Source organism: Nocardioides pymetrozini (genome assembly GCF_046058985.1).
Classification (GTDB): domain Bacteria; phylum Actinomycetota; class Actinomycetes; order Propionibacteriales; family Nocardioidaceae; genus Nocardioides.
Genome location: NZ_CP175556.1, coordinates 1,223,600 through 1,278,080, shown reverse-complemented (window position 1 = coordinate 1,278,080; position 54,481 = coordinate 1,223,600). Strand labels below are relative to the sequence as shown.

At 72.9% G+C, this 54,481-nt stretch carries 57 protein-coding genes and 3 tRNA genes (1 of these 60 only partly in view); 28 read left to right on the top strand and 32 right to left on the bottom strand.

Going from position 1 to position 54,481, the window contains the following annotated elements:
• On the bottom strand, positions 1–170 hold the 5' end (the start) of the coding sequence (locus ACJ5H2_RS06270) for a DUF4233 domain-containing protein (RefSeq protein ID WP_408898709.1). Its footprint begins 229 nt before the window's first position; 170 of the gene's 399 nt are visible here — the first part of the coding sequence; it begins with the start codon at positions 168–170; its stop codon lies off the left edge, out of view.
• Positions 167–1,519: a bifunctional tetrahydrofolate synthase/dihydrofolate synthase gene (gene folC, locus ACJ5H2_RS06265; protein WP_408898708.1), complete on the bottom strand. Its 1,353-nt coding sequence runs from the start codon at positions 1,517–1,519 to the stop codon at positions 167–169. The genes ACJ5H2_RS06270 and folC overlap by 4 nt, the downstream gene beginning before the upstream one ends.
• 70 nt (positions 1,520–1,589) lie before the next feature.
• Between folC and ACJ5H2_RS06260 the strand changes: the two genes are divergently transcribed.
• Positions 1,590–2,765: a glycoside hydrolase family 43 protein gene (locus ACJ5H2_RS06260; RefSeq protein WP_408898707.1), complete on the top strand. Its 1,176-nt coding sequence runs from the start codon at positions 1,590–1,592 to the stop codon at positions 2,763–2,765.
• A 23-nt stretch (positions 2,766–2,788) separates the two neighbouring features.
• Here the strand turns inward: ACJ5H2_RS06260 and ACJ5H2_RS06255 are convergent, their stop codons facing one another.
• The 5 genes from ACJ5H2_RS06255 to ACJ5H2_RS06235 form a co-directional block, all read right to left on the bottom strand.
• A complete protein-coding gene (locus ACJ5H2_RS06255) occupies positions 2,789–3,508 on the bottom strand; it encodes a class I SAM-dependent methyltransferase (protein WP_408898706.1) in 720 nt (239 codons plus the stop codon).
• A complete protein-coding gene (locus ACJ5H2_RS06250; protein WP_408898705.1) occupies positions 3,505–4,287 on the bottom strand; it encodes an ABC transporter ATP-binding protein in 783 nt (260 codons plus the stop codon). Before ACJ5H2_RS06250 ends, ACJ5H2_RS06255 begins: the two co-directional genes overlap by 4 nt.
• Positions 4,284–5,267: an ABC transporter substrate-binding protein gene (locus tag ACJ5H2_RS06245; protein WP_408898704.1), complete on the bottom strand. Its 984-nt coding sequence runs from the start codon at positions 5,265–5,267 to the stop codon at positions 4,284–4,286. The genes ACJ5H2_RS06250 and ACJ5H2_RS06245 overlap by 4 nt, the downstream gene beginning before the upstream one ends.
• A 16-nt stretch (positions 5,268–5,283) precedes the next feature.
• Complete coding sequence (locus ACJ5H2_RS06240) at positions 5,284–6,309, bottom strand: FecCD family ABC transporter permease (RefSeq protein ID WP_408898703.1); 1,026 nt, start codon at positions 6,307–6,309, stop codon at positions 5,284–5,286.
• 72 nt (positions 6,310–6,381) lie between these two features.
• Complete coding sequence (locus ACJ5H2_RS06235) at positions 6,382–7,179, bottom strand: AraC family transcriptional regulator (RefSeq protein ID WP_408898702.1); 798 nt, start codon at positions 7,177–7,179, stop codon at positions 6,382–6,384.
• A 50-nt stretch (positions 7,180–7,229) separates the two neighbouring features.
• Here ACJ5H2_RS06235 and ACJ5H2_RS06230 point away from each other — a divergent pair, with 50 nt between their 5' ends.
• Positions 7,230–7,667 (top strand): DUF2000 family protein, encoded by a 438-nt coding sequence (locus tag ACJ5H2_RS06230; protein WP_408898701.1) that lies wholly within the window; start codon positions 7,230–7,232, stop codon positions 7,665–7,667.
• On the opposite strand, the gene ACJ5H2_RS06225 is transcribed toward ACJ5H2_RS06230, so the two are convergent.
• The 7 genes from ACJ5H2_RS06225 to ACJ5H2_RS06195 form a co-directional block, all read right to left on the bottom strand.
• Positions 7,642–8,544 carry an alpha/beta hydrolase gene (locus tag ACJ5H2_RS06225; RefSeq protein ID WP_408898700.1) on the bottom strand — a complete coding sequence of 301 codons (903 nt, stop codon included), beginning with the start codon at positions 8,542–8,544 and terminating at the stop codon, positions 7,642–7,644. The genes ACJ5H2_RS06230 and ACJ5H2_RS06225 overlap by 26 nt on opposite strands.
• A gap of 34 nt (positions 8,545–8,578) precedes the next feature.
• On the bottom strand, positions 8,579–9,472 hold the full coding sequence (locus ACJ5H2_RS06220; RefSeq protein WP_408898699.1) for a GNAT family N-acetyltransferase: 894 nt from the start codon (positions 9,470–9,472) through the stop codon (positions 8,579–8,581).
• Between the two features lie 31 nt (positions 9,473–9,503).
• Entirely contained in the window at positions 9,504–10,355 is an 852-nt protein-coding gene (locus ACJ5H2_RS06215; protein WP_408898698.1) for a hypothetical protein, read from the bottom strand.
• Positions 10,356–10,364: 9 nt separating this feature from the next.
• A complete protein-coding gene (gene metG / locus ACJ5H2_RS06210) occupies positions 10,365–12,155 on the bottom strand; it encodes a methionine--tRNA ligase (protein WP_408898697.1) in 1,791 nt (596 codons plus the stop codon).
• A 48-nt stretch (positions 12,156–12,203) separates the two neighbouring features.
• The gene (locus ACJ5H2_RS06205; RefSeq protein WP_408898696.1) at positions 12,204–13,442 is read right to left on the bottom strand and encodes an N-acetylmuramoyl-L-alanine amidase; all 1,239 of its coding nucleotides are present in this window, start codon (positions 13,440–13,442) and stop codon (positions 12,204–12,206) included.
• 73 nt (positions 13,443–13,515) lie between these two features.
• Positions 13,516–14,163: a DsbA family protein gene (locus ACJ5H2_RS06200; protein ID WP_408898695.1), complete on the bottom strand. Its 648-nt coding sequence runs from the start codon at positions 14,161–14,163 to the stop codon at positions 13,516–13,518.
• 45 nt (positions 14,164–14,208) lie between these two features.
• Positions 14,209–15,618 carry a CHAP domain-containing protein gene (locus ACJ5H2_RS06195; protein ID WP_408898694.1) on the bottom strand — a complete coding sequence of 470 codons (1,410 nt, stop codon included), beginning with the start codon at positions 15,616–15,618 and terminating at the stop codon, positions 14,209–14,211.
• A 162-nt stretch (positions 15,619–15,780) separates the two neighbouring features.
• Here ACJ5H2_RS06195 and pepN point away from each other — a divergent pair, with 162 nt between their 5' ends.
• On the top strand, positions 15,781–18,414 hold the full coding sequence (gene pepN, locus ACJ5H2_RS06190; protein WP_408898693.1) for an aminopeptidase N: 2,634 nt from the start codon (positions 15,781–15,783) through the stop codon (positions 18,412–18,414).
• A gap of 54 nt (positions 18,415–18,468) precedes the next feature.
• On the opposite strand, the gene ACJ5H2_RS06185 is transcribed toward pepN, so the two are convergent.
• Together ACJ5H2_RS06185 and ACJ5H2_RS06180 are read right to left on the bottom strand one after the other, a co-directional pair.
• Positions 18,469–18,828 (bottom strand): DUF5130 family protein, encoded by a 360-nt coding sequence (locus tag ACJ5H2_RS06185; protein ID WP_408898692.1) that lies wholly within the window; start codon positions 18,826–18,828, stop codon positions 18,469–18,471.
• Positions 18,829–18,837: 9 nt separating this feature from the next.
• Positions 18,838–19,218, bottom strand: coding sequence for a hypothetical protein (locus ACJ5H2_RS06180; RefSeq protein WP_408898691.1), 381 nt, complete (start codon positions 19,216–19,218; stop codon positions 18,838–18,840).
• An 83-nt stretch (positions 19,219–19,301) separates the two neighbouring features.
• Between ACJ5H2_RS06180 and ACJ5H2_RS06175 the strand changes: the two genes are divergently transcribed.
• The 5 genes from ACJ5H2_RS06175 (at position 19,302) to ACJ5H2_RS06155 (ending at position 23,055) form a co-directional block, all read left to right on the top strand.
• Positions 19,302–20,351 carry a mechanosensitive ion channel family protein gene (locus ACJ5H2_RS06175; RefSeq protein ID WP_408898690.1) on the top strand — a complete coding sequence of 350 codons (1,050 nt, stop codon included), beginning with the start codon at positions 19,302–19,304 and terminating at the stop codon, positions 20,349–20,351.
• A gap of 7 nt (positions 20,352–20,358) precedes the next feature.
• Positions 20,359–20,742, top strand: a complete 384-nt coding sequence (locus tag ACJ5H2_RS06170; protein ID WP_408898689.1) for a globin — start codon at positions 20,359–20,361, stop codon at positions 20,740–20,742.
• Between the two features lie 147 nt (positions 20,743–20,889).
• Positions 20,890–21,609 carry a hypothetical protein gene (locus ACJ5H2_RS06165; RefSeq protein WP_408898688.1) on the top strand — a complete coding sequence of 240 codons (720 nt, stop codon included), beginning with the start codon at positions 20,890–20,892 and terminating at the stop codon, positions 21,607–21,609.
• 102 nt (positions 21,610–21,711) lie between these two features.
• Complete coding sequence (locus ACJ5H2_RS06160; RefSeq protein ID WP_408898687.1) at positions 21,712–22,257, top strand: RNA polymerase sigma factor; 546 nt, start codon at positions 21,712–21,714, stop codon at positions 22,255–22,257.
• 21 nt (positions 22,258–22,278) lie between these two features.
• Positions 22,279–23,055, top strand: a complete 777-nt coding sequence (locus ACJ5H2_RS06155; RefSeq protein WP_408898686.1) for an enoyl-CoA hydratase/isomerase family protein — start codon at positions 22,279–22,281, stop codon at positions 23,053–23,055.
• Here ACJ5H2_RS06155 and ACJ5H2_RS06150 read toward each other — a convergent pair.
• Positions 23,039–23,950: an acyl-CoA thioesterase gene (locus ACJ5H2_RS06150; protein WP_408898685.1), complete on the bottom strand. Its 912-nt coding sequence runs from the start codon at positions 23,948–23,950 to the stop codon at positions 23,039–23,041. The genes ACJ5H2_RS06155 and ACJ5H2_RS06150 overlap by 17 nt on opposite strands.
• Before the next feature lie 141 nt (positions 23,951–24,091).
• Between ACJ5H2_RS06150 and ACJ5H2_RS06145 the strand changes: the two genes are divergently transcribed.
• From ACJ5H2_RS06145 to ACJ5H2_RS06130, 4 genes are all read left to right on the top strand, one after another.
• Positions 24,092–25,306, top strand: coding sequence for an acetyl-CoA C-acetyltransferase (locus ACJ5H2_RS06145; protein WP_408898684.1), 1,215 nt, complete (start codon positions 24,092–24,094; stop codon positions 25,304–25,306).
• A gap of 176 nt (positions 25,307–25,482) precedes the next feature.
• Complete coding sequence (locus ACJ5H2_RS06140; protein WP_408898683.1) at positions 25,483–26,271, top strand: hypothetical protein; 789 nt, start codon at positions 25,483–25,485, stop codon at positions 26,269–26,271.
• Positions 26,272–26,557: 286 nt separating this feature from the next.
• Complete coding sequence (locus ACJ5H2_RS06135; protein WP_408898682.1) at positions 26,558–27,040, top strand: N-acetyltransferase family protein; 483 nt, start codon at positions 26,558–26,560, stop codon at positions 27,038–27,040.
• Between the two features lie 4 nt (positions 27,041–27,044).
• A complete protein-coding gene (locus ACJ5H2_RS06130) occupies positions 27,045–27,560 on the top strand; it encodes a MarR family winged helix-turn-helix transcriptional regulator (protein WP_408898681.1) in 516 nt (171 codons plus the stop codon).
• A 217-nt stretch (positions 27,561–27,777) separates the two neighbouring features.
• Here ACJ5H2_RS06130 and ettA read toward each other — a convergent pair whose 3' ends face one another.
• The 5 genes from ettA to ACJ5H2_RS06105 all read right to left on the bottom strand — a co-directional run bounded on the left by ettA (position 27,778) and on the right by ACJ5H2_RS06105 (position 34,550).
• Positions 27,778–29,460, bottom strand: a complete 1,683-nt coding sequence (ettA, locus tag ACJ5H2_RS06125) for an energy-dependent translational throttle protein EttA (protein WP_408898680.1) — start codon at positions 29,458–29,460, stop codon at positions 27,778–27,780.
• 9 nt (positions 29,461–29,469) lie between these two features.
• On the bottom strand, positions 29,470–29,883 hold the full coding sequence (locus ACJ5H2_RS06120; protein WP_408898679.1) for a single-stranded DNA-binding protein: 414 nt from the start codon (positions 29,881–29,883) through the stop codon (positions 29,470–29,472).
• 220 nt (positions 29,884–30,103) lie between these two features.
• Entirely contained in the window at positions 30,104–31,684 is a 1,581-nt protein-coding gene (locus ACJ5H2_RS06115) for a GTPase (RefSeq protein WP_408898678.1), read from the bottom strand.
• 8 nt (positions 31,685–31,692) lie between these two features.
• Positions 31,693–33,432, bottom strand: coding sequence for a GTPase (locus ACJ5H2_RS06110; protein ID WP_408898677.1), 1,740 nt, complete (start codon positions 33,430–33,432; stop codon positions 31,693–31,695).
• Positions 33,429–34,550 (bottom strand): PrsW family intramembrane metalloprotease, encoded by a 1,122-nt coding sequence (locus ACJ5H2_RS06105; protein WP_408898676.1) that lies wholly within the window; start codon positions 34,548–34,550, stop codon positions 33,429–33,431. The genes ACJ5H2_RS06110 and ACJ5H2_RS06105 overlap by 4 nt, the downstream gene beginning before the upstream one ends.
• Positions 34,551–34,634: 84 nt before the next feature.
• Here ACJ5H2_RS06105 and ACJ5H2_RS06100 point away from each other — a divergent pair, with 84 nt between their 5' ends.
• The 3 genes from ACJ5H2_RS06100 (at position 34,635) to ACJ5H2_RS06090 (ending at position 37,598) form a co-directional block, all read left to right on the top strand.
• Complete coding sequence (locus ACJ5H2_RS06100) at positions 34,635–36,053, top strand: aminopeptidase P family protein (protein ID WP_408898675.1); 1,419 nt, start codon at positions 34,635–34,637, stop codon at positions 36,051–36,053.
• A gap of 63 nt (positions 36,054–36,116) precedes the next feature.
• On the top strand, positions 36,117–36,560 hold the full coding sequence (locus tag ACJ5H2_RS06095) for a universal stress protein (protein WP_408898674.1): 444 nt from the start codon (positions 36,117–36,119) through the stop codon (positions 36,558–36,560).
• A gap of 42 nt (positions 36,561–36,602) precedes the next feature.
• Positions 36,603–37,598: a TAXI family TRAP transporter solute-binding subunit gene (locus ACJ5H2_RS06090; protein WP_408898673.1), complete on the top strand. Its 996-nt coding sequence runs from the start codon at positions 36,603–36,605 to the stop codon at positions 37,596–37,598.
• Here ACJ5H2_RS06090 and ACJ5H2_RS06085 read toward each other — a convergent pair.
• From ACJ5H2_RS06085 to ACJ5H2_RS06075, 3 genes are read right to left on the bottom strand one after another with little or no spacing between them, the layout of a single operon-like run.
• Positions 37,528–38,919, bottom strand: a complete 1,392-nt coding sequence (locus tag ACJ5H2_RS06085) for a sensor histidine kinase (protein WP_408898672.1) — start codon at positions 38,917–38,919, stop codon at positions 37,528–37,530. The two genes, ACJ5H2_RS06090 and ACJ5H2_RS06085, sit on opposite strands and share 71 nt — an antisense overlap.
• Positions 38,916–39,590, bottom strand: coding sequence for a response regulator transcription factor (locus ACJ5H2_RS06080; protein WP_408898671.1), 675 nt, complete (start codon positions 39,588–39,590; stop codon positions 38,916–38,918). Before ACJ5H2_RS06080 ends, ACJ5H2_RS06085 begins: the two co-directional genes overlap by 4 nt.
• Before the next feature lie 25 nt (positions 39,591–39,615).
• The gene (locus tag ACJ5H2_RS06075) at positions 39,616–40,944 is read right to left on the bottom strand and encodes an MFS transporter (protein WP_408898670.1); all 1,329 of its coding nucleotides are present in this window, start codon (positions 40,942–40,944) and stop codon (positions 39,616–39,618) included.
• A gap of 160 nt (positions 40,945–41,104) precedes the next feature.
• On the opposite strand from ACJ5H2_RS06075, the gene ACJ5H2_RS06070 reads away from it, so the two are divergent.
• A complete protein-coding gene (locus ACJ5H2_RS06070) occupies positions 41,105–42,445 on the top strand; it encodes an NAD-dependent malic enzyme (RefSeq protein WP_408899594.1) in 1,341 nt (446 codons plus the stop codon).
• A 34-nt stretch (positions 42,446–42,479) separates the two neighbouring features.
• Here the strand turns inward: ACJ5H2_RS06070 and ACJ5H2_RS06065 are convergent, their stop codons facing one another.
• Together ACJ5H2_RS06065 and ACJ5H2_RS06060 are read right to left on the bottom strand one after the other, a co-directional pair.
• A complete protein-coding gene (locus ACJ5H2_RS06065; RefSeq protein WP_408898669.1) occupies positions 42,480–42,617 on the bottom strand; it encodes a hypothetical protein in 138 nt (45 codons plus the stop codon).
• Positions 42,614–43,120, bottom strand: coding sequence for a DUF4396 domain-containing protein (locus tag ACJ5H2_RS06060; RefSeq protein WP_408898668.1), 507 nt, complete (start codon positions 43,118–43,120; stop codon positions 42,614–42,616). Before ACJ5H2_RS06060 ends, ACJ5H2_RS06065 begins: the two co-directional genes overlap by 4 nt.
• A 107-nt stretch (positions 43,121–43,227) precedes the next feature.
• Here ACJ5H2_RS06060 and ACJ5H2_RS06055 point away from each other — a divergent pair.
• The 3 genes from ACJ5H2_RS06055 (at position 43,228) to ACJ5H2_RS06045 (ending at position 44,899) form a co-directional block, all read left to right on the top strand.
• Positions 43,228–43,301 (top strand) — tRNA-Arg (locus ACJ5H2_RS06055).
• Between the two features lie 80 nt (positions 43,302–43,381).
• Entirely contained in the window at positions 43,382–44,188 is an 807-nt protein-coding gene (locus ACJ5H2_RS06050) for an ABC transporter ATP-binding protein (protein ID WP_408898667.1), read from the top strand.
• A 48-nt stretch (positions 44,189–44,236) separates the two neighbouring features.
• The gene (locus tag ACJ5H2_RS06045) at positions 44,237–44,899 is read left to right on the top strand and encodes a hypothetical protein (RefSeq protein ID WP_408898666.1); all 663 of its coding nucleotides are present in this window, start codon (positions 44,237–44,239) and stop codon (positions 44,897–44,899) included.
• 94 nt (positions 44,900–44,993) lie between these two features.
• Here ACJ5H2_RS06045 and ACJ5H2_RS06040 read toward each other — a convergent pair whose 3' ends face one another.
• Genes ACJ5H2_RS06040 through ACJ5H2_RS06030 form a run of 3 tightly spaced genes read right to left on the bottom strand, consistent with a single transcriptional unit; the run spans position 44,994 to position 47,330 of the window.
• On the bottom strand, positions 44,994–46,037 hold the full coding sequence (locus ACJ5H2_RS06040) for an adenosine deaminase (protein ID WP_408898665.1): 1,044 nt from the start codon (positions 46,035–46,037) through the stop codon (positions 44,994–44,996).
• Between the two features lie 31 nt (positions 46,038–46,068).
• Positions 46,069–46,803, bottom strand: a complete 735-nt coding sequence (locus ACJ5H2_RS06035) for a DsbA family protein (RefSeq protein WP_408898664.1) — start codon at positions 46,801–46,803, stop codon at positions 46,069–46,071.
• Positions 46,803–47,330 (bottom strand): MauE/DoxX family redox-associated membrane protein, encoded by a 528-nt coding sequence (locus ACJ5H2_RS06030; protein WP_408898663.1) that lies wholly within the window; start codon positions 47,328–47,330, stop codon positions 46,803–46,805. Before ACJ5H2_RS06030 ends, ACJ5H2_RS06035 begins: the two co-directional genes overlap by 1 nt.
• Before the next feature lie 79 nt (positions 47,331–47,409).
• Between ACJ5H2_RS06030 and orn the strand changes: the two genes are divergently transcribed.
• The 3 genes from orn to ACJ5H2_RS06015 all read left to right on the top strand — a co-directional run bounded on the left by orn (position 47,410) and on the right by ACJ5H2_RS06015 (position 49,136).
• On the top strand, positions 47,410–48,045 hold the full coding sequence (orn, locus tag ACJ5H2_RS06025; RefSeq protein ID WP_408898662.1) for an oligoribonuclease: 636 nt from the start codon (positions 47,410–47,412) through the stop codon (positions 48,043–48,045).
• Positions 48,046–48,093: 48 nt separating this feature from the next.
• Positions 48,094–48,169 (top strand) — tRNA-His (locus ACJ5H2_RS06020).
• Between the two features lie 91 nt (positions 48,170–48,260).
• Positions 48,261–49,136 (top strand): GNAT family N-acetyltransferase, encoded by an 876-nt coding sequence (locus ACJ5H2_RS06015; RefSeq protein ID WP_408898661.1) that lies wholly within the window; start codon positions 48,261–48,263, stop codon positions 49,134–49,136.
• 18 nt (positions 49,137–49,154) lie between these two features.
• Here ACJ5H2_RS06015 and ACJ5H2_RS06010 read toward each other — a convergent pair whose 3' ends face one another.
• Complete coding sequence (locus ACJ5H2_RS06010; protein ID WP_408898660.1) at positions 49,155–50,108, bottom strand: pirin family protein; 954 nt, start codon at positions 50,106–50,108, stop codon at positions 49,155–49,157.
• A 99-nt stretch (positions 50,109–50,207) separates the two neighbouring features.
• On the opposite strand from ACJ5H2_RS06010, the gene ACJ5H2_RS06005 reads away from it, so the two are divergent.
• From ACJ5H2_RS06005 to ACJ5H2_RS05995, 3 genes are all read left to right on the top strand, one after another.
• The gene (locus ACJ5H2_RS06005) at positions 50,208–51,779 is read left to right on the top strand and encodes a phytoene desaturase family protein (protein ID WP_408898659.1); all 1,572 of its coding nucleotides are present in this window, start codon (positions 50,208–50,210) and stop codon (positions 51,777–51,779) included.
• Between the two features lie 343 nt (positions 51,780–52,122).
• Positions 52,123–53,244, top strand: coding sequence for a hypothetical protein (locus tag ACJ5H2_RS06000; RefSeq protein WP_408898658.1), 1,122 nt, complete (start codon positions 52,123–52,125; stop codon positions 53,242–53,244).
• An 84-nt stretch (positions 53,245–53,328) separates the two neighbouring features.
• Positions 53,329–53,401 (top strand) — tRNA-Lys (locus tag ACJ5H2_RS05995).
• On the opposite strand, the gene ACJ5H2_RS05990 is transcribed toward ACJ5H2_RS05995, so the two are convergent.
• Entirely contained in the window at positions 53,367–53,696 is a 330-nt protein-coding gene (locus tag ACJ5H2_RS05990; protein WP_408898657.1) for a helix-turn-helix domain-containing protein, read from the bottom strand. The genes ACJ5H2_RS05995 and ACJ5H2_RS05990 overlap by 35 nt on opposite strands.
• A 92-nt stretch (positions 53,697–53,788) precedes the next feature.
• Here ACJ5H2_RS05990 and ACJ5H2_RS05985 point away from each other — a divergent pair, with 92 nt between their 5' ends.
• Genes ACJ5H2_RS05985 through ACJ5H2_RS05975 form a run of 3 tightly spaced genes read left to right on the top strand, consistent with a single transcriptional unit; the run spans position 53,789 to position 54,413 of the window.
• Positions 53,789–54,004 carry a hypothetical protein gene (locus ACJ5H2_RS05985; protein ID WP_408898656.1) on the top strand — a complete coding sequence of 72 codons (216 nt, stop codon included), beginning with the start codon at positions 53,789–53,791 and terminating at the stop codon, positions 54,002–54,004.
• Positions 54,001–54,153 carry a hypothetical protein gene (locus ACJ5H2_RS05980; RefSeq protein WP_408898655.1) on the top strand — a complete coding sequence of 51 codons (153 nt, stop codon included), beginning with the start codon at positions 54,001–54,003 and terminating at the stop codon, positions 54,151–54,153. Before ACJ5H2_RS05985 ends, ACJ5H2_RS05980 begins: the two co-directional genes overlap by 4 nt.
• Positions 54,153–54,413, top strand: a complete 261-nt coding sequence (locus tag ACJ5H2_RS05975) for a hypothetical protein (RefSeq protein ID WP_408898654.1) — start codon at positions 54,153–54,155, stop codon at positions 54,411–54,413. The genes ACJ5H2_RS05980 and ACJ5H2_RS05975 overlap by 1 nt, the downstream gene beginning before the upstream one ends.
• Positions 54,414–54,481: the final 68 nt, after the last annotated feature.

Below are 54,481 nucleotides of genomic sequence, written 5' to 3'. Positions count from 1 at the left end.
AGGCCGAGCCCGACCGGCAGCGCGACCCCGGCCCGGATCCCGGAGACCCCGATCATCACCGGCGTCGACAGCCCGACCGCGATCGCCTCGAGGGAGAGCACGGCGGCGCACATCGCGCGGCGCGGCGACCGCTCGCGCTCGGGGTCGACCGGCGTCGGCGCGGCGCTCACTTCCGCCCTCCGAGCAGCACCCGGGCCTCGCCGACGGTCACCACGGAACCGGTGACCAGGACGGCGCCGGAGCTGAGCGCGTCGCTGCCCTCGGCCTCCGCCAGCGCGGCCGCGGCGTCGATGGCGTCGGCCAGCAGCGGTACGACGGTGACCCGGTCCTCGCCGAACACCTCGCGGGCGACCTCGGCGAGCCGGTCGGCCGGCAGCGCCCGGTCGGTGGAGTTCTGGGTGACCACGACGTGGGCGAGGCTCGGCTCGAACGCCGCCAGCAGGCCCTCGGCGTCCTTGTCGCCCATCACGCCGATCACGCCGACGAGCGGGTCGAACTGGAAGGAGTCCTCCAGCGCCGCCGCGGTCGCCTCCGCGCCGTGCGGGTTGTGGGCGGCGTCCAGGACGATCGTGGGGCTGCGCCGGACGACCTCGAGCCGACCGGGTGAGGTGATCTCCGCGAACGCGCCGCGCACGACGTCGTCGCCGAGCGGCTCCTCGCCGCCCACGAAGGCCTCCACCGCGGCGAGCGCGGCCGCGGCGTTCTGCGCCTGGTGCGCGCCGTAGAGCGGGAGGAAGACGTCGTCGTACCGTCCGCGCAGGCCCTGGAGGGTGACGACCTGCCCGCCGACGGCGGCCGCCCGGGCGACCACGCCGAACTCGAGGCCCTCGCGGGCCACGGTGGCGCCGACCTCGGCGGCGCGCTCGAGGAGGACGACCGCGACGTCGGCGCTCTGCTGGGCGAGCACCGCCACGGCGCCCGGCTTGATGATGCCAGCCTTCTCGCGCGCGATCTCGACCGCGGTGCCGCCGAGGTAATGGGCGTGGTCGACGGCGATCGGGGTGACGACGGCGACGTCGGCGTCGATCACGTTGGTGGCGTCCCACGAGCCGCCCATCCCGACCTCGACGACGGCCACGTCGACCGGGGCGTCGGCGAAGGCGGCGTACGCCATCCCGACGACGGTCTCGAAGAAGCTGAGGGGGTGCGCCTCGGCCTGGTCGACGAGGTGGGTGTACGGCGCGACGTCGTTGAACGCCCGGACGAAGGCGTCGTCGTCCAGGGGCTCGCCGTCGATGCTGATCCGCTCGGCCATGCGCTCGACGTGCGGGCTGGTGAACCGCCCCGTGCGCAGGTCGAGGGCGCGCAGCAGCGCGTCGACCATCCGCGAGGTGGAGGTCTTGCCGTTGGTCCCGGTGAGGTGGATCGACCGGTAGGCGCGCTGCGGGTCGCCCAGCAGCTCGGTGAACGCACGGATCCGGTCGAGCGAGGGCTCCAGCCGGGTCTCCGGCCACCGGGACAGCAGGGCGTCCTCGGCCTCGGCGACGGTCTGGGCGGGACGCGCAACGGGCTCAGTCATGGCTCGCGAGAGTCTAGTCGTGCACCGTCGACCCACCCCCTAGGGTGTGCGGGCGGAGGGAGGCACGCTCATGCGAGCTCTGGCGGCGGCCATGGTCGCGGTCCTCGGGCTGTCCGGCTGCGCCGGCGGCGAGCACGACGCTCCCGCGGCCGCGCCCGCGACCTCGGAGGCACCGTTGATCCCGGAGCCGAGCGCGCTGCCCACGACGCTGCCCAGCGACGTCCTCGCCGGCGAGATGCAGGACCTTGCGAAGCTGGCCGAGCGGCTGGCCCAGCAGCTGCCCGCGCAGCGCCGGCCCGAGGCGGTGCGGGTCGCCGGATCCAGCACCCGCTGGCAGCCGGGCGTGGCGTACCGCGGGGTGTTCGCGGACCCGGACGTCGTGCGGCACCGCGGCCGCTGGTACGCCTACGCCACGAACACCTCCCACCTGCGCCTGCCCGTCCTCACCTCGCGTGACCTCGTGACCTGGACGCCGCTCACCGACGCCGCCGGGCGCCGGGTCGACCCGATCGAGGTGGCGGGCTGGGTGCGCAGCCGCGACGGCGGGCGCGACCTGTGGGCGCCCGGGGTCGACAAGGTGGGCGACGGCTGGACCGCGGCGTACGCCGCGCCGGCCGGCACCCACGGCGGCCAGCGGCACAACTGCATCGGCCTGACCCGCGGCCCGTCCCCGGCCGGGCCCTTCCGGCCGGTCGGCGAGCCGCTCTGCTACGGCGAGGCGCAGCTGGGCGTGATCGACCCCGATGTGTTCGTCGACGACCAGGGCGTGCCGTGGCTGCTGTGGAAGTTCTCCGGCGTCGTCAACCGGCGCCCGGCCGGGCTCTTCATCCGGCAGCTGAACGCCGACGGCACCGCCTTCGCCGAGGGCTCGCAGACCCGGGAGCTGCTCACGCTCGACCGGCCGTGGGAGGGCGACACGATCGAGAACCCGAGCATGGTCCAGTTCCGGGGGGTGACCTACCTGTTCTACTCCGGCAACTCCTGGGAGCGGGCGGACTACGCCACCGGCTACGCCATCTGCGCGGGCCCGCAAGGGCCGTGCGTCCGGCAGAACCGCGGCGAGCCGCTCCTCGCGACGGAGTCGACCGGACGGCTCGGCCCCGGTGGCGCGAGCGCGTTCGTCGACCGGAAGTCGCTCCGCCTCGTCTACCACGCGTGGGACCAGGTCGGCCGGACGCGGCGGCTGCACGTGGCGAGCCTGTGGCAGCGCGACGACGGCACGCTCGAGGTCGTCGACCCAGGCTGATCCGCCCCCTCCGACCCGCCGCGTCAGGCGCGCCGGGCCGTGAGGAGGAACTGCAGGCGGACCTCGTGGTCGGGGGCCACGCCGAAGCGGCGGTCGAGCTCGAGGATCGTGGTGAGCGGCGTGAGGGTCACGTCCGCGAAGCCGGCTCCCGCGACCAGATCGCGGGTCGCGTCGATCGACGACGCGGCGGCGAGCGGGAGCTGAGCGCGCACCTCGGCGTCGTAGAGGGCGACGAAGTCGGGCGCGGTGTCGCGGTCGAGGCCGGTCGGGAACCAGGTGGAGTCGACCAGGGCGAGCACTCCCCCGGGCCGCAGCAGGCGTCGCCAGGCGGCCAGCGCGCGCTCCGGCTCCCGCAGCGTCCACATCAGGTAGCGACTGGTGATCGCGTCGAAGGAGTCGTCGGGGTACGCCGGCTCGACGGCGTCGCCCTGCAGGAAGCGCGGAGCGCGGTCCCCCCGGGCGGCGTGTGCCCGAGCGCGGGCGAGCATCCCCTCCGAGAGGTCCGTGGCGGTGACGTCGTGGCCGAGCTCCGCGAGCAGCAGCGCGACGTAGCCACTGCCCGTGCCGAGGTCGAGGACCTGGGCGGGTGGGGGCGGCAGGGCCCCGCCGAAGACCTCCGCCCAGGCGGCCCGGTCGTGCGCGCGCCGCTCGGGCCGCTGCTGGTAGTCGTCGTACTCGGGTGCCCGGCCGGTCCAGTACGCGTTGATCCGGTCCTGGGGGCGGGCGGTGGCGGGGGTCGTCATGCCGGGAGCCTTTCCTGGTCGGTGGAGAGCGGGTGGAAGAGCAGCTGGGGGTGACCGCCGACGTCGGTCCGGGTGACTCCGATGCCGTACACGCGCTCGAGCAGCGCCGGCTCGAGCACCGCGCCCGGCGCGCCCGCGGCGGCGACCCGGCCCCGGTCCAGCAGCACCAGGTCGTCGCAGTAGCGCGCGGCCAGGTTGAGGTCGTGGAGGACGACGACCGCGCTCGTGGCGACCTCGCGGACCAGGCCGAGCACCTCGTGCTGGTAGCGGATGTCGAGATGGTTGGTGGGCTCGTCGAGCAGCAGGAAGTCCGCCTCCTGCGCCAGGGCTCGTGCCACGAGCACGCGCTGTCGCTCGCCGCCGGACAGGTCGGCGTAGAGGCGGCCCGCGAGCGGGAGGGCGCCCACGCGGAGCAGGGCGGCGTCGACTGCCCGGCGGTCGACGGCGCCGGTGCGCTGGAAGGTGCCCAGACGCGGAAGCCGCCCGAGGGCGACCATCTCACGCACGGTCAGCATCGCGTCGGCGTCGGACTCCTGGACCACGACGGCGATGCGGCGCGCCACCTCGCGGGGCCGCATGGTCACGAGCGGCCGGCCGTCGAGGGTGACCCGGCCGCGGGCAGGCCGCAGCGAGCCGTAGAGGGTCCGCAGCGCCGTGGTCTTGCCGCTGCCGTTCGGGCCGAGCAGGCCGAGCACCCGGCCCGGACGCGCCTCCAGGCCGACGCCGTGCAGCACCGGGCGGTCGTCGTACCCGACGTGCAGGTCCTCCGCGACGATCACGAGCCGAACCTCCCGCGCACCTGCTCGAGACCGTCGACCGCGAGCGGGGTGGGCGGCTCGACGTAGTTGAACAGCAGCGGCATCAGCTCTCCGTCGCGGACCGCGGCGATGCTGGCCGCTCCGGGCAGGGTCGTGACCGCCTCCACGACGGCCTCGGGGTCGCCGGCGCTGTGGAGCAGGATGAGGACGTCGGGGTCGCGACCGACCAGCTCCTCCGGCGTCACCTCGAAGACGCGCTCGTCGGTGTCGGCGAAGACGTTGTCGAGGCCGGCGGCTTCGAGGATCGGGTGGGCCATGCTCCGGGTCCCGTACGCGTAGGTGACGCCGCCGCCGACCGTCGGGTAGAGGACCGCCGCGGTGCGGCGGTCGGCGGCGGGCGCCGCCGTCAGCGCCGCGACCCGCTGCTCCAGCTCCGCGCTCGCCGCCGCGGCCGCCTCGGTGCGGTCGAAGATCCGCCCGTAGGTCTCCAGCTGTGCGACGACGTCGTCGAAGCCCGGCTCGGCCAGGCCCTCCGCGCACATGGCCGGCTCCTCGACGAGTGGGATGCCCGCGGCCGCGAGCGTCTCGCGGGAGAGGTTGTCGACCTCGCCGAGCACCAGGTCGGGCTCCTGCTCGATCACGACCTCCTTCGAGACCAGGAGATGGCCCGACGTGTCGGTCTTCCCGGTGAGGGCGGGCACCTCCTCCAGCGCCGCCCAGGTGGCGTCGTCGTAGTAGGCGCGCGGGTACTCACCGGCCCGGGCGGTCACCCGGTCGAGAACGCCGAGTGCGGCCAGCGAGGGCACTGCGGCGCTCTTGAGCAGCACGACCCGCTCGGGCGCGGCAGCGAAGGTGACGTCGGCTCCGCAGTTCTCGACCGTGAGCGGGTAGGGGCCCGAGCCGCCCTCGGCACTGTGCTCGGACACCGAGGTCAGCCCGCACGCGGACAGGACGAGCGCGGTCCCGGTGGCGGCGAGGGCGGTCAGGGGGCGGCGGCGCATGGGCTCTCCTCAGTGGTCAGGCGGCGGTCGCCTGGAGGCGGCGGACCAGGATCAGCAGGAAGGGGGCCCCGAGCACCGCGGTGATGATCCCGATCGGGACCTCCTGCGGGGCGAGGAGCACGCGGGCGACGATGTCGGCCCAGATCAGCAGGATCGCCCCCATCAGCGCCGCGACGGGGACGGCGCGGGCGTGGGCGGCGCCGACCGCACGCCGGGCGAGGTGCGGCACGACGAGCCCGACGAAGCCGACGGCGCCCGCCGCCGAGACGACGACGGCGACACACAGCGAGACCACGACGAGGAGCGCGGTGCGCAGCCGCTCGGGAGGTACGCCGAGGGCGAGCGCCGTCTCGTCGCCGACGGCGAGCGCGTCCAGCTGACGGCCGAGCACGGTGAGCACCACGACCGCGAGGAGCACGACCCCGGCGGCGAGCGCGAGCGGCTGGCCCCAGGCGGCGAGAGCGAGCGAGCCCAGGAGCCAGAACATGACCGACCGGGCGCCCTCGGCGGAGTCGGACGCGAAGATGAGGAAGCTGGTGACGGCCTGGAGGGCATAGCCGACGGCGACCCCGGCCAGGAGGAGGCGGGTCGAGGTGACCCGCCCGGCGGAGCGCGCGACGGCGTACACGAGGGCGGACGCGGCGACGGCGCCGACGAAGGCGCTCGCGGAGAGCACGTGCTCCCCCAGGCCCAGGGTGACCCCGAACAGGATGGCCGCCGCGGCGCCGGTCGAGGCTCCCGAGCTGACCCCGAGCAGGTAGGGATCGGCGAGCAGGTTGCGCACCATCGCCTGCAGCGCCATGCCCGAGACGGCGAGTCCGGCACCGACGACGACGGCCAGGAGGACGCGCGGCAGCCGGACGTCCCACACGATCGAGTCGCGCGGAGCGCTCCAGTCCTGCTCGGCGGGAGCAAGGAAGAGGTGGTGGCCCACGACCTGCACCACGCTGCCGAAGGGGACGGCGACCGCCCCGAGCGCGGTCCCGGCGACGAGCGAGGCGAGGAGCACGGCGGTCAGGCCGGCGATCCAGCGAGCCGCCATGGCACACCTCCTTGTTGCAAGTTGATTGCAACAAGGAACCTATCGCAACAGCCGGCCGAGCGGCCGGAGGGGTCAGCCGCGGGAGCGGGCGTACTCCCCCGGCGTCACCCCGAGCAGCCGCCGGAAGTGCCGGTGCAGGTGGGACTGGTCGTGGAAGCCGACCCGGACGGCGACCTCCGCCGGCGGGTCGCCGGCCAGGAGCGCCCGCCGGGCGGAGTCGAGGCGCAGGCCGACGAGGTAGCGGTGCGGCGGCACACCGACCTCGCGCCGGAAAGCCCGCACCAGGTGGCTCGGGTCCGCGCCCAGCTCGGCGGCGGCCTCGGCCAGGGAGATGCCCTCGACGACCCGCCCGTCGATCAGCTCGCGCAGCCGGCGGGCCAGGGTCGGCGCCGCGGCCGGGAGGACCTCCGGGTCGAGCCGTGCCGCGTGTCGCTGGAGCCGCTCGACCACGAGGGCCAGGCCCACCTCGGCCGCCAGCTCGTCGCCCGGGCGGGCCATGGCCCGGTGCAGCCGGTCGACGGCCGCGCGCAGCGGTCCGTCCGCCGGGTCCGGGCGGTCGACCCAGCTGCCGACGCGCTCGGGGTCGAGCCGGTCGGCGTCGAGGTAGAGGACCCGCTTGCGGAAGCCGCCCGCCTCCACGCTGCGGCCGTCATGGGCGACATGCGGCGGCAGGACGGTGACCCGGGCGGGTGCCGTGGCGCGCTCGTGGCGGCCGAGGTCGTAGCGCACGGTGCCGTGGTCGACGAGCAGCACCGTCCAGGTGTCGTGGGCGTGCGGCGGGTAGGCGTGGCTCGGGAAGTGCGCGTGCAGCACCTCCGCCACGCCGGGAACCTCCGGTCGCCAGGTGCGGATCCGCGGTCCGCTCGCCATGTCAGGAACGTACAAGACCGAGCCCGGGCGCTCTCGCCAGGCTGAGCGCCATGCACGACACCGACGACCCCCTGCTGCCCCCGTTCGACACCCGGATCGCGGTCGCGGTCCGCGACGACCTCGAGGCCTGGCAACGGCTCAACGTCACGGCGTTCCTGGCCAGCGGGATCGCGGCGGCCCACCCGCACCTGGTCGGCCGGCCCTACGCCGACGCCGACGGAACGGCGTACCTGCCGCTGCTGGGCATGCCGGTCCTGGTGTTCGAGGCCAGCGCGCCGACCCTGGTCGCCGCCCGCGAGCGCGCCGTACGCCGCGGCCTCCCGATCGCGGTCTACACCGCCGACATGTTCCGCACCGGGCACGACGCGGCGAACCGAGCGGCCGTCGCCGCGGTCGCCGGGCCGGAGCTCGACCTCGTCGGATGTGCCGTGCACGGTCCGCGCAACGCCGTGGACAAGGTGCTCAAGGGCGCGAGCCTGCACCCCTGACCAGCAGCATCCGCATCCACCCGGCCACCTGCCACATCAGCGGCTCGGCCGCGTCGAAGACGCCGGCGTGGCGCCAGAAGCCGTGGATCTGGCCCAGATAGCGCGTGCCGACGACCTCGACCCCTGCCTCGGCGAGACGACGGACCAGCTCCTCCCCCTCGTCGCGCAGCGGGTCGTGCTCGGCCGTCGCGACGAAGGTCGGCGGCAGGGTGTCGAGCGACGGCGAGCGCAGGGGCGCGAGGTCCGGATGCTCCAGGTCGGCCGGACCGGCGGCGTACTGCTGCCAGTACCAGGCGGCCTCCTCCGGGTCGAAGCCGTCGGCCGCAGTCCGGTAGGAGTCGAACGACGCCGTCGGGTCGAGGAAGGGATAGACGAGCGCGACCCCCGTGAACCGACCGGGGAGGCGCAATGCCGTGACGAGCGCGAGGTTGCCCCCGGCGCTGTCGCCGTGCGCGAACGCCGGCAGGCCGGCCAGCCCCGGCTGCCCGTCGAGCCACCGGACGGCGGCGGCCAGGTCGTCGGGCGCCGCCGGGAAGCGGTGCTCGGGCGGGCGCCGGTAGTCGACGCTGAGCACCGCGCTGCCGCTGATGGAGGCGAAGCGCCGGGCGGCCGCGTCGTGGACCTCGACGTCGTTGAACACGAACCCGCCGCCGTGTGCGTGGACGACCACGGCGTCGTACCCGTCGGGCAGGTACAGACGCGCGGGTACGCCGCCCGCGTCGACGTCGCGGACCTCGGCGATGTCCGGGCGGTCCTGCTCGAGCGCCGCCAGCCGGTCGCGCTCGCGCGCCGCGGCGATGTCGAAGGCGGGATCGGTGACGGGCATCTCCCCGGCAGCGTTCTCGACGGCCTTGCGGGCCTGGGGGTGGAGGGCCATGACCCGCACCCTAGTGACCCGCGACCGCCCGGGCTCAGTGGATGTCGAGGCGGACCGTGTCCGCGACGGCCTCGTAGCCCAGCGCCTGGTAGAGCGCGTTGGAGGCCGGGTTGGCCTGGTCGGTGAACAGGATGACCCGGTCGCCGCGCCTCTGCAGGCGCCGTGACAGCTCGGCGACGGCGGCGCCGCCCCATCCCCGGCCGCGTTCCTCCTCGGGGGTGAAGACAGGACCGATCCGGGTGACGCCGAAGGCCGGTGGGTTGGCGCCGATGAGATGGACCGGCCGGTGCTCGGCGTCGACCCAGAACCACAGGACGTCCTCCGCCAGCTTGCGGTGCACGTCGTCGAGACCGAACGCCTCGGCCTCGCCGTCATGCCCGGACGTGCGGCCGGCCTGCGCGTCCGCGTCGACGAAGAACTGGCGGACCCAGGCAAGCGCCTGCTCCGCCTCGTCCGCTCGGATCGGCCGCAGCCCGCCCGGCGCCGGCGCGGGGGCCACCAAGGTGCCGAGCTCGAACAGGCGGTGTCGCAGCCCGGGTACGACGGACCGGCCGGTCGCCGCCGCCAGCGCGGAGGCGAAGGCCTCGGTGGCCGGTTGCAGCCCCGCCGCCCCGCCGACCTCCTCGCCGCGGTCCACGAGCGCCCGGGCGAGTGCCGCCGCCGCCGCGTCCGGCATCGCCAGCAGGTAGACGGGATACGGCGGGAAGGGCGCGGTCCGCATCGCGATCCCGGCGATCGCGCCGTCAGCTCCCGTCACGACCGCGAACCAGCAGTAGGGCAGGTCCTCACGACCGTGGTCGCGGACCCGGTGGGCGATCGTGCTGACGACCGTCGACGTCACCGGGTCCCGGGCGAGCCGCTCGCCGGCCCGCTCCAGGAACCGCCGTGCGTCCTCGGTGAACCAGACGTCGTACCGGTCACTGTCCATGGCCGCATGGTGGCGGGCGGACGCGCCGGGCTCAAGCGGGTTTCGCGCGCTCCAGCCTGTAGTGCAGCCGCATCGCCGTCGCGCGGCCCAGGCGCAGCACGTGGTCGGTGCGGAGCACGCCGCGATCGTCGAGATGGACGTGGAAGGTCTCGTGGACCGGCGCGCGCGAGGCGTAGGTGCGGCCGCCGTCCTCGACGACGACATAGGCGCCGTCGGCGCCGAACGGGCCGGGCGGCGACACGAGCCGCAGCGACCCGTCCGGCAGGACGTGCGGCCGCAGGAAGACCTGGACGTTGCCCGACTCGAGCGGGAAGGCGACATGGACCGACGGCCGGTCGACGCCGGGCAGGGACCGCGCGGAGTAGCAGCCGCTGAACACGAACTCGCCCGTCGCCACGAGGGTGCGCAGCCACCCGGCGGCGACCTGGGTGCCCGACCGGTCACGGATGACCGAGACCCGCGAGTCCATGCCGCGCGCGACGTCCAGCGGGCGCATGGGCAGCGCCAGCTGCTCGACCCGCTTGCCGAAGAGGCGGGAGACCAGCTCGCCGCCCGGCCAGGCCCACGGCGCCCAGGAGCTCCACACTTCGACGTGCCAGGCGGAGGTGTGCTCGTAGAAGTCGCGCACCTCGGGCCGCAGGTCGTCGGCGCGGAAGCCGGGTCCGTCGAGCACCGCCATCGAGGCCAGCAGCCCGGCGTCGGACGCCGCGTCGTCGACGTACCCGCCGTGGAGGGCGGCCTCCGCCGCCAGCCAGCCGTCGCGGACGACGGCCCCGATGCTGGTCGGCGCGCGCAGCCAGCCGTGCTCGCCGGTGAGGTCGACCGGACGTCCGGCGGCCCGCCAGAACTTGCGGGTGCCGAGGTCGAGCAGGGAGGTCACCATGGTCCGCGCTCAGCCGTCGAGCCGGGCCAGCTCCTCCTCGACCACACTCGGGTCGAGCTTCACGAACACCGGCGTCGGCTTCGCCACCGCGCGCCCGACCTCGACCGGGTGGCGCTGCCAGGTCGGGAAGCCGGCGTAGTCACCGGTGATGATCGGGTACGAGCGCGACGGGTCGTCGAGGTCGGCGACCTCCTCGACCGTCGGCATCGGCGCCACGGCGCCCGCGCCGCCGAGCGCCTTGTCGACCTCGTTCGCCGAGAACGGCAGGAACGGGCTGAGCACCAGGTTGAGGTCGGCGACGCACTGGGCCATGACGTGGAGGACGGTGCCGAGGCGCTCGGGGTCGTCCTTGATCTTCCACGGCTCGGAGTCCGTGACGTACTTGTTCACCTCCGCCACCGCACGCATCGCCTCGCCGATCGCCTGCTTCTGCCGGTGCCGGCCGATCAGCTCGCCGACGGTGTCGAAGGCGGACTCGGTGACCGCCAGGACCGCCTCGTCCTCGGGCGCGAGCGGGCCGGCGGCCGGGATCTCGCCGAAGTTCTTGGCGATCAGGTTCGCGGTCCGGTTGACGAGATTGCCCCAGCCGGCGACCAGCTCGTCGTTGGTACGGCGCACGAACTCGGCCCACGTGAAGTCGGAGTCCTGGCTCTCCGGACCGGCGGCGGCGACGAAGTAGCGGAAGGCGTCGGGCTGGTAGCGGGCCAGCAGGTCGCGGACGTAGATCACGACCTTCTTCGACGAGGAGAACTTCCTGCCCTCCATGGTGAGGAACTCGCTCGAGACGACCTCGGTCGGCAGGTTGAGGACGCCGTACTCGCGGGGCTCGCCGCCCTTCGCGCCCCGTCCCGAGTAGGCCAGCAGCTCGGCCGGCCAGATCTGGGAGTGGAAGGTGATGTTGTCCTTGCCCATGAAGTAGTAGGACAGGGCGTCGGCGTCGTTCCACCACGCGCGCCAGGCGTCGGGATCGCCGGTGCGGCGCGCCCACTCGATCGACGCCGAGAGGTAGCCGATGACCGCGTCGAACCAGACGTAGAGCTTCTTGGTCGGGTTGTCCCGCCACCCGTCGAGCGGGACCGCGATGCCCCAGTCGATGTCGCGGGTCATCGCGCGCGGCCGGATCTCCTCGAGGATGTTCTTGGAGAAGCGGATGACGTTGGGCCGCCACAGGCCGGTGGCCTCCCGCTCGTCGAGCCACGCCTGGAGCGCCTCGGCGAGCGCGGGCAGGTCGAGGAAGAAGTGCTGGGTCTCGATGAACTCCGGCGTCTCGCCGTTGATCTTCGAGCGCGGGTCGATCAGGTCGTGCGGGTCGAGCTGGTTGCCGCAGTTGTCGCACTGGTCGCCACGGGCGCCGTCGTAGCCGCAGATCGGGCAGGTGCCCTCGATGTAGCGGTCGGGCAGGGTCCGGCCGGTGGAGGGTGAGATGGCGCCGTACGTCGTCTGCTCGACGAAGTAGCCGTTCTCGTAGACACCCAGGAAGAGCTCCTGCACGACCGCGTGGTGGTTGCGCGTGGTGGTGCGGGTGTACAGGTCGTAGCTCACGCCGAGGCCGACCAGGTCCTCGACGATGAGCCGGTGGTTCTTGTCCGCGAGCTCCTGCGGCGTCATCCCCGCCTCGTCGGCGGCGATGAGGATCGGCGTGCCGTGCTCGTCGGAGCCGGAGACCATGAGGACCTCGTTGCCGGCCATCCGCTGGTACCGGCTGAAGACGTCGGACGGCACGCCGAACCCGGCCACGTGGCCGATGTGTCGGGGGCCGTTCGCGTAGGGCCAGGCGACAGCGGAGAGGACGTGGGTCATGGGCTGAATCCTAGGGTCGCCGCCGCGCCGGTCCGTCAGTGGTTCACCTCAGCGGCGGGACCTGTCGATGCGCCGGGCGGTCCGCAGTCGGATCTGCGGCAGCGCCTCGTAGAGGTACTGCCCGGGGCAGGCGGTGTCGTTGGTGTCACGGTGCCCGTCGATCACCGGAAGGACCACGGCGGTGCCCGCGGGGTAGCGGTCGCTGCCACGCGAGGTGACCACCGTCGTGGCGAGCGGGTCGCGGTGGTACTTCCGCAGCTTCCACGCCGCGACCTTGGCCACGCCGGCCAGCACCCGGGCCGTCGGAGCGGTCTGGTCGTAGGAGCCGAGGACCGCGATGCCGACGGAGGTGTGGTTGAAGCCGAGCGTGTGGGCCCCACGGATCTCGCGGTCGGGGTCGCGCCGTCCGGCCCAGATCCGGCCGAAGCGGTCGACGAAGAAGTTGTAGCCCACGTCGGACCAGCCGAGGGACCTGGTGTGGTAGCGGTAGATCGCCCGCAGGATCCGGGGGACGTCGCGCCGGCGGTAGTCGTTGCCGGTCGCGGTGTGGTGGACGTGGACCTGCTCGACGGTCCGGACCCGCTTCGGGCGGCCCGTCGCCCAGCGCTCCTTGGCGCCCCAGGCGCGGCGGCCGCGGATCTTCGGCCGCAGGGATCGGCGGGGGCGTCCGGCGACCTCGCGGTCGGCGGGGTCAGCGGAGTCAGCGGGGTCAGCGAGGTCAGCGGGGTCAGCGGCGGCCGGACGGTCGTCGTACGGCGCGACGCCGGGGTCGATGAGGCTCAGGACCGGGTCCTGCACGGCGCCGGTCACCTCCACCTGCACCCCGGTGCCGTGACCGACCCACAGTGCCTCGGTCCCCCGGCGCGTCCGCCGCCCCTCCGCGGTGTCGGCATCGGGCAGGTCGTGGAGCCCCGCGACCGGACGCCAGTCGCTCCAGTCGCCGCGGTCGTCGCGCACCCGCACCCGCACCTGCCCGGCGCCGGCGGCCCAGGTCACGCCGAGCAGCGCGAAGTCGTCGGTGCGGTGCGCCGCGGTGCGCAGGACCGTGCCGCGCCCGGCGACCCGCGGGTCCGGGGCCAGCGCGACGTCGGCCGCAGCCCCGGTCCCGCCCCGCTCACGGCGCAGCCGGATCCGCCGGTCGGGCCGGCCGGCGGCCGGCTGCTGGATGAGCGACGGCGGCCGCGCAGCCGCCGGGCCGGCGCCCAGCGCGACGAGGGACACCGCGACGGCGGCGGCGCCGAGGGTCCCGAGGTCGCGCCGGCGCAGGGACGGGTCCGAGAGGCTCATGACCATCGAGCATGCGCCATCGGCCGAGGCGGTGGAAGCCGATCGGCCGCGTGTCGCCGATCGGGCGACGACGTCAGGAGAAGTCCAGCTCTCCGGTGCGCGTCCGCTTCAACTCGAAGAAGTACGGGAAGGAGGCCACGGCCACGCAGCCGTCCCACAGCCGCCCGGCCTCCTCGCCCCGCGGGATCTTGGTGAGCACCGGGCCGAAGAAGGCGGCGCCGTCGATGTGGATGGTCGGCGTGCCGACGTCCTCGCCGACCGCGTCCATGCCCTCGTGGTGGGACCGGGCGACCGCCTCGTCGTACGACGGGTCGGTGGCGGCCTCGACGAGGCTCGGCTCGAGGCCGACCTCGGCGAGGACCTCGGCGATCAGGCCGAGCCCGCCGTCGGGCTGCTCGTGGAGGGCACGGCCCTCGTGGTGGATCCGCTGACCGAAGGCGTCGTACAGCGGGCGGAGGACCTCGTCGCCGTGCTGGTCCCGGGCCGCGAGCAGCACCCGGACCGGGCCCCAGGCGGGGGCGAGCATGGTGCGGTACTCCTCCGGGATGTCGCGGTCCTTGTTCAGGTACGCCAGGCTCATGACGTGCCAGGCGACCTCGATGTCGCGGACCTGCTCGACCTCGAGGATCCAGCGCGAGGTGATCCAGGCGAATGGGCAGAGCGGGTCGAACCAGAAGTCGGCGCGGTGGCGGGACGGCGCAGCGGTGGAGTTCTCAGCCATGATCCGCCAACCCTACGCAGCCCCGCCGCATTCCGCCGCGCCTCCTCAGCGCACGTCGACCGTGCCGGTCACCTTCGGCGAGCGGGGCACGACGGTGGAGCCGAGATAGCGCACCCGGACCGCCTTCGTCCCCCGCGCCATCGGCACCTTGACCTTGGCGACGCCGTCGCTGAGCCGGACCTCGCGCCTCCACGACCCGATCCGGACCAGCACCTTGCCCTTGACCGGCAGCTTCCCCACTGCGGTCACGCGCACGGTGACGATCGCCCGTCCCCTCTTCGACCTCGTCGCCAGTGCCACCACCGGCGGGCTGGTCACCCGCGGGCTCACGGCGAGGGTCTGGGTGTGGGACAGGTACTGCGGCTTGGCGCCGACGACCTGCACCGAGACCGATGAGCCGACGTCCTGCTCCGCGAGCTGGTACGACGGCGCGGTGGCGCCCGGGACCGGCGCGCCGTTGCGCAGCCATTGGTACGAGACGGTCGCGTCCGGCTGGTCGTAGGCGCCCGGCGTCGCGGTCAGGACCTGGCCGAGCGCCGGCGTGCCGCTGACCGTGGCCGGTGTCGTGGGGTTGACCACGCCCGCGACGACCGTGCCGAGGTCGTAGAACGGCGACACGGACGTGGTGTAGCCGTCCTGCTTCGCCACCACGCGGAGGCTGAGCTTCCTGCCGAGCAGGTCGGGCGTCAGCGCCAGCTGGGGCGCGGTGATGTCACCGATCCGCACGCCGTCGGCGAACCAGCGCCACCGCGTCTCGGCGGGGGTGGGCGTCCACGAGCCGGCGGTCGCCGTGACCGTCGTGTTGACGACGAGCGGTGCGGCGACCACGGGCGGCGCCGTCTGCGTGAAGACCGGCTCGGTCGGCGGCTGGGGCGTCGGCGGCGGCGGTGCCGGACGGTCGACGAAGTGGATGAACCCGCTCGGCCAGCGACCGCTCGCCCGCGTGATCGAGCGCCAGTGGAAGGTGCCGCCCCACGAGTCCTCCGAGACGATGATCTCGTCGGCGGAGACCACGCGCTCGACGTACGCGACGTGACCGGCCGAGCCGGCGCCGTTGGCGTACTTGCCCCACCAGGCGATGGCGCCGACGTTCGGCGTCTGGTCGGTGATGGAGCTCATGAACTTGCCCCACTCGCTGGCGTTGCCCTCCCCGCTCCACGGCCGCACGTTCGGCATGCCCGCCTTGATCATCCGGTAGGCCGCGTAGTTCGTGCAGTTGTGCCCGGCGTACATCCGCCAGTACATCGTGCCGCTCGCGGCGCCGTACCCGGCGTCGGAGTAGCCGGCCTGCACGCAGGCCGCGTAGCCGCTGCAGAGGTAGGTGGTGCCGGCCGAGGGGACCACGGGGTCCCCGGCCAGGGGTGTCGAGGGACCGGCGAGGACGAGATACGACGCCAGCAGCGCGCTGGCGGTGGTCGTAGTCCCCCAGCGCGCGGCCCGGCCTGGTGTGCGCATGCCGAACACCATCGGGCACATCGACCCCAAAACGCAACAAAAACCCCGAAAACCTCACGAGTCACTGGCGTGTCGCGTTGACTTTTGAGAATCACATCGTTGTAGTTCGCCCCTTTCGATCCGATTGTCGGACAACTCGGGGCGGGTGCAAGGATGGCGGGCATGCCCGGCACCAACCTCACCCGCGACGAGGCGGCTACCCGCGCCGCCCTCGTCGACGTGACGTCCTATGCGATCGACCTCGACCTCTCCCGCGCGACCGAGGAGGGCGTGGAGACCTTCGGGTCGACCACCACGCTGACCTTCCGCTGTCGCCAGCCCGGATCGGCCACCTTCGCCGACCTGGTCGACGCGACCGTCCACGAGATCACCCTCAACGGCACCCCGCTCGACCCCGCCACGGCGTACGCCGACAGCCGGATCGCACTGCCCGACCTGCAGGCCGAGAACGTGCTCGTCGTCCGGGCCGACTGCCGGTACTCGCACACCGGCGAGGGCCTCCATCACTTCGTCGACCCGGCCGACGGGCGGGTCTACCTCTACTCGCAGTTCGAGGTCCCCGACGCCCGCCGGGTGTTCACCACCTTCGAGCAGCCGGACCTCAAGGCGCCGTTCACGTTCACGGTCACCGCACCGGCGCACTGGAAGGTCGTCTCCAACGCCGCCACCCCGGACCCGGCACCGACGGGCTCGACCAACGCCCGCGGCGAGGACGTCGCGACGTGGAGCTTCCCGGCCACGAAGCCGATGTCGACCTACATCACGGCGATCGTCGCCGGCGACTACTACGAGGTGCAGGACGTCTACGAGGGCGCTCACGGGACGATCCCGCTCGGTCACTACTGCCGCCAGTCGCTCAAGGACTACCTCGAGCGCGACCGCGAGGAGATCGTCACCCTGACCCAGCAGGGATTCGCGTTCTTCGAGGAGGCCTTCGGCTACCCCTACCCCTTCGGCAAGTACGACCAGCTCTACGTGCCGGAGTACAACATGGGCGCGATGGAGAACGCCGGCGCAGTGACCCTGCGCGACGAGTACCTCCCCCGCTCGCGCCAGCCGCGCTCGTTCTACGAGTTCCGCGCCTCGGTGATCCTCCATGAGATGGCCCACATGTGGTTCGGCGACCTCGTGACCATGAAGTGGTGGGACGACCTCTGGCTCAACGAGTCCTTCGCCGAGTGGGCCTGCTACCACGCCGAGGCCCTCGCCACGTCGTACGACGACGCGTGGACCGGCTTCACGAACGCCCGCAAGCAGACCGGCTACCGCGCCGACTCGCTGCCCTCGACGCACCCGATCGCGGCCGACAACGTCGACCTGCACGCCGTCGAGGTCAACTTCGACATGATCACCTATGCCAAGGGCGCGGCGGTGCTCAAGCAGCTGGTCGCGTGGGTCGGTCTCGACCCCTTCCTGGCCGGGCTGAAGCAGTACTTCCACGACCACGCCTTCGGCAACACCGAGTTCGCCGACCTGCTCACGGCGCTGGAGAAGGCGTCGGGCCGCGAGCTGACCGGCTGGGCGCAGGAGTGGCTGCAGACGGCCGGGACCAACACCCTCACGCCGACCTTCGAGCTGGCCGCCGACGGCACCTACGCCTCGTTCGCGGTCGACCAGACCGCGCCGGCCGAGCACCCGACGCTGCGCCGCCACCGGGTCGGCATCGGCAGCTACGACACCGACCCCTCCACCGGGCGCCTGGTCCGCACCGACTACGTCGAGGTCGACGTCGAGGGCCCGCGCACCGAGCTGCCCGAGCTGGTCGGCAAGCCCCAGCCGGAGCTGCTGCTGCTCAACGACCAGGACCTCGCCTTCGCCAAGATCCGCCTCGACGAGCGCTCCCGGGCCACGGCGGTCGGCCGCCTCGCGGACCTCGACGACTCGCTCGCCCGTGCCCTGGTGTGGAGCGCGGCCTGGGACATGACCCGCGACGCCGAGCTCGCCGCCACCGACTTCGTCGAGCTCGTCCTCGGCAACATCGGCCAGGAGACCGACGCGTGGGGCGTCAGCCGGATCCCGGTGTACGCCGCCCAGGCGGTCGCGGTCTACAGCGACCCGGCTCGTCGTACCGAGCTGGCCGCACGCTGGGAGCAGGGCCTTCGCGGCCTCCTGGCTGCCGCCGAGCCCGGCACCGACCACCAGCTGACCTTCGCCCGGGCCTACGCGGCGGCGGCGACCAGCGAGACCGCCGTCGCCGAGCTGGAGGCGCTGCTCGACGGCTCCCTGGTCTTCGACGGGCTCGCCGTCGACCAGGACCTGCGCTGGTCGCTGCTGACCGCGCTGGCCCGTGTCGGCCGGGCCGACGACGCCCGGATCGACGAGGAGCTCGCGAGCGACAACACGATCTCGGGCCAGGAGAAGTCCGCCGCCGCGCGCGCCGCGCAGCCGACCGCGCAGGCCAAGGAGCGGGCCTGGACCCAGGCTCTGCTCGACCCGTCGGTGCCCAACGAGACCCAGCGCAGCGTCGTCCTGGCGTTCTGGCAGCCGGGGCAGGACGACGTCCTCGCGCCGTACGTCGAGCGCTATCTCGCCGAGGTCGCGGGCACCTGGGAGCGGCTGGGCAGTCACAAGGCGTCGGTCGCGCTGGAGCACATCTTCCCGCGCCTCATCGCCACCCCCCGCGACCCTCGCGGCGGTCGACGCCTGGCTCGCCGAGCACGCCGACTCGGTCAACCCCGGGGCGGTGCGCTACGTGCGCGAGGGCCGCGCGGACGTCGCTCGGGCCCTGGCCGCCCAGGCCCGCGACGCCGGAGCCTGACCCCGACCCGGCAGCAACTGGCTCGAAAGACGCGCTGACCCGGCAGAGAGCTCTGCCGGGTCAGTGTGCTGTCGGGGCCAGTCGGCGCCGGGTCAGTCCTTGGCGAGCTCGCCGAGCAGCTCGATGCCCCGGGTCAGCCCACCAGCGAGGTCGCCGGCGGCGAACCGCTCGGTCATCGCGGTGACGGCCTGCTGCGACTCGTCGTCGGTGAGCCGCTGCCGGGTGTGTCCGCCCGTGACGATCTCGACCACGCGTCGGTCGGGGTCGACCATGATCAGGATGCTGCGCGAGGGCAGCACCAGGGTGTTGTGCAGGCTCGTCGCGAAGTCGCGCGGGTTCCCGCTGGCCGAGCCGACGAACACCGAGATCTCGGCGCGGCAGGCCTGCTCGGCCGCGCGGATCGTGACGTCGAGGGCGGCGCGCTCGGTGGCGCTCAGTGCCGTGCTGCTCATGGTCGCCGACTACCAGCTGCCGCCGGCGCCGCCGGCCTTGGAGTCCTCCGAGTCGGGCGCGGCCAGCTCACCGGCGGCCTTGCGCGGCCCGCCCAGCCACTGGTTCTCCGGCTCGAGGGCGTCGAGGCTGAGGTCCTCGCCGCGGGCCAGGGCCGGGGCGACGAACAGCAGGGTGATCACGACGAAGACCAGGAGCGGCACGCCGCCGAGGTAGAGCCAGGCGTTGAGGACGTCGATGTCCGGCTTGGGCTCCCAGCTGGCCGCACCGTTGCCCGGGCGCGGCTCCGGAGTGTCCGCCGACGCGGAGCCTGCTCCGGCGACGACGAGCAGGGCGCTCACCCCGACGAGGGAGCACACGGCGATCAGGCGGCGTACGGCAGTGCTGGTCACGTGCCGCATGCTATCGGCTCCCGCTGCCGTCCGGACGAGCGGTGTCCGCGCCGGCGCTCAGGCGCCTTTGCGACACTGGTCCGATGCGTGTCCTCCCTCTGTCGCTCGCCCTGTCCGGCGCTGCCCCGACCAGTCCGTGCGCCGATGGCGAGACGGTCTGCGACCTGACCTGGGACGTCACCGGGAACCGCCGGCTGGCCGAGTGGTCCGACGTCCTCATCGGCACGCCGCTGGCGATCCTCGGGCTGCTCCTGCTCGGCCTGGTGCTGCGCTGGCTGCTGCACCGCCTCGTCGACCGGCTCGCCCAGCGCGCCGAGCGCGGGGTGCTGCCCGAGCGCGCCGAGAGCCCGGTGGCCGCCCGTCGCAAGCAGCGCGCCGCGACCATGGCCGGCCTGCTCAAGAGCATCATCACCTTCATCGTGGTCGCGATCATCGGCACGATGGTGCTCAGCGAGGTCGGCGTCGACATCGCGCCGATCATCGCCAGTGCCGGCATCCTCGGCATCGCGCTCGGCTTCGGCGCGCAGTCGCTCGTCAAGGACTTCCTCGCCGGCATCTTCATCTTCATCGAGGACCAGTACGGCGTCGGCGACGTCATCGACCTCGGCGAGGCGAACGGCACGGTGGAGGTCGTCACCTTGCGGATGACGCGGCTGCGCGACATCAACGGCACCGTCTGGTACGTCCCGAACGGCGAGATCCTGCGGGTCGGCAACAAGAGCCAGAACTGGTCGCGGGCCGTGGTCGACGTGGGCGTCGGGTACGGCGAGGACCTCTCCCGCGTCCAGCGGGTGCTGCGCGAGGTCGCCCACGACCTGTGGGAGGACGACGAGTTCAACGGGGTGATCATCGAGGAGCCGGAGGTCACCGGAGTCGAGATGCTCGCTGCGGACTCGGTGACGGTGCGCGTCATGGTGAAGACCGCTCCCCTCGAGCAGTGGGCCGTCGCACGGGCGCTGCGCCAGCGGATCAAGGCCCGCTTCGACCACGAGGGCATCGAGATCCCGTTCGCCCAGCGCGTGGTGTGGCACCGCGAGGACCGCCGCCACCTCTCCGAGGACCAGGCAGACCGTCGGGAGCCGACCGCGGCCGCGCAGGGGGCCGCCGGGGCCGGTTCGGACCGCGAGGGATGATGGAGCGGTGAGCGAGGAGACGAGCTTCTACGACGAGATCGGCGGGTTCGAGACCTTCCGCCGCATCGTGGCGAAGTTCTACGAGGGCGTGGCCGCCGACGAGGTGCTGCGCCCGATGTACCCCGAGGAGGACCTCGGACCCGCCGAGGAGCGCTTCCTGCTCTTCCTCGTGCAGTACTGGGGCGGTCCGACGACGTACTCCGCGGCCCGCGGGCACCCGCGGCTGCGGATGCGGCACGCACCCTTCGAGGTGAACCTCGACGCGCGCGACCGCTGGCTGCGGCACTTCCGCGCCGCCCTCGACAGCGTCGAGCTGACGCCGGAGCAGGACACCCGGTTCTGGGAGTACGTCACCCACGCCGCGACGTTCATGGTGAACACCCCGGGCTGACCGCACGACCCGCTCCGCGCGGCCCGCCGCGCACCAATCTCGCCGAGGATGTAACGCCGCGCCCCCGCGGCGACATGTTCCGGGTGAGAGCAGTCCCTCCGGGTGGGGCTGAGATCGCCGCCCGACCTCCCACCAGCAGAGCAGGCCATGACCCACGAGCGCCCCACCGAGCGGCTCCGCGTCGACGTACCGACGCTCGAGCCGGATCCGGCGTTCCTCGGCATGCTCGCCCATCTGAGTGCGGGCTCGCAGGCGGCGACTCCCCGATCGACTCGGTCGGCCGGATTCCGCATGGTCGTGGCGACGGGCTCCGTCGCCGTCATCGCGACCGCCACCTGGGCAGCGGGCGTTCCTACCGGCGGAGGTGTCCCACACTCCCCCGCCGAGAGCCCCTCCCGGATCGGACCGTCCGGTACGCCGAGTCCCGGTGACGTCGGAACCCCACACTCCGACGTCGCCACGCCCGGCAGCCCCTTGTCCCCGGGGCTGCCGGGCTCCTCCACCTCCGCCGAGCACGCCACCGACCCCGAGCGCGGCGGTGGCGACAAGGGCGAGCGCAAGGGCCCGCGACCACCGGCCGGCAAGAGCGACAAGGCGCCCAAGGGCGGCAAGAGCGGCGGCCCCGGCAAGGGCGCGGACAACGGGAAGAAGTCCTCCGCCACCAAGGGCCCCCGTCAGCCGCCGGCCGTCGGCTCGGGCGGCGGGCCGCCCTCGGCCGACCCCTCTCCCGGCCGGCCCCAGGACCCGCAGCCCGAGGGCCTCGACGACGTCGGCGACGTCGGCTCCGACGTGCTGTCCGAGGTCCTGAAGGACGGCGGAAAGGGCAAGCCGGACGACGCGGACCGGCGCCGCGCCACGACGCACTGACATCGGACAAATGGCCCGCTACGGGCTCGAAGGCGCGACAATGGGACGCGCGGTCCGGGGCCAGTTCCGGACCACCAGAGCAATAGGGGTGGAACACGTCCGGTGCGAGCCGACGACGAGCTCGTCACTGCCGCGAAGCGCGGTGACGCCGCGGCGTGGCGCGAGCTCTATCGCGCCCACGCGGGCCGACTGCTGCTGTGGCTGGAGGCCCGGGCCACCCCCGGCGGAGAGGCGGCCGACGACATCGCCGCGGCCGCCTGGCTGGTCGCTGCCGAGCGGATCGCCGACTTCACGGGCAGCTCCTCCGACTTCGGCGGCTGGCTGTTCGGGATCGCCCGCAAGCACGCCGCGAACGCGTCCCGACGCACGGTGACCCGGATCAAGGGACTCGAGACGCTCGCGGCCGACGCCGAGCGCACGACGCCCGGGCCGGAGGCAGGCCATCTCGCCGACGAGTGGGTACGCCAGGCGCTGGCCGCCCTGCCGCCCCGGGAGCGGGACGTCATCGCCTGCACCGAGGTGCTCGACCTCGACGTGAGCGCGACGGCCGCGGCGCTCGGGATCACCGCGGTCGCCGTCCGGGTGGCCCGGCACCGCGGCCTCAAGCGGCTGCGAACTCGTCTCGAGACACGCCCCGCGCCGCACTAGAACAAGTTCTAAGGTGGCTCCATGACGCTGCAGGTGTCCGACGACCACCGGGTCCGCACGCTGACCCTCGACCGCCCCGAGGCGCTCAACGCCTTCAACGAGGAGCTGTACGACGCCACGGCCGAGGCGCTCCTGTCCGCCGCCGACGACCCCCGGGTCGCGGTGGTCCTCCTGACCGGGGCGGGCCGCGCGTTCAGCGCCGGCACCGACCTGCTCGAGATGCACCAGCTCGCGACGAACCCCGACTTCCCGCGCGGCAAGCACGGCTTCGTCGGCCTCGTCGACGCCCTGGTGGACTTCCCGAAGCCGCTGGTCGTGGCCGTGAACGGGCTCGGGCTCGGGATCGGGGCGACGATCCTCGGCTTCGCCGACCTCGGGTTCATGGCCTCCGACGCACGGCTCAAGTGCCCCTTCACCGCGCTCGGCGTCGCACCCGAGGCGGCGTCGTCGTACCTCTTCCCCGCGCTCGTCGGCCGCCAGCACGCCGCCTGGGCGCTGCTGTCCTCGGAGTGGATCGGCGCGGCCGAGGCGCGGGAGATGGGACTGGTCCGAGAGGTGTGCGCTCCCGAGGAGCTGATGGCGACGGCGCGGCGCCACGCCGAGGTGCTCGCCGCCAAGCCGATCTCCTCGCTCGTCGCGGTCAAGCAGGCGCTGACCGCCCCGCACCGCGACGCCATCCGGGCCGCCCGCGACCGGGAGAACGCCGCGTTCGCCGAGCTCATGGGTGGTCCCGCGAACCTCGAGGCGCTGGCTGCGTTCGCCGAGGGCCGCGAGCCCGACTTCACGCGGGTGCCGTGACCATGCCGCCGAGCGCCTGGACGAGCGCCTCGCGGAATCCCGGCACCGGCGTCGCGGCGCGCTGCGTCTCGACGTCGAAGAACACCAGCACCACCTTGGAGCGTGCGAGCACCGCCCCGGTCGCCGAGCCACCCGCGCCGTCGGTGATCTCGGACTCGACCACCATCGACCGGCGCCCGACGTGGGAGACGACCGACCAGCTGTCATAGGGCTCGGGGCGCAGCACGATCGGCGCGACGTACTCGACGTCGGCCTGGGCGATCACGCTGGAGATCCGCGGGAACTCCTCGAGGCCCTTGCGCAGCCGGCCCAAAGACGCGATCCGGGCCTCCTGGAAGTATTCGAAGTAGGTCACGTTGTTGACGTGGCGGTAGATGTCGAGGTCGGAGAAGCGGACCTGCACCGGGTAGTGGGCGGCGTGCTCGCGCGGGACGTCGACCAGCACCGGTCGCGAGCGGTCCGCGCCCGGCTCGGCGTACGGCGCGAGCGCCTGGCGCTCCTGCTCGTCCAGACGGCGGGGCGTCCCGGTCGCGAGGACGAACGGCGCGAGGACGGTGCGCGCACGGACGTAGACCGTCCGCTCCCCGTCGGGGCCCTCCGCGAAGATCTCGTGGTCGAGGGTGAAGCTCGCCGTGCGGATCTCGCTCACCCACGACTCGATCGACACCGACTGGAACCGGAAGCGCAGCGGCGCGCGGAAGGTGACCTCGTGGCGGCGCACGACGTACGCGTCGTTGTGGTGATGCTCGACCCCCGCGGCCGCCCGGCAGGCGTGCAGGAGCGCCCCGCGGGCCTCCTGGAGGTAGTCGACGTACCTCACGTTGTTGACGTGGTTCAGCTGGTCGATGTCACCCCAGCGCAGGGGGCATTCGTAGCGGTGCCGCACGACGGCCATGCTCCCACCTGACCGGGCGCGGCTGGACGGGGCGCCACCTGGAGGGACGGCGCTGTGGCGTCCGCCACGACCGCAGCGCGTTGCAGGCCGCGCCCACTACGCTGGCCGGGTTCCGCCTCCCACCCGTACCGAGGAGTCTCCATGCCCGAGGCCGTGATCGTCTCCGCCGCCCGCACCCCCATCGGGCGCGCCAACAAGGGCTCGCTCAAGGACTTCCGTCCCGACGACCTGACCGCGTTCATCGCCCAGGCCGCCCTGGACAAGATCCCCGCGCTCGACCCCAACGACGTCGACGACTTCCTGCTGGGCTGCGGCCTGCCGGGCGGCGAGGCGGGCAACAACATGGCCCGCGTGGTCACCACGCTGATGGGCTACGAGATCCCCGGCGCCACCGTCACCCGCTACTGCTCCTCCTCCGTGCAGACCTCGCGGATGGCCTTCCACGCCATCAAGGCCGGCGAGGGCGACGTCTTCATCTCCGCCGGCGTCGAGACGGTGTCGCGCTTCCAGTTCGGGACCTCCGACCACCTGCCCAACACGCGGAACCCGCTCTTCGCCGACGCGGAGAAGCGCACCGAGGAGTACGCCCAGGGCGGCAAGGTGTGGCACGACCCGCGCGAGGACGGCCTGCTCCCTGACATCTACATCGCGATGGGCCAGACGGCCGAGAACGTCGCCTCGATGCGCGGCCTGAAGCGCGAGGACCTCGACCACTTCGCGGTCCGCTCGCAGAACCTCGCCGAGAAGGCGATCGCCGACGGCTTCTGGGAGCGCGAGATCACGCCCGTCACGCTGGCGGACGGCACGGTCGTCTCCGCCGACGACGGCCCGCGCGCCGGCGTCACCTACGACGCGATCTCGCAGCTCCAGCCGGTATTCCGCCCCGATGGGGTGGTCACGGCCGGCAACTGCTGCCCGCTCAACGACGGCGCGGCCGCCGTGGTGATCATGTCCGACACCAAGGCCGCCGAGCTGGGGCTCACGCCGCTGGCCCGGATCGTGTCGACCGGGGTCTCCGGCCTGTCGCCGGAGATCATGGGCCTCGGCCCGGTCGAGGCCACCCGCAACGCCCTCAAGCACGCCGGGATGACGATCGACGACATCGACCTCGCCGAGATCAACGAGGCGTTCGCCGCGCAGGTCCTCCCGTCGGCGGAGGACCTCGGCATCCCGATCGAGAAGCTCAACGTCAACGGCGGCGCGATCGCGGTCGGCCACCCCTTCGGCATGACCGGCGCGCGGCTGCAGAACACCCTGCTCAACTCGCTGCAGTGGCACGACAAGTCGACCGGCCTGATCACCATGTGCGTCGGTGGCGGCCAGGGCATGGCGATGATCCTGGAGCGCCTCAGCTGATCCCGACCCGGCAGGAAGTAGCCCGGGAACAGCGCCGACCCGGCAGAAGATGACGCTCCTGCGGTCATCTTCTGCCGGGTCGGCGTCGTCGGGGGTCCAGTTCCGCGGACAGGAGCCATCGGACGACCCTAGACTGCCGCGATCCTCTGCTCCCTCCAACTGGAATCAGGTTTGCGATGAGACTTCCCAAGCTTCTCGCCGTCGGGCTCGCTGCTGCCCTCACTATCGGCGTCAACAACGGCCCGGCCCAGGCGACACCCGCCGACGGCGCGATCAGCGTCAAGATCGAGCTGGGCGGCCTCGACCCGGAGAACGACCGGCCCCGCGTGTTCCAGCGCACCAACATCGTGCCCGGGCCGGGCGCCGAGGTCGACAAGGACGATGAGGTGCAGAACCCGGAGCTCTACTGCGGCGATCTGTCGGTCGACGTCGACCCTGCGACCCGACGTGTCACCGTCGGCAACTCCGATGAGGTCTGCGACTTCGCCTTGGTCCGGGTGACCATCGAGTCGGACTACATCCGCAATCTCCAGGCCTCCTCCGACTCCCTCTTCGGTGCAGACACGTCGAACTTCACGCGGACCATCACGCCGACTGCCACCGGAGTCGTCGTGACCTGGATCGACCCGAGCGACAACTGGTACAAGACCACTGGCAGCGCCGTGTTCACCTGGGAGCCCATCAGCTTCGGTGCGGCCACGCCGAAGATCGGGGGGAAGAAGGTCGTCGGCAAGAAGCTCAAGGTCAAGGGCATCTCCGCCGCCTCACTGACACCGCAGGCTGCAACGCTGACCTACCAGTGGTACCGAGGCAAGAAGATGATCAAGAAGGCCACCAAGGCCACCTACAAGGTCAAGCGTGCCGACGTCGGCAAGAAGGTCCGGGTCAAGGTGACTGCCTCGGCCTATGGCATCGCGCCCACGACGTACACGTCCAAGAAGGTCAAGATCAAGGCGGGCAGGTAGACACCGCAACGAGAGGTGCGTGAGCACTGCGCACTCGCTCGTCCCTGCCCGTCGGTGCGGACCGGCGGGCGGAAACAATCCGGGAACGATGCCTCCCGGCAGAAGATGACGCTCGTGCGGTCATCTTCTGCCGGGTCGGCGTCGTCCGGGAGCTGGTTTGTGCCGGGTCGGTGTCGGCACCGGGTCGTAGCGTTGCGGCCATGGCCATCGAGGTGCGACCGGCGACCGTCTTCGAGGACGTCAAGGCACTCGTCGGCCCGAAGCGGGCCGACGCGAGCGTGTGCTGGTGCCTGAGCTACCGGATCCCCTCGAGCGTCAACAACGCGCTGCGCGGCAGGAGCGCGGGGAGTTCGTCGCCCGCCTGCTCGAGGAGGGCCCGCTCGGCGTGCTGGCCTACGAGGACGACGTGCCCGTCGGCTGGGCGGCGGTCGCCCCGCGCTCGGCGACGACCTTCGCCCGCAACCGGAAGATCCCCCACGTCGACGACCTGCCGGTCTGGTCGGTGTGGTGCATCCGGGTGCGCCCCGGCCATCGGGGCAAGGGCATCTCCCACGCGCTGATCCGCGGGGCCATCGACTTCGCTCGCGAGCAGGGCGCGCCCGCGCTCGAGGCCTACCCGCTCGACAACCGAGGTGCGAAGGTCGACCTCACCATGGCCTACGCCGGCCTCCGCGCGAACTTCGAGGCCGCCGGCTTCCGCCACGTCGCCGACACGACGTCCGTGCTGAGCGGGCACCCGCGGGTCCTGATGAGGTTCGCCTTAGACTGACGCGGTGACCGACGAGAGTGCTGCGACCGTGGCGCACGGCCACGAGCCGCGGTGGCTCGACCAGGACCAGCAGCGCGCCTGGCGCTCGTTCCTGCTCGGCACCACGCTCCTGCTGGACCGTCTCGACGAGGACCTGCGCCGCGAGCACGGCCTCTCCGCGGTCGAGTACGAGATCCTGGTCCGCCTCTCCGAGGCCGAGGGCACCCTCCGGATGGCCCAGCTCGCCGCCGCGCTGGCGCACAGCCGCAGCCGGGTGACCCACACCGTCAAGCGGATGGAGAGCGCCGGGCTCGTCGTCCGCGAGGAGTCGGCCGAGGACGGCCGCGGCGTCGACTGCCGCCTCACCGAGGCCGGCTGGCAGACCCTGCGGACCGCCGCGCCGGACCACGTGGAGACGGTGCGCCAGTCGCTGATCGACCTGGTGGACCGCGACGACCTGATGGCCCTGGGGCGGGTCATGGACGCCGTGTGCGACCAGCTCATCTGCGCCCACCCCGAACGCGAGATGCGCGCTCCCTGACGCCTCGCCCGCATGCCCGCGCGCCCGCGCAGCCGGCCCTCGCGGGGTGCGAGGGCGACGCAGCGCAGGGAGCGAGGAACGAGCGACCGGAGCGAAGGAGCCAAGTCTCTCCGCGAGCCGGCGCTCTGGCCGCCCGGCGGCCCCGCGTCTCGCCCACCTCGACCGCGAGCGCGGCAGCGCGGCGCGACGAAGGAGCGACGCGCTCGCGCCGTCGGACTCAGTCGCGGGTGAGGCGGCGGTGGGTGACCCGGTGCGGACGAGCCGCCTCCACGCCGAGGCGCTCGATCTTGTTCTCCTCGTACGACGCGAAGTTGCCCTCGAACCAGAACCAGGCGCCCTCGTTCTCCTCGGTGCCCTCCCAGGCGAGGATGTGGGTGGCGACGCGGTCGAGGAACCAGCGGTCGTGGGAGGTCACGACGGCGCAGCCGGGGAAGTCGAGCAGGGCGTCCTCGAGGGAGGACAGGGTCTCGACGTCGAGGTCGTTGGTGGGCTCGTCGAGGAGCAGCATGTTGCCGCCCTGCTTGAGGGTGAGGGCCAGGTTGAGCCGGTTGCGCTCACCACCCGACAGCACGCCGGCCTTCTTCTGCTGGTCGGGTCCCTTGAAGCCGAACGACGCGACATAGGCGCGGCTGTTCATCTCGAAGTTCGCGACCTTGATGAAGTCGAGCCCGTCGGAGACGACCTCCCAGACGTTCTTGTTGGGGTCGATCCCGCCGCGACTCTGGTCGACGTACGAGATCTTGACCGTCTGTCCGACGTTGAGCTTGCCGGAGTCCGGCTCCTCGCTGCCGGTGATCATCCGGAACAGCGTGGTCTTGCCGACGCCGTTGGGGCCGACCACGCCGACGATGCCCGCACGCGGCAGCGTGAAGGAGATGTCGTTCCACAGCACCCGGCCCTCGAAGCCCTTGGTGAGGTGCTCGGCCTCGAGCACCACGTCGCCCAGCCGCGGGCCCGGCGGGATGTTGATGTCGGCGGCGTCGATCTTGCGGGCCTTGTCGGCCTCGGCGGCCATCTCCTCGTAGCGCGCGAGACGGGACTTGGACTTGGTCTGGCGGGCCTTGGCGTTGGAGCGGACCCACTCCAGCTCCTTCTCCAGCATCTTGGCGCGCTTGGCGTCCTTCGCGCCCTCGACCTTGAGCCGCTCCTTCTTGGTCTCCAGGTAGGTGGAGTAGTTGCCCTCGTAGCCGTGGATCGACCCGCGGTCGACCTCGGCGATCCACTGCGCGACATTGTCCAGGAAGTAGCGGTCGTGGGTGACGGCCAGGACGGCGCCCGGATAGGACTTCAGGTGGCCCTCGAGCCACTGGACCGACTCGGCGTCGAGGTGGTTGGTGGGCTCGTCGAGCAGCAGCAGGTCCGGCTGCTGGAGCAGCAGCTTGCACAGCGCGACGCGGCGGCGCTCACCACCGGACAGGTTGTCGACGAGAGCGTCGGAGGGCGGGCAGCGCAGGGCGTCCATCGCCTGCTCCAGACGGCTGTCGAGGTCCCAGGCGTTCATGTTGTCGAGCTCGGTCTGCAGCTCTCCGGTCTCGGCCATGAGGGCGTCCTGGTCGGCGTCGGGGTCGCCCATCTCCATGTAGGCGTCCTCGAGACGCTTCATCTTCGCCTTGGTCTCGGCGACCGCCTCCTCGACGTTCTCGAGCACGGTCTTGCCCTCGGTGAGCGGGGGCTCCTGCTGCAGCATCCCGACGGTGGCGTCGGGGTCGCGCACGATGTCGCCGTTGTTGGGCTGGTCGAGCCCGGCCATCAGCTTCAGGAGCGAGGACTTGCCCATGCCGTTCGGGCCGACCACGCCGATCTTCGCACCGTGCAGGAACGACAGCGTGACGTTGTCGAGGACCACCTTGTCGCCGTGGGCCTTGCGAACGTTGCGCAGAGAGAGGACGTACTCAGCCATGCCCCAAGGCTACGCAGCGGCAGCCTCCCGGTCGTGGTCGGGGTCGCCGCCCGTGCCACCCGAGGCGGCCTTGACGAAGGTGGCGACGCCGCGGGTCAGGTCGTGGCCGATCGTCACCGCCTCGATCTCGAGGGCGACGACCTCGACGCCGCTCTTGTTGACATAGGTCCGGTGCTCGAGCCGCCCGTGCACCAGCACCGGGTCGCCCTGGCGCAGGGACGGCCCGCCGTGGGTGGCCAGCCGCCGCCAGGCGCTCACGCCGTACCACTGGGTCTGGCCGTCGACCCAGGCGCCGGAGGCGCGGTGGAAGTGGCGGGGCGTGCACCCCAGCCGGAAGTTGAGGACCGGCACCCCGCCGACCTCCCTCAGTGTGGGCGTGGTGCCGATCCAGCCCTGCACGGTGACCATCGTCTGGTGGGACATCTGTGGCTTCCCTTCGTCGCGCCGGCCGCGGGTGCGACCGGTCGCCGACGAGTCCACGCCACGGGGCCGACACGGCGCACCGGGAGGGCGGGCGCCTGTGGACCGCCGGTCCTCGACCCGGCGGTGTGGATGACCGGCGGCTCCCCGCGAGAGCGCTGTGCCCGACGGGGTCCGATGGGCCCGATGCGACCAGGCGCCACGACGGGCTCCGCGGGACGAGCTAGGCGCGAGCGGCCTCGATGCCGCGCCGGAAGGCGGCGTACGACGTGAGCTCCGTGGTGATCGGCGCGACGACGTCGGAGTCGAGCACCTGGTGGATGACCCCCCGCAGGCGCTCGTCGGCCGCCTCGGCCCGCTTGCGGGCCAGACCGCGCACGAGCATGCCGCCGACCACAGCCAGCACGAGCCCGAGCACCACGCCACCGATGCCCAGGGCGGCGGGGAGCGGGAGGCCCAGGACCTCGGTGAGGTCACCGGTCGTCCCCTGGACCGCGGCGAGCGCCCACCAGGCGAGGCCGCCGACCGCGGCGAGCAGGAGCAGCCAGTGCAGCAGGCGCACCAGGCTCACCCAGGCGGGCAGCCGACCGCCGAGGTCAACGCCCTGCAGGCCCCGCTCGAGCCGGTCGCCGGTCGCGGCGAGGCGCGTGGTCGCGACCTCGCGGACCCGCGGCGCCCAGGCGGGGCCGACCCCGTCGGACACCTCGTCGGCGAGGGCACGGACGGTCGTGTCGACGGCGGCGCGGTCCAGGGGCGCGACCGCGGGCTCGGCCGAGACGTCTCCGCCACCCCGCAGCAGGGTGAACGGTGGCCAGCCGACGGCGCGTCGGGCGCGCTCGCCCACGGTCCGCTCGATGCCGTCGACGACCGCCGAGACCCCGGCGGCGTCGGCGAGCCGGTCCTCGACCTCCTCGACCCGGCGGCTGGGCAGCTCGCGGGCGGGCGTGGTGCCGCCGGCCTGCTCGAGCCGTCCGGCGGCCGCCGCGATGTCGGCCTCCACCCGCAGGCTCGTGCTGCGCTTGTCGTTGACGCGGCGCAGGATCTCGGCGCGGAGCTCGGCCATGCCGATGCCCTCGCGCGCGGAGATCGGAAGCACCTGGACGTCGGGCAGGCCGTCCTCGGCGAGCAGCCGCCGCACGTCGTCGACCATGGCCTGCCGGCGCTCGACGGGCACGGTGTCGATGTGGTTGAGCGCGACGATCATGACGCCCTGGTGGGTGGTCATCGGCTTGAAGTAGCGGTCGTGGACCGCGGCGTCGGCGTACTTCTGCGGGTCGAGGATCCACACCATCAGGTCGGCGACCGCCACCAGCCGGTCGACCTCGAGATGGTGCGCGACCTCGGTGGAGTCGTGGTCGGGCAGGTCGAGGAGCACGACGCCGTCGAACTCCGACTCCGAGCGGGTGTCGAGCATGGAGTCGCGCATCGTCTGGTGGCGAGGCGGGATCCCGAGCCACTCGAGCAGCTCGCTGGCTCCCTCGCTGCCCCACACCACGGCCGTGGCCCATGACGTCGTGGGCCGCCGGATGCCGACCGAGGACAGCTCGAGACCGGTGAGCGCGTTGTAGGTCGAGGACTTGCCCGACCCGGTCGCGCCCGCGATCGCCACGACGGTGTGGCGGGCGGAGAGCCGCAGCCTGCCGGTGGACTTGTCGACCGCGGCGGAGACCTCGTCGAGCAGGGCGTCGGCGACGTGGCCGCGCGCCGCGGCGACCGCGGCGGACAGGCCCTCCACGCGGGCCCCGATGGGCGTGCCCCGCGTCGCGAGGTCCGCCGGGATCGCGGCGTCGCGCCCTTCAGCCAACGGTGCAGTCACAGGTGTCCACCCGTCCCCTTCTTCGCAGCGGCGAACCGCAGGTCGTCCACGCGTCGTGCCGCCTGGCGGAGCTGGTCCGGGGCATCCGGCTTGAGCTCCCACCGGGCGGCGGGCGCGAGATAGCGGGCGCGCTCGGCGCCCATCAGCGTCGTGAGCCGGCGCGCCAGCGTGCCCCGGGCCTGGTCGACCACGCGAGTCGCGCCGGCCGTGCCGATCGTGCTCTCCAGCAGGGTGCGGCCGAGCCGCACCGACTCGGCCGCGGCACCGCCGGCGCCCGGACCCGCCAGCGCCACCACGCCGAGCGTCACCGCGAGCCCTCGCGCGCCCAGCGCGAGGAAGCGAGCGCTGTGGCGCGCGTCCCCGGCCTCCTGCTTGACCAGCTCCTGGAGCTCCTCGTGCCAGGCGCGGATCTCCTTCTCCGCCTGGGAGCGCAGCCCGCGACCGGCTCGGGCGAGGTCGTCCGTCGTGGAGGTGAGGAGGGCGTCCCCGTAGGTCCGCTCCCGCCACGCGGCGGCGGCCGTCGCGGCCGCGCGCTCGGCGTGGTCGGCGACGAGCGCCTCGAGGGCCATCTCGATCGCGACGCCCACGCGCTCGGCCTGCTGGGGCTTGCCCTTGATCGCGTTGACCAGGCGCTCGCGGACGAAGCCGACCTTCGCCTCGAGCGTGCGGGTCAGCTCCCCACTGCCGACGAACTCCTGCCAGCGCGCGAGCAGGTCGCCGCGCAGGAGCGTGCCGTCGGCACCCGCGGCGAGCAGCGCGGCCTGCGCGTCGTCGTACACGCGGTCGGCGATGGCCAGGAGCTCGGCGACCGCCTCGACCTGCTGGGCGACGGCATCCGCGATCGGGAACGCCTTGCGGGTCACGGTGCGCACCGCGCCGGCGACGGTCTGGTTGACGACATCGCGCCGCGCCGCGGCGTCGGCGGCGAGGGCGGCGAGCCAGCCGTTGATCTCGGTGGCGTACGACGCGGGCAGCAGCCCCTCCTCGCTCACCGTCCCCTGCGGTACGGCGAACAGCGGGCTGTCCTTCAGCCCACGCGCGGCCATCATGCGGGCCAGGTGGACCGAGACCGTCGCGACGTCCTCGGCCGGCGTGCGGCTCAGCACGAGGGCGACGGCCGTGTTGCGGTCGACCGCGTTCTTCAGGTGCTCCCACGGGACCTGGTCGGAGTAGCGCGCCGCGGAGGTCACGAAGAGCCAGAGGTCGGCGGCGGCGAGGAGCTGGGCCGCGAGCTCGCGGTTGCGCTCGTCGACGGAGTCGACGTCCGGCGCGTCGAGGATCGCCAGGCCGCGGGGCACGGCCGTGCTCGGCACGAGCTGGATCGCGAACTGGTCGGTGGTCGCCTGGTGGACCCGGGCGAGCTCGGGGAGCAGCCGGTCGGCGCCGAACCAGCGCCCGTCGTCGGGGTGGTGCACCAGGACGGGCGAGCGCGTGGTCGGGCGCAGCAGACCGGGGACCGTGACCCGGCTGCCGACGAGAGTGTTGACGAGGGTCGACTTGCCGGCACCGGTCGAGCCACCCACCACCACGAGGAGCGGCGCGTCGATCTCGGTCAGCCGCGGGATGATGTAGTCCTCGAGCTGCTCGATGATGTGCTCGCGGCCGACTCGCAGGGCGTCGACCCCGGGCAGGTCGAGCGGGAGCGGCGCGTTGAGGAGGGATCCGTGCAGCCGGACCACCTCGGTGAGCATCCTGCTCCCGAGGAGGTTGTCGCTGAGATCGGCGCCGAGGGTCATCGCTGGGGTACCACCTGTCCGGGAAATGCGATCCGCGGCCGAGCCACCTGGATCCGAGCGAGGAAGTCCTGTCCGCGGCCCTGCCAGTCGGCGGGCGCGGTGCCGCGCAGCAGCCGGTGGTGCAGGTAGCCGAGCTCGATCGCGGCCTGCTGATAGTCGCGCATGGCGCGCTCCGCCTCGGGACCGCCCTGGCGGCGTGCGTGCCGGCGGGCCTCACGTCGCGCCCGCAGGTCGACGACCCAGCCGATGTCGGTGGCGGGCAGCAGCCCTCGCTGCGCGGCATCGGTGAGCGCCATCCGCAGCACGTGCGCCTCGGTCTCGCGGGCCCACCACGCCAGCGCGATCATGGCGATGAACGCCGGCGCCATGATGACGACGTACACGACGGCGAAGCTGCCGAACCCGAACACGGTCGAGCCGTTCCAGATCGCGTGCGCGAGCACGGCCAGGGCGTAGCCGCCCAGGGGCGCGAGCCAGCGGACCGGCGCGCTGCGCGCGCTCACCGCCAGGCCGATGCCCAGTCCGGTGAACGCCGTGAAGAGCGGGTGGGCGAACGGGCTGAAGACACAGCGCACCACGAACGTCCCGGTGACCGCCTCGATGCCGCCGGGACCCAGCCCGTCGGTGCCGTTCCACGCAGCGACGAGGTAGAGGATGTTCTCGGTGAAGGCGAACCCGAGGCCGACCATGCCGGCGTACACGAGGCCGTCGAGGATCCCGTCGACCTCGGCCCGGCGCCACCACAGCAGCAGGACCAGGAAGAGGCCCTTGCTCGCCTCCTCGATCACCGGCGCGACCACGGCCAGGGAGAAGGTGTCGGTGAAGCCGACCAGCAGCCCGCCGAGGCCCTGGACGACGACCGCCGCCATGGTCGCGACGAACGCCCCCCACGCGAGCCCCGCGACCAGCAGCGCCCGCGGCTCCGGCTCGTAGCGGTCCAGCCAGAGGTAGGCCGCCAGCACGGGCCCGACCGGAAGGGCAGCCAGCGCGGTCGCGAGCAGCGTGATGCGCGGGGCGCCGGACAGCGCGAGGACCAGCAGCGTGAGCAGCGCGCCGAGCACCACCGCCACGGTCACGACGACCGTGAAGGCGAGGCTGTTGCGGCGGACTGCGGGCATGGGGGAACCCTATCCGGCGTATGCTCCGCGCCTCGGATCGCCGTGGCGGAGGGCGGCCGTGCCGGCAGCGTCTACATTGGGGATGTGAGTGCGGACACCTCCCCGAGCCAGCCGAAGACCGAGCAGCACGACCCCGCCGTCCCCGAGGCCTACGCGGCGTTCATGCGGACCGGCTGGGACGAGCGCGAGGAGGACGTCCCGCGCCACCCGGTCGCCGACCTCGCCGCCACCCGCCGCGCGCGCCTCGCCGAGGCGTTCCCGGGCGAGCGCCTGGTCCTGCCGGGGGGCGGCTACAAGGTCCGCGCCTACGACACGGACTACCGCTTCCGCGCCGACACCGCCCACGCCTACTACTCCGGCAACCACACCTCCGACGCGGTACTGGTCGTGGAGCCCGACGGCTCCTCGGTCCTCTACGCGCGCCCGCGCTCGGGCCGCGACACCGACGAGTTCTTCCGCGACCGGCAGTACGGCGCGCTGTGGGCGGGCAAGCGCCCCTCGGCCGGTGAGCTGGAGGCCGCGCTCGGGATCACCGTCAAGCACGTCGACCAGCTCGCGGACGACCTCGCGAAGGGCGCGAAGACGCGGGTGCACCGCGGCGTCTCGCCCGCGGTCGACGCCCTGGTCGCGGGCGACGACGGCCGCGACGCCGAGCTGGCCCGGGTGGCCTCGGAGATGCGCCTGGTCAAGGACGCCTGGGAGATCGGCGAGCTGCAGGCCGCGGTCGACGCGACCACGCTGGGCTTCGAGGACTGCGTGCGCGAGTGGGACCGGGTGGTCGAGCACGGCGAGCGCTGGTTGGAGGGCACCTTCTTCCGTCGCGCGCGCACGATGGGCAACGACCTCGGCTACGACTCGATCGTCGCGGGCGGGCCGCACGCGACGACGCTGCACTGGATCGAGAACTCCGGCCCTATCGTCCCGGGCCAGCTGGTCCTGTGCGACATGGGCGTCGAGGGCGCGAACCTCTACACCGCGGACATCACCCGGACGCTGCCGGTGACCGGCACCTTCTCGCCGCTGCAGCGCGACCTCTACACGCTCGTGCTGCGGGCCCAGGACGCCGCCATCGCGGCGCTGCGCCCCGGCGCGAGGTTCCTCGCCGGCCACGACGCGGCGATGGACGTCCTCGCCCACGGTCTCGACGACCTCGGCCTGCTGCCGGTGCCGGTCGACGAGGCCCTGTCCCCCGACTCCAAGGTGTACGCCCGCTGGACGCTCCACGGGGTGAGCCACATGCTCGGCATGGACGTGCACGACTGCGGTCACGCCGCGCCGGAGGCCTATCGCGACGCCGAGCTGGTCGAGGGGATGGTGCTCACCGTCGAGCCGGGCCTGTACTTCCAGGCCGACGACCTGCTCGTGCCCGAGGAGCTGCGCGGCATCGGCATCCGGATCGAGGACGACGTCGTGGTCACCGCCGACGGCGTGGCGAACCTGTCCTCCGCGCTCCCCCGCAGCCCGGAGGCGATCGAGGAGTGGATGGCCACCCTGCGCGGGTGATGTGACCCCCGTCACGCTAGGTTGCTCCTGGACAGCGCGCACAGGGCCGACAGGAGAGCAGCGATGGCGGACAAGACGATCGTGACCGGGGTCGACGGCAGCGAGACCGCGACGGCGGCGGCCGAGAGGGCGGCCGTGCTGGCGCGCGCGCTCGGCGCCCGGCTCCACGTGGTGTCGGCCTTCGCCAAGTTCGAGTCGGAGACGGTCCAGATCGGCAGCGACACCCTCATCCTCAGCTCGGAGAAGGACGCCGAGGACGTGGCCGCCAAGGTCACGGCCACCTTGCGCGCGGCCCATCCCGACGTCGAGATCACGAGTGGCTCCGCCGAGGGGAAGCCGGGCGAGGCGCTGGTCGCGACGGCCGAGGAGCTCGGTGCGGAGCTGATCGTGGTGGGCAACAAGCGGGTCCAGGGCATCGCCGGACGCGTGCTCGGCAGCATCGCCCGCGACGTCGCGGCGCACGCGTCGTGCGACGTGTACGTCGCCCACACCCACGACCGCCGCTGACCCGCGCTGTCGGGACAGCCCGCGCGGCGCGAGACTGGTGCCGTGCCCCTCCCGACCGGCCGTGCGTCGTACCCGACGAGGCGCGCGCTGCTGGCCGCGACCGCCGGCGCGGTGGGCCTGGCGAGCGCCGGCTGCTCCGACGGCCGCTTCTGGACGGACGCCACCGGGCGCATCCGGTTGGGAACGGGCAACCCGGGCGCGGTCTTCGACGAGTACGGCGGCGCGCTGGCCCGGGCCGCCCGGCGCGTGATGCCCGCGGTGCGGGTGAGCGTGCGCAACACACGGGGATCGGTCGACAACGTGCGACGGATCGACGGCGGCACGGTGGAGGTGGGCTTCTGTCTCGGTGACACCGCCGACCTGGCCCTGCGCGGGCGGTCGCCGTTCGCGGCGACCCAGGACCTGGTGGCACTCGCCCGGCTCTACGACAGCTTCCTGCAGGTCGTGGTGCGCGACGACTCCCCCGTCACCGAGGCTGCGCAGCTGCGCGGTCGCCGGGTCGCCGTCGGCGAGCAGGGCTCCGGCACCGTGCTCACGGTGACCCGCACCCTGCGCGCCGCCGGGGTCCGGCTGCAGGAGGTGCGGATGGAGCATCCGTCCCTCGCCACCGGCCTCTCGCGCCTCGCCGAGGGGACCATCGACGCGCTGTGCTTCGTCAGCGGCTTCCCGATCCGCTCGCTCGTGGACCTGGCCGCGACCACCCCCCTGCGGGTGCTCGACCTCGGCGGACTGGTGCCGGCGCTCGTCGAGCGCTACGGGCCGCAGTACGTCGCGGGCCCGCTGCCCGCGAGGCCGTACCGGCTGGCGGAGAGCGTGCAGACGGTCAGCGTGAAGACGCACCTCGTGGCCGCCCCGTCGCTGCCGGACGACCTGGCCGCGGGCCTGACCGCGGTGGTCTTCGACGAGCAACAGCGCATCGCGCGCCTGGTGCCCGAGGTGCGCCAGCCGACGGCGGCGGCGGCGATCTTCACCGAGCCCCTTGCGCTCCACCCTGGCTCCCTGCGCTACTTCCGGCAGCGGGACCGCGCGGGATCCTGACCTCGACGAGCAGGCCGGGCTCGCCGGGGCGCAGGAGCAGCGACCCGCCGGCATCGCGCAGCCGCTCCCGCAGGATCGCCAGGCCCAACCCGGTGCCGTCCACGCCGCCGTGCCGGGGCAGACGGTGGAAGCGCCGGCCGAGCCCCGCGACCTCTGCCGCGGTGAGCGCCGGGCCGCCGTCGCACACGCGCAGCAGCCAGTCCGGGCCGGCACCGGCCAGGGTCAGCGCGACGGTCGACCCGGTGGCGTACTTGAGCGCGTTGTCGAGCAGCGCGTCGAGGACGACCGGCATCAGGTCGGGCTCCACGACTGCCGGCGCCCGTGCCGGAAGCGGACCGACGTCCAACAGCTCGCCGAAGAGCGGCTCCCACAGCTCGATCCGCTCGCGCACCTGCGCGACGAGGTCGACCATGTCGCGGGTCCGGTCGCGGGAGCCCGCGCGGCTCACCTCCACCAGGCCCTCCAGTGCCGAGGCGATGCGGTCGGTCTCCCCGAGGACGGGGCCGAGGTCCTCCTCGTCCCGCTCCTCGGCCAGCGACTCCAGCCGGAGGCGGAGCGCCGTCAGCGGGTTGGCCAGCTGGTGCGACACGTCGGCGACGAGGTCGCGCTGCTGCCGCTGCGACTGCTCCACGCTCTCCGCCATCGCGTTGAACGTCTGCGCCAGCTGGCGCAGCTCGGGTGGCCCGACGCCCTCGACGCGCACGCTGGTGTCCCCGGCACCCAGCCGCCGGGCGCTGCGCTCGAGGTCGCTGACCGGCCGCAGGATCCAGCCGACGAGCGGGAGCGCGACCAGCAGCGCGACGAGGCTGAGCGCAGCGACGCCGATCGCCACGACCGCTGCGAGGCGCCACAGGACGGCGTCGCGGACGGCGGACGTGTCCTGCACGATCACCACCGCACCGAGCACCTGGGCGTCGCGGCCGACCGGCGTGGCCACCACCATCGGCGCGGTCCGCCACGGCCACGCGGACGGCGGCGGGGCCGTGGAGCTGCCGTCGAGCGCCCGGCCGACGGCGGCCGCCAGCGGAGGGTCGAGCGGGTCGAGGTCTCCGCCGGACCCGGCGACGACCGAGCCGTCGGCGTCCACGACCAGCACGGCCGCGCCGTACACCTCACGGAAGCGCCGCAGGTCCGGGGTGAGCGCCGCGGCGTCCTCCCACGAGCTGCCGGCCAGGGCAGCGAGGCGCGTCGCCGCCGCGAGCCTCCGCTCGTGCAGGTCGGAGGTGCGCGCCCGCGCGTCGGCCGCCAGCGTCGGGACCAGCAGCGCCGTGAGCAGCACGCCGAGGACGCCGACGGCGAGGACGAGCAGGCGCCGCCTCACGGTGCCCCGCGCTCGACCGCGACGACGCGATAGCCCACGCCCCGCACGGTCTCGATCGCCAGGCTGGCCCCCAGCTTGCCGCGCAGGCTGGCGACGTGGACGTCGAGCGTGCGCGAGGCGCCGACCCAGGTGGTGTCCCAGACCTCCTCCATCAGCGCTGCCCGGGTCACCGGCGACCCGGCACCCCGCAGCAGCGCGCGGAGGAGGTCGAACTCCTTGGCGGTCAGGGCCACGGTGCCCTCGGTGGTGCGCACCTCGCGAGACTCGGCGAGCAGCTCGACGCCGAAGTCGGGCGCCGGTGCCGCGTCGGGCTGTGCCGAGGCCCTCCGCATCACCGCCTCGACCCGGGCCAGCAGCACGGCCAGGCTGTAGGGCTTCGTGACGTAGTCGTCGACCCCGGCCCGCAGGGCAGCCACCACCGAGGACTCGGTACGACGCGCCGTCAGCGCCACGATCGGGACGGCGGACGTCCGGCGGATCTCCTGGCACAGCCACAGGCCGTCGCGGTCGGGCAGGCCCATGTCGAGCAGGACCAGGTCGACGTCGTGGTGGCGCTCGCGCGCCTCCTCCGCGGTGCCGGCGTGGCGCACGCCGTACCCGTTGCGGCGCAGGCGCTGGGTCAGCGCCTCCGCCACACCCTGGTCGTCCTCGACCAGCAGGATCCGCAGCACGCCGTCATGGTAGGTCCGCGCGGCGTCAGGAGCCGCGGACCACTCCCTGCTCCCGGTCCAGGAAGGTCTCGCTGCGGTTGCGGAGCACGAAGGCGTAGACGAAGAGCGAGACGGCGATCGCCCCGGTCACGTACCAGGCGAAGGCACCGACCGCGTCGCGGGTCTTGGCGGCCTCGTAGATGAGGGGCGCCGTTCCTCCCACGGCCGAGTTGGCGAGGGCGTAGCCGAGGCCCACGCCGAGGGCGCGGACGTGGGCGGGGAACAGCTCGGCCTTCACCACGGCGTTGATGGAGGTGTAGCCCGTCAGCAGGACATAGCTGAGCAGGAGGAGGCCGAAGCTCGCGGCCGGAGTGGTCACGGTCGGCAGCTCGGTGATGAACAGGTAGGTGTAGAGGACGCCGCCGATGCCGAACGCGACGAGCAGCGGCTTGCGGCCGACCCTGTCGCTCAGCGCACCGCCGACCGGCTGCATCAGCATGAGGGCCACGAGCGCGGCGAGGTTGATCCAGGTGGCCGTCATCCCCTCGTCGGCGTAGACCGCCTTGACCGTGCTCGGCCCGTTGACGCTGTAGGTGTAGAACGCGATCGTCCCGCCGAGGGTCACCAGGAAGCACAGGGCGAGCTGCCGGGGATAGTTGCGCAGCAGCTCGGCCATCGACCCGGACCGCCGCGCCTGCTCGTCGGCCCCGGCCTCCAGCCGCAGCGACTCGTCCATCGAGGAGCGCAGCCAGAGCACCACCACCGCCGCGACGGCGCCGAACGCGAACGCGACGCGCCAGCCGAACGCCGAGATCTGCTCGTCGGTGAGCACTGCCTGCTGCAGCAGCAGCATCAGCTGCGCGAGCACATGGCCGCCCACGAGCGTGACGTACTGGAAGGAGGAGAAGAAGCCGCGTCGCTCCGGGGTCGCCGCCTCCGACATGTACGTCGCCGAGGTGCCGTACTCGCCGCCGGTCGCGAAGCCCTGCACCAGGCGACACAGCACCAGCAGCACCACGGCTCCGCTGCCGATCGACGCCGCCGTCGGCGCCACCGCGATCACCAGCGACGCGGCCGCCATCAGGCTGACGCTGAACACCAGGGCCGGGCGACGCCCGTGCCGGTCGGCGAAGCGGCCGAAGAACCACGAGCCGACCGGCCGCATGAGGAAGGTGACCGCGAAGATCGCCATCGTGTACACCCCGGCGTTCGGCTCGTCGCCGCCGAAGAAGTGCTCCTCGAAGTAGCTCGCGAAGACGGTGTAGACGTACACGTCGTACCACTCGACGAGGTTGCCGAGGGAGCCTCGGACGGTGTTGAGGACGGCCCGCCGGGTGGAGGGCGGCCGCTGGGTCGTTGCGACGGTCGTTGCCATGGCCGCGACGCTAGGAGTGAGGACCGTCACAGGCGCCGATCGGCCGCCGGACTTTACAAACACTTTGCGTTGCGGCGCCGACTTCCGAGTAACCCCCGGGCGGGTCGAGACTGGGCCCGTGCCCGCGAAGACTGCCACCGCCTCGTCGTACTCCATCACCATGCGCCTGCACACGACCGTCGACCACGGTGTCGTGGGCGAGGTCGCCACCGCGATCGCCGGAGCGGGGGGCATGGTGACGGCGATCGACGTCGCCGACTCGAGCGCGCACCGCCTCACCGTCGACGTCACCTGCTCGGCGGCGGACGCCGAGCACGCCGCCGAGCTGCAGGCCGCGGTCGCCGCGGTCGAGGGCGTGGAGGTGCACAAGGTCTCCGACCGGACCTTCCTCATCCACCTCGGGGGCAAGATCGAGGTCGCCTCGAAGGTGCCCCTCAAGACGCGCGACGACATGTCGCTGGCCTACACCCCCGGCGTGGGACGGGTCTCGATGGCGATCGCGGAGAACCCCGAGGACGTCCGCCGGCTCACCATCAAAGGCAACGCGGTCGCGGTCGTCACCGACGGCTCCGCGGTGCTGGGTCTGGGCAACATCGGCCCGGGCGCCGCTCTGCCCGTGATGGAGGGCAAGGCGGCCCTCTTCAAGCGCTTCGGCGAGATCGACGCCTGGCCGATCTGCCTCGACACCCAGGACACCGACGAGATCGTCCGTGCCGTCGAGCTGATCGCCCCCGGCTTCGGCGGCATCAACCTGGAGGACATCGCGGCGCCGCGCTGCTTCGAGATCGAGGCCCGGCTGCGCGAGCGGCTCGACATCCCGGTCTTCCACGACGACCAGCACGGTACGGCGATCGTCGTGCTCGCCGCGCTGACCAACGCCCTGCGCGTGGTGCGCAAGGAGATCGGCGAGGCGCGGATCGTCGTCTCCGGCGGCGGCGCCGCCGGCACCGCCATCGTCAAGCTGCTGCTCGCGGCGGGCGTGCGCGACGTCGTGGTCGTCGACCGCTCGGGCGCGCTCGTGGCCGGCGACGAGGGTCTGTCCGCCGCCCACGAGGAGCTCGCCGGACTGACCAACGCGGAGCGCCGCACCGGTGGTCTGCAGCAGGTGCTCGAGGGTGCGGACGTGTTCATCGGGGTCAGCGCGCCCGGCATCCTCAAGCCGGAGTGGATCCAGACCATGGCCACCGACCCGGTCGTCTTCGCACTGGCCAACCCCGACCCGGAGGTGGACCCGGCCGCGGCCGCGCGCTTCGCGGCCGTCGTGGCCTCGGGCCGCTCGGACTTCCCGAACCAGATCAACAACGTGCTCGCCTTCCCCGGCGTGTTCCGGGGCCTGCTCGACGCCCGCGCCTCGGAGGTGACGATGGAGATGATGCTGCGCGCGGCCGCCGCGATCGCGCACGTCGTGCGCGACGACGAGCTGAACGCGAGCTTCATCATGCCGTCGGTGTTCCACCCCGAGGTGCACCACGCGGTGGCGGCTGCGATCGCGGGACACTGACCCGGCGCCACGCGCCACGCGGTCCCCGGCCCGCTCAGCGCTCCTGGACGACGGCGGGCCGGTCCAGTCCGTGCGCCGGCGCGTCGTCGTTCTCGAGCTCCGCGGCCACGGACACCACGAGGCCGCCGAGCAGGAAGCCGATCACGCCGGCCGCGAGGGTGTTGACGTTCATGCCGGGTGCTCCGATCCGTGCTGGTGAGGTGTGGGGGCGTCGTGCTCACCGTGGTCCGCGTGACCGCCGTGAGCGCCGTGGTGCAGCGCGTGGCCCTTGCCGCGGTCGATGAGATAGCGGTTGACCGGGAAGGCGGCCAGGAACGCCGCCGACAGGGCGATCATCATCCCGAGCCAGAACACCGGGTTGACCAGTCCGGCGTCCATCGCCCCGGGGATCAGCGCCATCACCGCGTTGTCGACGACCTCCATCACGATGATGGACAAGGTGTCGGCGGCGAGCACCAGCCGCAGGGCCCGGCCCAGGGGCATGCCCGTGCCCAGAAGCGGGAGCGTGGACAGGGCGTAGCCGAACACGAAGGCGAGGGAGACGGCGAGGACCATCGTCGGCACGGTGGCCAGCCCGATCGCCGTACCGATCATCAGGCCGGCGATCTCGCCGATCGCGCAGCCGGTCAGGCAGTGCAGGGTGGCGCTGGCGGCGATCGCGTTGCGGGGGTTCATGGACCGTGCTCCTCTCGGTTGCTGCCGGACCCAACCTAATACCCCCTAGGGGTATTCCGCAATCGCGGTGCGAGCGTGCGCCTTCCCGGGCGATATCCTCACCCCAAGCCTCCGTAGCTCAACTGGATAGAGCGGCCGGCTTCTACCCGGCATGCTGCGGGTTCGAGTCCTGCCGGGGGCGCACACCCGAGAGCTGGGTGGGCGAGGGCGACCCACGGGTCGCTCTCCCCCACCCAGCTCCCTGTCAGAGGAGAGAAACCCGTGGGCCCGACCGTCCTCGACCTGCACGACGTCGTCTTCCGCCGCGGCGGCAACGAGCTGATCCAGGGGGTGGACCTGACGGTCCGGGCCGGCGAGCACTGGGCGCTGCTCGGACCCAACGGCGCCGGGAAGAGCACGCTGCTGAGCTTCTGCGGCGCCCAGGTGCACCCGACCGCCGGCACCGTCGAGGTGCTCGGACGCCGGCTCGGACGAGTCGACGTGCAGGAGCTTCGCCGCGACATCGGGCACGTCAACCCGCGCCACCCGCTCCAGGGTGCTCTCAGCGTGCGCCAGGTCGTGCTGACCGGCATCACGGGCACCGTGGAGCTGCCGATGCGCTGGACGCCCACCCCCGAGCAGACCGCGCGGGCCGACGAGCTGATCGCCGAGGTGGGCCTGGACAGCCACCGTGAGTCACGCTGGCCGACCCTCTCTCAGGGCCAGCGCGGACGCGCGCTCATCGCCCGCGCGCTCGCGGCCCAGCCCCGGCTGCTGCTGCTCGACGAGCCGACCACCGGACTCGACGTCGCCGCTCGCGAGCAGCTGCTGACGGTCCTCGACCGGCTCGCCCACACGGCCCCCGAGGTCGCCTCGGTCCTGGTGACCCACCATCTCGAGGAGCTGCCGACCACCACCAGCCACGCCCTGCTCCTGGCCGAGGGCCGGGTCGTCGCGGCCGGCCCGGTCGCCGACACCCTCACGACGGCCTCGGTCAGCGCCGCCTTCGACCACCCGATCGAGGTCGACCACGACGGCGGCCGGTGGCGGGCCCGCGCCCTGCCGCCGGCCCGGCTCCACAGCGCCTAGGACGAGCCCCTCCCGCGTTGAACCAGGAGGCCCGGGTACCGCCCGGGCATGGCGAACTCCGTGATCACCACCGCAGCCGACCTCGCCGGGCGCGCCCTGGCGTCCCTGACGACCGGCGTGGCCGCCCTGCGCCCACCCGGCGAGAAGCCGCTCCACCCGGAGGGCGAGATGTACGCCGGCCGGCTGGTGCGCCCCGGCTCGTCCACGCCGATCGGCGTCCCCTGGATCGACGACAACGGCGAGGACGAGGTCACCGTCCGGATCTCCCGCGCCATCGGGCTGCCGCACCCGCTGCCCGACGTGCAGGGTCTCGCTCTGCGCGTGCGCACGGGCCGGACGACGTACGGCGACGTGCTGCTCGCCAGCACCGGCTGGGACGCGCTCAGCCGCCACCTGCTCATGCCCGCCTGGAACGCGCACTGGCCGCTCACCACCCTGCTGCCCTACCGCAGCCCGGTCGGGCCCCTGGTCATCGGGGCGCGACCGGTCGACGTCCGCGGCTACCAGCTGTGCTGGGCGACGGTCGGGCGCGAGTGGCACCCGCTGGGCGATCTCACCTTGGAGATGCCGCTCCCGGAGGACACCGAGGTGTCCTTCGACCCCATCCTCAACCCGCTCGCGGCGGGTCTCCAGCAGTACACCTGGGTCGAGCGGCTGCGTGAGCAGTCCTACGCGACCGCCCGCCGGCTGCGGCGCGCCTCCCGGGTCTGAGCCGGGTCACGCCGTACAAAGGAAGCCGCAGCCCCGCGGGAGGTATGAGCCCCGTGGGGCTGAGTGGTCGGCTGAGTGGTCGGCGGTGTGGTCCCTATCCCGCGGCGGCGTCGGCGTACGCGGCGATCTCCCCCCGCACCCGCGCCCGGACCTCCGGCGGCGCGAAGGAGACGTCGACCGCGGCCAGGGCGAGATCGACCAGGCCGGACCCGTCGAGGCCGAGCAGATCGGCCGCGATCTCGTACTCGCGGTTGAGCGTGGTGCCGAACATCGGCGGGTCGTCGGAGTTGATCGTCACCACGACCCCGGCGTCCACGAAGAGCGGGAGCGGGTGCTCGGCGAGCGACGCCACCGCCCGCGTGGCGATGTTGGACGACGGGCAGACCTCGAGCGGGATGCGGTGCTCGGCCAGGTGCGCCAGCAGGGCGGGGTCGCCCGCGGCTGACGTCCCGTGGCCGATCCGCTCGGCGCCCAGGTCGCGCAGCGCCGTCCAGATCGTCTCCGGCCCGGTGGTCTCCCCCGCGTGCGGCACCGAGTGCAGGCCCGCCGCCCGAGCGGCGGCGAAGTGCGGGGCGAACTGCCCGCGCGGCACGCCGACCTCGGGCCCGCCCAGCCCGAAGGCCACGAGACCCTCGGGGGCATGGTCGAGCGCGAAGCCGAGGGTGGCGTCGGCCGCGGGCAGTCCGGACTCCCCGGGGATGTCGTAGATGAAGCGGAGGACGACTCCGAGGTCCCGCTCGGCCGCGACCCGGGCGTCCTCGATCGCCTCGGTGTAGGCCTCGATCGCCATGCCCCGGTCGGGGTCGTGCGGCAGCACCGACGTGTACGGCGTGCAGGTGAGCTCGGCGTACCGCACCGACTGCCCCTCGTGGAGCTCGCGGGCGATCTCGTAGGTCAAGAAGCGCACGTCCTCGGGCGTGCGGACCAGGTCGACGACGGCGAGGTAGACCTCGATGAAGTGGGCGAAGTCGCGGAACGCGAAGAACTCGCGCAGGAGGTCCGGGTCCGAGGGGACCGTGCCGGGGTGGCGCTCGGCCAGCCCGGACACGATCCGCGGCGAGGCGGAGCCGACGTGGTGGACGTGGAGCTCGGCCTTCGGCAGGCCCGCGACGAACGCGGTCAGCGAGTCACTCAGCACGGGCCGATCCTGCCAGCCCGCGGGGTGCCGGTCACCTCAGCTCTGCGGCCAGGTTGTCGGCGAGATCCTGGACCGTACGTCCGTCCTGGAACACCTCGCCGTCGAGCAGGATCGTGGGCGTGCCGGTGATCCCCGCGTCGGTGGCCTCCTTGGTCGCCTGGCTGACCCAGTCCCGGTGCGAGACGGTCTCGATCCCCTCGCGGACGTCGGCCTCGCTCGCGCCGGCCTCGACGGCGAGGTCGACCATCTTGTCGTCGCTCATGGCGTCCGGGTCCTCCTCGGAGGGCTGGTTCTCGTAGAGCAGGTCGTGGAACTTCTTGGCGACCTCGGGGCCGGACTTCTCCAGCACGAGGGCGAAGGCGCTGGCGGCGCGGATGGGGTACTCCCCGAAGGACTGGCTGAGCAGGTCGAAGGGGCGGTACTCGACGAACACCTTGCCGTCGGCGGCAAGCTCCTCGAGGTCCTCGCGGGAGGCCGCCTCCAGCTGGCCACAGTAGGGGCACAGGAAGTCCTCGTAGATCACCACCGAGTGCGGGGCGTCCTCGTCGCCGATCGTCACGCCGTACTTGCTGGAGCCCGCGGACGCCGCCTTGACCTCCTCCTTGTTGAGGAGGCTGATGCCGATCGACCCGCCGACGATGAGCGCCATCACCGCGACGACTCCGGCGATGGTGAGGATGCGACGGCGGTTCTCCCGTCGCTTCTGGGCGGCACGCATCTCGGCGGCCTTCTGCGCCCGCGCAGCGGCCTTCGAGTTCGAGGACATCAGTTCACGGCTCCTTCGGTGACGGCGACCCGCTCGTCGGGCGCCCGGTCGAACAGTAGGGAATCCAGGGACAGTCGGGTGCGGCGCAGGCAGGCGACGAGCAGGGACGCGGCCAGGAGCGCGACATCGCGTGCGATCTCCCAGGGGTACGCCGACGCGGCGCCGGCCTTCGCTCCCCCGCCGCCGAAGCAGCCGCAGTCGATCTCGATGCCCCGCGCCCACACGGAGGCGATCCCGACCACGAAGGCCGCGAACAGCAGCGCCGAGACGACCGCGGCGCCGCGCGTGAGGACGCCCAGCACCAGCGCCAGGCCCACGACCAGCTCGACCGCGGGCAGGGCGAGGCCCACCACCTCGGCCACCGACGACGGCAGCAGCTGGTAGGCGCGCACGGCCGCGATGCTCGCGTCGGGCTCGGTGATCTTCAGCGCTCCGGCCACGATCCAGACGCCGCCGGTCACCAGCCGGGCCACCAGGCCGGCCCAGGCCAGCACCGGCGACCCGGTCGAGGCTCCGGTCGCTGTCATGCCGGCGAGGCTAACCGGCCCCGCTGAGCGGCTGCTGAGAACCGGCACGCCGCTGTCGTACGGCGTAGGGTGCAGCCTCGTGAACGAACGACTGGTCTGGATCGACTGCGAGATGACCGGGCTCGACCTCCGGGCCGACGCCCTCATCGAGATCGCTGCTCTGGTGACCGACTTCGACCTCAACGTGCTCGGCGAGGGCGTCGACATCGTCATCAAGCCGCCCGCGGAGGCCGTGGACCAGATGATCGACTTCGTGCGGTCGATGCACGAGACGTCGGGCCTGCTGGCCGAGCTCGAGAACGGCGTGACGCTGCAGGAGGCGGAGGAGCAGGTCATGGCCTATCTCCGCGAGCACTGCCCGCCGGACAGTCGCCCCCCGCTGGCGGGCAACTCCGTGGCCACCGACCGCGGCTTCGTCGCACGGGACATGGCCGCCCTGGACGCCTTCCTGCACTACCGGATCGTCGACGTCTCCTCGATCAAGGAGTTGTCTCGCCGCTGGTTCCCCCGCGCGTACTTCAACGCACCGACCAAGCGTGGCAACCACCGCGCGCTGGCCGACATCCAGGAGAGCATCGAGGAGCTGCGCTACTACCGCGACACCGTCTTCGTGCCGCTGCCCGGGCCGGACTCGGACGCCGCCAAGGAGGCCGCCGCGCGCCACGGGGGCTCCATCACCGGCCTCGGCAGCCCGCAGACGGATACCGATTCCTGATTCCGGGCCCGTAGCCTCTACACTCGTCCCGGCTCGCAAGAGCCCATGGTGGGTATAGCTCAGCTGGTAGAGCGCCGCGTTGTGGTCGCGGATGTCGCGGGTTCGAGTCCCGTTACTCACCCCAGCCGCCCGGCCGGACTCCTCGGAGTCCGGCCGGCGCTGCTTGTGCTCCCCGCGGCTCGACGCACCGCACATTGTCTGACTAAGGTCAGAGAATGCTGACCGAGGTGCTCCGCCGCTTCAACCGGACCTACACCCAGCGCATCGGGGTGCTGGACGAGTCGTTCCTGGGGACCGGCCGCCCGCTGGCCGTGTCTCGCCTCCTCTTCGAGGTGGGCGCCGACGGCGCAAACGGTGCGGGCGGCGCGGGGGTGCGCGAGCTGCGCGACCGGCTCGAGCTCGACTCGGGACATCTGTCCCGCATGCTGCGCCGGCTCGAGGCCGACGGACTGATCGCGACCGTCCCCGACCCGGCCGACGGGAGGCGACGGCTGGTCCGGCTCACCGCTGCCGGCCGCGCGGCGTACGACGACCTCGAGCGACGCTCGGAGGAGCGGGCGGCGGCGCTGGCACGCCCGCTGACGGCGCGCCAGCAGGAGCGTCTCGCCGAGGCCCTGCGGACGGCGGACCTGCTCGTGCGCGCCGCGACCGTCCGCCTGGAGCAGGTCGCCGCGGACGCACCGGTCGCCCAGGAGGCGACCCGCCGCTACTTCGCCGAGCTCGACGCCCGCTTCCCCGGCGGCTTCGACCCGGGCGGACCCGACGCGCCCGAGCCGGGCTCGACCTACGTGGTCGCGACGTCGGCGGGAGCGCCCGTGGCGTACGGCGGGATCCGACCGGTCCTGGACGCGGAGACTGCGGAGATCAAGCGGATGTGGGTGCACGGCGAGTGGCGGGGCGCCGGTCTCGGCGCGCGGATGCTGCGGCACCTCGAGGAGCTCGCCACCGAGCAGGGCTACCGCCGCGTCGTACTCGACACGAACGGCAGCCTGCTCGAGGCGATCGCGATGTACGAGCGGGCCGGCTACACGCCGATCCCGCGCTACAACGACAACCCGTACGCCGAGGCCTTCTTCGCCAAGGACCTCTGAGCCTCGCCGAGCCCGCTCTCACGCCCCCGTCGGGAGGCCGAACCGGCCCTTCTGGAAGTCCTCGTAGGCGGCCATCACCTCGGCCTTGGTGTTCATCACGAACGGCCCGGCCCAGGCGATCGGCTCGCGGATCGGCTGGCCGCCGACCACGATCACGTCGAGCTTCGGGGAGCGGCTCTCCTGCCGACCGTCCGCCGTGACGGTGAGGTAGTCGCCGCCGCCGAGGACCGCGGTCTGGCCCGCGCGCAGCGTGCTCGGGTCCGCGGCGCCGACCGTACCGGAGCCGTTGAGGACGTAGACGAGCGCGTTGTGCTCGACCTGCCACGGCAGGTCGAGGCGGGCGCCCGGCTCGATGGTCGCGTGCACCAGCGTCATCGGGCTGTAGGTCGACCCCGGCCCCGCGTGACCGTCGACGCTGCCGGCGATCACGCGGACCAGGGCGCCGGCGTCGTCGCTCGTCAGCAGAGCGACCTCGCCGGAGCGGATGTCCTGGTAGCGCGGGTCCCGCATCTTGTCGGCCTTCGGCAGGTTCACCCACAGCTGGATGCCGTGGAAGAGGCCGCCCTGCTGGACCAGCCACTCCGGCGGCGTCTCGATGTGGAGCAGTCCGCTGCCCGCCGTCATCCACTGGGTGTCGCCGTTGGTGATCGAGCCGCCGCCACCGTGGCTGTCATGGTGGTCGAAGACGCCGTCGATGATGTAGGTGACGGTCTCGAAGCCGCGGTGCGGGTGCCAGGGCGTGCCCTTCGGCTCTCCGGGGGCGTACTCCACCTCGCCCATCTGGTCCATCATGATGAACGGGTCCAGGTGGCGCATGTCGATGCCGGCGAAGGCACGGCGCACCGGGAAGCCCTCTCCCTCGTAGCCCTGCGGCGCCGTGGTCACCTGCCACACGGGTCGGGGCTGGTCGCCGAGCCCCGGCGCGCGCAGGCGCGGCAGGGTGGTCAGGTCGTCGACGGTGATGGCGGGCATCGCATCCACCTCCAGGTGGCTGGTCGGATTGGTTGCCGTGTCAACCATACTTCGGCGTGGGACATTCCCGCCAGGCCCGGCAGTCCCTAGGGTCAGGGCATGACTCGCTACGACGCGGTCGTCGTCGGCGCCGGCCACAACGGCCTGACGGCCGCGGCCTATCTCGCCCGCGCCGGCCTCTCCGTCCTCGTGCTCGAGCGGCTCGGGCACGTCGGCGGGGCGGCGGTCTCGACCCGGGCGTTCCCCCCGTTCCCCACCCGGCTCTCGCGGTACTCCTACCTGGTCTCGCTGCTGCCCGACCGCGTCGTTGCGGACCTCGGGCTCGACCTGCGCCTGGTCAGCCGGCCCACCGCGTCGTACTCCCCCACGACCCGGGCGGGCCGCGCGACCGGCCTGCTGGTGGAGCGCAGCGAGGGCGAGGCCACCCGCGCCTCCTTCCGCGAGCTGACCGGAGGCGATGACGAGTACGACGCCTGGCGCGCGTTCTACAGCGGCGTCGGCGAGCTGGCCCGGGCGGTCGCGCCCACGCTGACCGAGCCGCTCGCCACGGACCGGGCAGTGCGCGAGCAGGTCGACCCGGAGATCTGGCGCGACGTCGTCGAGCAGCCGCTCGGCGTGGCGATCCGGCGCCGCTTCCGCGACGACCTGGTGCGCGGCGTGGTCGCCACCGACGCGCTGATCGGGACCTTCGCCTCGCTGCACGACCCGTCGTTGGCCCAGAACCGCTGCTTCCTCTACCACCTCGTGGGCAACGGGACCGGCGAGTGGCGGGTGCCCGTGGGCGGCATGGGCGCGGTGACCGAGGCCCTGGCGCGCGCGGCGCGCGAGGCGGGCGCCGAGATCGTGACCGGAGCCGGGGTGAGCGCGATCCGCCCCCAGGGCGACGCGCCGGGCGACCTCGTGGAGGTGCGCTGGCACGACGGCGGCCGCGAGCACACGGTCACGGCGTCGTCCGTGCTCGCGAACGTCGCGCCATGGGTCCTGCGGATCCTGCTCGGCGGCGAGGAGGACCTCGCCACCAAGCCCGAGGGCGCGCAGCTCAAGGTCAACTTCCTGCTCTCCCGCCTGCCGCGCCTGCGCTCCGGGATCGACCCCGAGGTCGCGTTCGCGGGGACGCTCCACCTGGCCGAGGCCGCCTCCGACCTCGAGGTGGCCTGGGCCGCCGCCAGCCGCGGCGAGCTGCCCGACCCGCTCCCCGGCGAGGTGTACTGCCACTCCCTGACCGATCCGTCGATCCTGGGCGACATGCCGCCGGGCACCCACACGCTGACCTACTTCGGCCTGCACACCCCGGCCCGGCTCTTCGAGGCCGACCCGGACCGCATGCGCGAGGAGGCGGTCCGCCGAGCCATCGCCTCCCTCGACGCGGTCCTCGCCGAGCCGCTGGACGAGGTCGTGCTGCGCACGCCCGAGGGCGCACCCTGCATCGAGGCCAAGATCCCGCAGGACATCGAGGCCGACCTCGCCATGCCGGGCGGACACATCTTCCACGGCGACCTGGAGTGGCCCTGGGCCCCGGCCCGCGCCCGGCTCGAGACGCCCGCCGAGCGCTGGGGCGTGCAGACCGGCCACCCGGGCGTCCTGCTGTGCGGGGCGGGGGCGCGCCGGGGCGGCGCGGTCTCCGGGCTCGGCGGGCACAACGCCGCCCAGGCGGTGCTCGAGGCCCGCTGAGCACAGGGCGGTGAGCGCGACCCATCCGCAGGGACGTCGCCGCGGACGGCGTTCGAACGTGTGTTCGGGTAAAATGTGCCCATGATCTCGGACCTCTCGGATGCCTCGCCGCAGCAGCTGCTGCGCGCCTCCGAGGAGGCGGTGCGGGAGGGCCGGCTGCTCGACGTACGGCGGCTCGAGCTGCTGTTGGCGTGGGCCGATCTGCACTCCGGTGACCCGCAGGACGAGCCCGGCGCGGTTCCGGTGCGCCACGGCGGGCCGCGGCTGGTCAGCCTGGGCGGGGAGGGCACCCCGCGGGTGGCGGACCTGTCGTTGGTGGAGATCGCGGTCGCGCCACGAGAGCGTGGCCGCGACCCGCAGCGCCCTGGCCGACGCCTTCGACCTGCGCCACCGGCTGCCGACGGTGTGGGCCGGGGTGAGGGACGCACGCTGCGAGCCGTGGGTGGTGCGCAAGGTCGCCCGGATGTCGCGGCGGCTCGATGTCGAGCAGGTCCGGATCGTCGACGCCGCGGTCGCCGCGGCGCTCGACGAGGCCCCCTCGCGGATCCTCGCGATCGCCGAGGCCAAGGTCGTCGAGGCCGACCAGGCCGCCCACGCGGAGCGGATCGCGGCCAACCGCGAGCGCAGGGGCGTGTGGTACCCCGCACCGCGGCCCGGCTCCCAGGTCGACGACGACCCGCAGACCAACACCGCCGGCATCGCCACCGTGTTCGCCCGCATCGACGAGGCCGACGACCAGCCGCCGCCGTCGATGGACCACTGGCGTGCCGAGGCCTTCGCCATGCTCGCCGACCCCGCCGCCGTCCTCACCTTCCTCGGCTCGCTCGACGACACCGACGCCCACAAGACAGACGCCGACAAGATGGACGCCGACGACCCGAGCGAGCACGACAGCCCGCGCCGTCCCGACGGCGCGAGCGCTGAGCTCGTCGTCCACCTCTCCCTCGGCGAGGCCGGAGCCTTCGGTCCCGTCGCTCGGGTCGAGGGCCTGGGACCGCGACTGCTGTCCCAGGTCCGCGAGCTCCTCGCCCGCCACACCGCCGTCACGCTCATCCCGGTCGTCGACCTCCACGCCGGCCGCTGCGTCAACGGCTACGAGCACCCCACCGACGTCCGGCACCGGGTCGAGCTCCGCACCCTCGGCGACGTCTTCCCCCACGCGGCGACGCTGTTCCACCGCCGCGGTCGCGCCCCCGACCACGACCACACCGTGCCCTACGACCGGCACGGCCCACCCGGCCAGACCGGGGACCACAACGACACCCCCCTCACCCGGCACCACCACCGCGCCAAGACCCACCTCGGCTACACCGTCCTGCAGCTCGGCCCCGACCGATGGGTCTGGGGAACACCCCACGGCCTCTACCGCCTCGTCACCACAACCGGCACCACCACCCTCACCCAGGCCGAGTACCACCTCCTCACCGAGCACGCCGTCGAGCTGGCCGGCCAGTACGCCGCCTGATCACCAGCCGTGCGACCGGCAGGGCGTCCCGATTTCGTGCGCCCCGTCGTACGCTGGTAATGTTCCATCTCGCGTTCGACGCAGGCGCCATTAGCTCAATTGGCAGAGCAGCTGACTCTTAATCAGCGGGTTCGGGGTTCGAGTCCCTGATGGCGTACAGACTGAAGCCTCACCGCCTCCGGTGAGGCTTCACCTGTTTCTAGCCACTGCAGGTCGACCCCGCATCCAGCCGCCCACATCCACAGGGTGCTCTTCTTGGGCCGCGTGCGGTCACCCAGCCACCGGCTGACCGTCTCGCGAGAAACGCCGAACGCTTCGGCCATCTCGCCAACGCCCATGCCGGCCAGATCCATCGACTTGCGCAGACGATCACCGAGCGTCCACTCAGGGATCCGTGCGCCGTCTTCGTCGTCTCGACGCGGCAGCCGGTCGAGGAGAGAGATTGCTGTCATGAGGCACATCATGCCGGGAGACAAAACAATTGTCACGTACATCCGGCGTGGCGTGGCGCGTCAGACTGTCCTCATAGGGCATTTTTCGACGCATGGCCGACCACTACTTGAAGTCCGTTGAACTCCTCGACGAGGCGGAAGCCCTCCGCGTCGAGCTCGATGCCCTGTACGACGAGCCCCGCAAGTGGGACGTCCAGGAGCAGATCGGCGCCAAGCGCGCCCACCTGCGCGACGTGCTCAAGCGCGCCGAGATCCACAGCAACCTCGCCGTAGCCCAGGCGACGTTCGAGCGGACGGTCGGACTGTGAACCGCCCGTCGTTCTACTGGTGGGACGACGCGGTCCTCGTGGCGCAGCAGATCGCTGCGCAGTCCGGTGTCCGGCAGCGGGTGAGCAAGACCGCCAACGCGTCGAACCCGTGGCGGGTCACCCCGGCGATCCTCCGGGCGGTGTCGTGATGGCAGAGAAGTTGCTGATCGTCCCCTCTCTCGCCGTCGCTCGGTCGATCCCGGGCGTGCACGTCGATCGCCGATATGGCGTCCTCGCGCAGTACCGCACCGATGACGGGTACCTCGTCCTGTCGAACCGGCAGATCCGCGACGGCGCGGTGCGCGGCCTGGTGGTCTCCCGCGTGGTGCTGCACATGGACGCGCCCCCTCTCACGGACGCCGACCGCGACGAACTGATGCCTGCCCTCATCACCGGAGGCGGTGCCTGATCGTGCCTCGCCCCCGACGTCCGCTCACGCCGCACGACGATCGCCACGGCACTCCTGCCGGTCACCGG

Bases quoted from the DNA above. Each gene is read 5' to 3' on its own strand.
- folC (WP_408898708.1), bottom strand. From the start codon at position 1,519: ATGACTGAGCCCGTTGCGCGTCCCGCCCAGACCGTCGCCGAGGCCGAG.
- ACJ5H2_RS06260 (WP_408898707.1), top strand. From the start codon at position 1,590: ATGCGAGCTCTGGCGGCGGCCATGGTCGCGGTCCTCGGGCTGTCCGGC.
- ACJ5H2_RS06255 (WP_408898706.1), bottom strand. From the start codon at position 3,508: ATGACGACCCCCGCCACCGCCCGCCCCCAGGACCGGATCAACGCGTAC.
- ACJ5H2_RS06245 (WP_408898704.1), bottom strand. From the start codon at position 5,267: ATGCGCCGCCGCCCCCTGACCGCCCTCGCCGCCACCGGGACCGCGCTC.
- ACJ5H2_RS06240 (WP_408898703.1), bottom strand. From the start codon at position 6,309: ATGGCGGCTCGCTGGATCGCCGGCCTGACCGCCGTGCTCCTCGCCTCG.
- ACJ5H2_RS06235 (WP_408898702.1), bottom strand. From the start codon at position 7,179: ATGGCGAGCGGACCGCGGATCCGCACCTGGCGACCGGAGGTTCCCGGC.
- ACJ5H2_RS06230 (WP_408898701.1), top strand. From the start codon at position 7,230: ATGCACGACACCGACGACCCCCTGCTGCCCCCGTTCGACACCCGGATC.
- ACJ5H2_RS06225 (WP_408898700.1), bottom strand. From the start codon at position 8,544: ATGGCCCTCCACCCCCAGGCCCGCAAGGCCGTCGAGAACGCTGCCGGG.
- ACJ5H2_RS06220 (WP_408898699.1), bottom strand. From the start codon at position 9,472: ATGGACAGTGACCGGTACGACGTCTGGTTCACCGAGGACGCACGGCGG.
- ACJ5H2_RS06215 (WP_408898698.1), bottom strand. From the start codon at position 10,355: ATGGTGACCTCCCTGCTCGACCTCGGCACCCGCAAGTTCTGGCGGGCC.
- metG (WP_408898697.1), bottom strand. From the start codon at position 12,155: ATGACCCACGTCCTCTCCGCTGTCGCCTGGCCCTACGCGAACGGCCCC.
- ACJ5H2_RS06205 (WP_408898696.1), bottom strand. From the start codon at position 13,442: ATGAGCCTCTCGGACCCGTCCCTGCGCCGGCGCGACCTCGGGACCCTC.
- ACJ5H2_RS06200 (WP_408898695.1), bottom strand. From the start codon at position 14,163: ATGGCTGAGAACTCCACCGCTGCGCCGTCCCGCCACCGCGCCGACTTC.
- ACJ5H2_RS06195 (WP_408898694.1), bottom strand. From the start codon at position 15,618: ATGCGCACACCAGGCCGGGCCGCGCGCTGGGGGACTACGACCACCGCC.
- pepN (WP_408898693.1), top strand. From the start codon at position 15,781: ATGCCCGGCACCAACCTCACCCGCGACGAGGCGGCTACCCGCGCCGCC.
- ACJ5H2_RS06185 (WP_408898692.1), bottom strand. From the start codon at position 18,828: ATGAGCAGCACGGCACTGAGCGCCACCGAGCGCGCCGCCCTCGACGTC.
- ACJ5H2_RS06175 (WP_408898690.1), top strand. From the start codon at position 19,302: ATGCGTGTCCTCCCTCTGTCGCTCGCCCTGTCCGGCGCTGCCCCGACC.
- ACJ5H2_RS06165 (WP_408898688.1), top strand. From the start codon at position 20,890: ATGACCCACGAGCGCCCCACCGAGCGGCTCCGCGTCGACGTACCGACG.
- ACJ5H2_RS06155 (WP_408898686.1), top strand. From the start codon at position 22,279: ATGACGCTGCAGGTGTCCGACGACCACCGGGTCCGCACGCTGACCCTC.
- ACJ5H2_RS06150 (WP_408898685.1), bottom strand. From the start codon at position 23,950: ATGGCCGTCGTGCGGCACCGCTACGAATGCCCCCTGCGCTGGGGTGAC.
- ACJ5H2_RS06145 (WP_408898684.1), top strand. From the start codon at position 24,092: ATGCCCGAGGCCGTGATCGTCTCCGCCGCCCGCACCCCCATCGGGCGC.
- ACJ5H2_RS06140 (WP_408898683.1), top strand. From the start codon at position 25,483: ATGAGACTTCCCAAGCTTCTCGCCGTCGGGCTCGCTGCTGCCCTCACT.
- ettA (WP_408898680.1), bottom strand. From the start codon at position 29,460: ATGGCTGAGTACGTCCTCTCTCTGCGCAACGTTCGCAAGGCCCACGGC.
- ACJ5H2_RS06120 (WP_408898679.1), bottom strand. From the start codon at position 29,883: ATGTCCCACCAGACGATGGTCACCGTGCAGGGCTGGATCGGCACCACG.
- ACJ5H2_RS06110 (WP_408898677.1), bottom strand. From the start codon at position 33,432: ATGACCCTCGGCGCCGATCTCAGCGACAACCTCCTCGGGAGCAGGATG.
- ACJ5H2_RS06105 (WP_408898676.1), bottom strand. From the start codon at position 34,550: ATGCCCGCAGTCCGCCGCAACAGCCTCGCCTTCACGGTCGTCGTGACC.
- ACJ5H2_RS06095 (WP_408898674.1), top strand. From the start codon at position 36,117: ATGGCGGACAAGACGATCGTGACCGGGGTCGACGGCAGCGAGACCGCG.
- ACJ5H2_RS06075 (WP_408898670.1), bottom strand. From the start codon at position 40,944: ATGGCAACGACCGTCGCAACGACCCAGCGGCCGCCCTCCACCCGGCGG.
- ACJ5H2_RS06070 (WP_408899594.1), top strand. From the start codon at position 41,105: ATGCGCCTGCACACGACCGTCGACCACGGTGTCGTGGGCGAGGTCGCC.
- ACJ5H2_RS06065 (WP_408898669.1), bottom strand. From the start codon at position 42,617: ATGAACGTCAACACCCTCGCGGCCGGCGTGATCGGCTTCCTGCTCGGC.
- ACJ5H2_RS06060 (WP_408898668.1), bottom strand. From the start codon at position 43,120: ATGAACCCCCGCAACGCGATCGCCGCCAGCGCCACCCTGCACTGCCTG.
- ACJ5H2_RS06045 (WP_408898666.1), top strand. From the start codon at position 44,237: ATGGCGAACTCCGTGATCACCACCGCAGCCGACCTCGCCGGGCGCGCC.
- ACJ5H2_RS06035 (WP_408898664.1), bottom strand. From the start codon at position 46,803: ATGTCCTCGAACTCGAAGGCCGCTGCGCGGGCGCAGAAGGCCGCCGAG.
- ACJ5H2_RS06030 (WP_408898663.1), bottom strand. From the start codon at position 47,330: ATGACAGCGACCGGAGCCTCGACCGGGTCGCCGGTGCTGGCCTGGGCC.
- ACJ5H2_RS06015 (WP_408898661.1), top strand. From the start codon at position 48,261: ATGCTGACCGAGGTGCTCCGCCGCTTCAACCGGACCTACACCCAGCGC.
- ACJ5H2_RS06010 (WP_408898660.1), bottom strand. From the start codon at position 50,108: ATGCCCGCCATCACCGTCGACGACCTGACCACCCTGCCGCGCCTGCGC.
- ACJ5H2_RS06005 (WP_408898659.1), top strand. From the start codon at position 50,208: ATGACTCGCTACGACGCGGTCGTCGTCGGCGCCGGCCACAACGGCCTG.
- ACJ5H2_RS05990 (WP_408898657.1), bottom strand. From the start codon at position 53,696: ATGACAGCAATCTCTCTCCTCGACCGGCTGCCGCGTCGAGACGACGAA.
- ACJ5H2_RS05985 (WP_408898656.1), top strand. From the start codon at position 53,789: ATGGCCGACCACTACTTGAAGTCCGTTGAACTCCTCGACGAGGCGGAA.
- ACJ5H2_RS05975 (WP_408898654.1), top strand. From the start codon at position 54,153: ATGGCAGAGAAGTTGCTGATCGTCCCCTCTCTCGCCGTCGCTCGGTCG.